Origin of the sequence: Synechococcus sp. R60.1 (assembly GCF_047461835.1) — a bacterium.
In the GTDB taxonomy this organism is placed as follows: domain Bacteria; phylum Cyanobacteriota; class Cyanobacteriia; order Thermostichales; family Thermostichaceae; genus Thermostichus.
Window position 1 is genome coordinate 1 of sequence record NZ_JANSIA010000014.1, and the last position, 40,402, is coordinate 40,402.

General features: G+C 58.8%; 43 protein-coding genes and 2 pseudogenes. 28 read left to right on the top strand and 17 right to left on the bottom strand.

Going from position 1 to position 40,402, the window contains the following annotated elements; translation table 11 throughout:
* Positions 1-89: 89 nt before the first annotated feature.
* Entirely contained in the window at positions 90-809 is a 720-nt protein-coding gene (locus NW834_RS03550; RefSeq protein WP_011433617.1) for a response regulator transcription factor, read from the bottom strand.
* A 476-nt stretch (positions 810-1,285) separates the two neighbouring features.
* Here NW834_RS03550 and NW834_RS03555 point away from each other — a divergent pair, with 476 nt between their 5' ends.
* The 10 genes and pseudogenes from NW834_RS03555 (at position 1,286) to NW834_RS03600 (ending at position 9,793) form a co-directional block, all read left to right on the top strand.
* Entirely contained in the window at positions 1,286-1,666 is a 381-nt protein-coding gene (locus NW834_RS03555; RefSeq protein ID WP_011433618.1) for a hypothetical protein, read from the top strand.
* A 226-nt stretch (positions 1,667-1,892) separates the two neighbouring features.
* Positions 1,893-2,663 carry an SH3 domain-containing protein gene (locus tag NW834_RS03560; protein ID WP_414357377.1) on the top strand — a complete coding sequence of 257 codons (771 nt, stop codon included), beginning with the start codon at positions 1,893-1,895 and terminating at the stop codon, positions 2,661-2,663.
* Positions 2,664-2,967: 304 nt separating this feature from the next.
* A complete protein-coding gene (locus NW834_RS03565) occupies positions 2,968-3,456 on the top strand; it encodes a hypothetical protein (protein ID WP_414426214.1) in 489 nt (162 codons plus the stop codon).
* A gap of 8 nt (positions 3,457-3,464) precedes the next feature.
* Complete coding sequence (cbiM, locus tag NW834_RS03570) at positions 3,465-4,166, top strand: cobalt transporter CbiM (protein WP_414418680.1); 702 nt, start codon at positions 3,465-3,467, stop codon at positions 4,164-4,166.
* Complete coding sequence (cbiQ, locus tag NW834_RS03575; protein WP_414330633.1) at positions 4,153-4,983, top strand: cobalt ECF transporter T component CbiQ; 831 nt, start codon at positions 4,153-4,155, stop codon at positions 4,981-4,983. The genes cbiM and cbiQ overlap by 14 nt, the downstream gene beginning before the upstream one ends.
* A gap of 46 nt (positions 4,984-5,029) precedes the next feature.
* Positions 5,030-6,451, top strand: coding sequence for a 30S ribosomal protein S12 methylthiotransferase RimO (rimO, locus tag NW834_RS03580; RefSeq protein WP_414418679.1), 1,422 nt, complete (start codon positions 5,030-5,032; stop codon positions 6,449-6,451).
* Between the two features lie 50 nt (positions 6,452-6,501).
* Entirely contained in the window at positions 6,502-7,218 is a 717-nt protein-coding gene (gene rpiA, locus NW834_RS03585) for a ribose 5-phosphate isomerase A (protein ID WP_414418678.1), read from the top strand.
* A 285-nt stretch (positions 7,219-7,503) separates the two neighbouring features.
* Positions 7,504-8,841 (top strand): UDP-N-acetylmuramoyl-tripeptide--D-alanyl-D-alanine ligase, encoded by a 1,338-nt coding sequence (locus NW834_RS03590; protein WP_414418677.1) that lies wholly within the window; start codon positions 7,504-7,506, stop codon positions 8,839-8,841.
* 107 nt (positions 8,842-8,948) lie between these two features.
* Positions 8,949-9,173, top strand: coding sequence for a DUF3134 family protein (locus tag NW834_RS03595; RefSeq protein ID WP_011433626.1), 225 nt, complete (start codon positions 8,949-8,951; stop codon positions 9,171-9,173).
* 288 nt (positions 9,174-9,461) lie between these two features.
* Positions 9,462-9,793, top strand: a pseudogene (locus NW834_RS03600) (fasciclin domain-containing protein).
* A 132-nt stretch (positions 9,794-9,925) separates the two neighbouring features.
* Here NW834_RS03600 and NW834_RS03605 read toward each other — a convergent pair.
* A complete protein-coding gene (locus tag NW834_RS03605; protein ID WP_414357385.1) occupies positions 9,926-10,168 on the bottom strand; it encodes a hypothetical protein in 243 nt (80 codons plus the stop codon).
* A 176-nt stretch (positions 10,169-10,344) separates the two neighbouring features.
* Between NW834_RS03605 and NW834_RS03610 the strand changes: the two genes are divergently transcribed.
* Positions 10,345-11,253 carry a cyanophycinase gene (locus tag NW834_RS03610; protein WP_414342426.1) on the top strand — a complete coding sequence of 303 codons (909 nt, stop codon included), beginning with the start codon at positions 10,345-10,347 and terminating at the stop codon, positions 11,251-11,253.
* Positions 11,250-13,055, top strand: a complete 1,806-nt coding sequence (gene menD, locus NW834_RS03615) for a 2-succinyl-5-enolpyruvyl-6-hydroxy-3-cyclohexene-1-carboxylic-acid synthase (protein WP_414418676.1) — start codon at positions 11,250-11,252, stop codon at positions 13,053-13,055. The genes NW834_RS03610 and menD overlap by 4 nt, the downstream gene beginning before the upstream one ends.
* Here menD and miaA read toward each other — a convergent pair.
* Positions 12,979-14,043 carry a tRNA (adenosine(37)-N6)-dimethylallyltransferase MiaA gene (miaA, locus tag NW834_RS03620; RefSeq protein WP_414418675.1) on the bottom strand — a complete coding sequence of 355 codons (1,065 nt, stop codon included), beginning with the start codon at positions 14,041-14,043 and terminating at the stop codon, positions 12,979-12,981. The genes menD and miaA overlap by 77 nt on opposite strands.
* A 277-nt stretch (positions 14,044-14,320) precedes the next feature.
* On the opposite strand from miaA, the gene NW834_RS03625 reads away from it, so the two are divergent.
* Positions 14,321-15,022 carry a hypothetical protein gene (locus NW834_RS03625; protein WP_414418674.1) on the top strand — a complete coding sequence of 234 codons (702 nt, stop codon included), beginning with the start codon at positions 14,321-14,323 and terminating at the stop codon, positions 15,020-15,022.
* An 87-nt stretch (positions 15,023-15,109) separates the two neighbouring features.
* Here NW834_RS03625 and rpe read toward each other — a convergent pair whose 3' ends face one another.
* Together rpe and NW834_RS03635 are read right to left on the bottom strand one after the other, a co-directional pair.
* The gene (rpe, locus tag NW834_RS03630) at positions 15,110-15,820 is read right to left on the bottom strand and encodes a ribulose-phosphate 3-epimerase (RefSeq protein ID WP_414408814.1); all 711 of its coding nucleotides are present in this window, start codon (positions 15,818-15,820) and stop codon (positions 15,110-15,112) included.
* Positions 15,821-15,913: 93 nt separating this feature from the next.
* Positions 15,914-16,225, bottom strand: a complete 312-nt coding sequence (locus NW834_RS03635) for a hypothetical protein (RefSeq protein WP_414349799.1) — start codon at positions 16,223-16,225, stop codon at positions 15,914-15,916.
* 150 nt (positions 16,226-16,375) lie between these two features.
* On the opposite strand from NW834_RS03635, the gene NW834_RS03640 reads away from it, so the two are divergent.
* Positions 16,376-16,786, top strand: a complete 411-nt coding sequence (locus tag NW834_RS03640; protein ID WP_414418673.1) for a VOC family protein — start codon at positions 16,376-16,378, stop codon at positions 16,784-16,786.
* Between the two features lie 56 nt (positions 16,787-16,842).
* Positions 16,843-18,405, top strand: coding sequence for an NAD(P)H-hydrate dehydratase (locus NW834_RS03645; RefSeq protein ID WP_414426216.1), 1,563 nt, complete (start codon positions 16,843-16,845; stop codon positions 18,403-18,405).
* 54 nt (positions 18,406-18,459) lie between these two features.
* Here NW834_RS03645 and NW834_RS03650 read toward each other — a convergent pair whose 3' ends face one another.
* The 9 genes from NW834_RS03650 to NW834_RS03690 form a co-directional block, all read right to left on the bottom strand.
* Positions 18,460-19,179: a hypothetical protein gene (locus NW834_RS03650; RefSeq protein ID WP_414426215.1), complete on the bottom strand. Its 720-nt coding sequence runs from the start codon at positions 19,177-19,179 to the stop codon at positions 18,460-18,462.
* A gap of 59 nt (positions 19,180-19,238) precedes the next feature.
* A complete protein-coding gene (locus tag NW834_RS03655) occupies positions 19,239-19,883 on the bottom strand; it encodes a hypothetical protein (RefSeq protein WP_414418093.1) in 645 nt (214 codons plus the stop codon).
* A gap of 18 nt (positions 19,884-19,901) precedes the next feature.
* Positions 19,902-20,513 (bottom strand): hypothetical protein, encoded by a 612-nt coding sequence (locus NW834_RS03660; protein WP_414418670.1) that lies wholly within the window; start codon positions 20,511-20,513, stop codon positions 19,902-19,904.
* Between the two features lie 316 nt (positions 20,514-20,829).
* On the bottom strand, positions 20,830-20,967 hold the full coding sequence (locus NW834_RS03665; protein WP_414374584.1) for a DUF4351 domain-containing protein: 138 nt from the start codon (positions 20,965-20,967) through the stop codon (positions 20,830-20,832).
* 85 nt (positions 20,968-21,052) lie between these two features.
* Positions 21,053-21,886, bottom strand: a complete 834-nt coding sequence (locus tag NW834_RS03670) for an undecaprenyl-diphosphate phosphatase (RefSeq protein WP_414418669.1) — start codon at positions 21,884-21,886, stop codon at positions 21,053-21,055.
* A 230-nt stretch (positions 21,887-22,116) separates the two neighbouring features.
* On the bottom strand, positions 22,117-22,635 hold the full coding sequence (locus NW834_RS03675; protein WP_414374581.1) for a DUF2808 domain-containing protein: 519 nt from the start codon (positions 22,633-22,635) through the stop codon (positions 22,117-22,119).
* 336 nt (positions 22,636-22,971) lie between these two features.
* Positions 22,972-23,157 carry a photosystem II reaction center protein PsbZ gene (psbZ, locus tag NW834_RS03680; RefSeq protein ID WP_011433643.1) on the bottom strand — a complete coding sequence of 62 codons (186 nt, stop codon included), beginning with the start codon at positions 23,155-23,157 and terminating at the stop codon, positions 22,972-22,974.
* A 142-nt stretch (positions 23,158-23,299) separates the two neighbouring features.
* A complete protein-coding gene (locus NW834_RS03685) occupies positions 23,300-23,992 on the bottom strand; it encodes a queuosine precursor transporter (RefSeq protein WP_414329328.1) in 693 nt (230 codons plus the stop codon).
* Entirely contained in the window at positions 23,992-24,648 is a 657-nt protein-coding gene (locus NW834_RS03690) for a response regulator (RefSeq protein WP_414418668.1), read from the bottom strand. The genes NW834_RS03685 and NW834_RS03690 overlap by 1 nt, the downstream gene beginning before the upstream one ends.
* A 255-nt stretch (positions 24,649-24,903) precedes the next feature.
* Between NW834_RS03690 and NW834_RS03695 the strand changes: the two genes are divergently transcribed.
* The 13 genes and pseudogenes from NW834_RS03695 to ribB form a co-directional block, all read left to right on the top strand.
* Complete coding sequence (locus tag NW834_RS03695; RefSeq protein WP_011433647.1) at positions 24,904-26,022, top strand: class I SAM-dependent methyltransferase; 1,119 nt, start codon at positions 24,904-24,906, stop codon at positions 26,020-26,022.
* Positions 26,023-26,184: 162 nt separating this feature from the next.
* Positions 26,185-26,655, top strand: coding sequence for a hypothetical protein (locus NW834_RS03700; protein ID WP_414398545.1), 471 nt, complete (start codon positions 26,185-26,187; stop codon positions 26,653-26,655).
* 102 nt (positions 26,656-26,757) lie between these two features.
* A complete protein-coding gene (locus NW834_RS03705) occupies positions 26,758-27,102 on the top strand; it encodes an MgPME-cyclase complex family protein (RefSeq protein ID WP_414418667.1) in 345 nt (114 codons plus the stop codon).
* Between the two features lie 150 nt (positions 27,103-27,252).
* Entirely contained in the window at positions 27,253-28,797 is a 1,545-nt protein-coding gene (locus NW834_RS03710) for an MFS transporter (RefSeq protein WP_414418666.1), read from the top strand.
* A gap of 139 nt (positions 28,798-28,936) precedes the next feature.
* Positions 28,937-30,106 (top strand): glycosyltransferase family 4 protein, encoded by a 1,170-nt coding sequence (locus NW834_RS03715; protein WP_414418665.1) that lies wholly within the window; start codon positions 28,937-28,939, stop codon positions 30,104-30,106.
* Positions 30,107-30,186: 80 nt separating this feature from the next.
* On the top strand, positions 30,187-31,884 hold the full coding sequence (locus NW834_RS03720) for a PP2C family protein-serine/threonine phosphatase (protein WP_414418664.1): 1,698 nt from the start codon (positions 30,187-30,189) through the stop codon (positions 31,882-31,884).
* A 471-nt stretch (positions 31,885-32,355) separates the two neighbouring features.
* The gene (locus NW834_RS03725; RefSeq protein WP_414329334.1) at positions 32,356-32,574 is read left to right on the top strand and encodes a hypothetical protein; all 219 of its coding nucleotides are present in this window, start codon (positions 32,356-32,358) and stop codon (positions 32,572-32,574) included.
* 153 nt (positions 32,575-32,727) lie between these two features.
* Complete coding sequence (gene argH / locus NW834_RS03730) at positions 32,728-34,161, top strand: argininosuccinate lyase (RefSeq protein ID WP_414349809.1); 1,434 nt, start codon at positions 32,728-32,730, stop codon at positions 34,159-34,161.
* 119 nt (positions 34,162-34,280) lie between these two features.
* Entirely contained in the window at positions 34,281-34,577 is a 297-nt protein-coding gene (locus NW834_RS03735) for a DUF6464 family protein (protein ID WP_414329336.1), read from the top strand.
* A gap of 161 nt (positions 34,578-34,738) precedes the next feature.
* Positions 34,739-35,227, top strand: coding sequence for a M67 family metallopeptidase (locus NW834_RS03740; RefSeq protein WP_414418663.1), 489 nt, complete (start codon positions 34,739-34,741; stop codon positions 35,225-35,227).
* Between the two features lie 246 nt (positions 35,228-35,473).
* The gene (locus NW834_RS03745; RefSeq protein ID WP_011433658.1) at positions 35,474-35,755 is read left to right on the top strand and encodes a MoaD/ThiS family protein; all 282 of its coding nucleotides are present in this window, start codon (positions 35,474-35,476) and stop codon (positions 35,753-35,755) included.
* 2 nt (positions 35,756-35,757) lie between these two features.
* Positions 35,758-36,927: a molybdopterin-synthase adenylyltransferase MoeB gene (moeB, locus tag NW834_RS03750; RefSeq protein WP_414349810.1), complete on the top strand. Its 1,170-nt coding sequence runs from the start codon at positions 35,758-35,760 to the stop codon at positions 36,925-36,927.
* 143 nt (positions 36,928-37,070) lie between these two features.
* Positions 37,071-38,219, top strand: a pseudogene (gene ribB / locus NW834_RS03755) (3,4-dihydroxy-2-butanone-4-phosphate synthase); the annotation flags it as partial.
* 35 nt (positions 38,220-38,254) lie between these two features.
* On the opposite strand, the gene NW834_RS03760 reads toward ribB, so the two are convergent.
* The 3 genes from NW834_RS03760 to NW834_RS03770 form a co-directional block, all read right to left on the bottom strand.
* On the bottom strand, positions 38,255-38,737 hold the full coding sequence (locus NW834_RS03760; RefSeq protein ID WP_414349811.1) for a hypothetical protein: 483 nt from the start codon (positions 38,735-38,737) through the stop codon (positions 38,255-38,257).
* Between the two features lie 114 nt (positions 38,738-38,851).
* The gene (locus NW834_RS03765; protein WP_414418662.1) at positions 38,852-39,898 is read right to left on the bottom strand and encodes a GntR family transcriptional regulator; all 1,047 of its coding nucleotides are present in this window, start codon (positions 39,896-39,898) and stop codon (positions 38,852-38,854) included.
* Between the two features lie 152 nt (positions 39,899-40,050).
* A complete protein-coding gene (locus tag NW834_RS03770) occupies positions 40,051-40,239 on the bottom strand; it encodes a TOBE domain-containing protein (RefSeq protein ID WP_414374567.1) in 189 nt (62 codons plus the stop codon).
* Positions 40,240-40,402 lie beyond the last annotated feature (163 nt).

Here is a 40,402-nt window from a genome sequence, read left to right on the forward strand (position 1 = left end):
GTTTGGAAACAAACAGAATGCTATCGCTGCATAGTTGAACAGTGATGTTCAGCAGTGTTCAGCGTAAATGTATCAGAGTTATTTGGGGGTTAAGGTTTTTCCTCTCCCCATCCCTCCTTCGGAGCGGGGGGCTCAAACTTGTAGCCAACTCCACGCACGGTGCGGATCAACTCCGGTTGGCTGGTATCAGTCTCTAGTTTCTTGCGAATTTGGCCGATGTGGACATCGACCACCCGTTCATCTCCCTCGTGGTTAAAATCCCACACCTCTTGAATCAGCTCAGCCCGTCGCCAAACCCGCCCCGGATGTCGAGCCATAGCATAGAGCAAATCGAACTCCAGTGCTGTTAAGTTGATCAGGCGCTGCTCGCGGATGACTGCTCGGGTTTCCGGGTCGATTACCAAAGAGGCAAAGGTCAAGACCGGTGCGCTGGCAACTTCGGTCTTCATGCGTTGCCGCCGCAGAATGGCTTGCACTCGCGCCTGTAACTCCGGCAGGCTGAAGGGCTTGGTCAGGTAGTCATCTGCCCCCAACTGGAATCCGTGCAACTTATCAGCAGGGCTGACGCGGCTGGTCAACATCAACACGTACACGCCGGTCTCTTTTTGCATTTGCTGGCAGAGATCGTAGCCGCTCACATCCGGCAAGTTCAGATCCAAAATTACCAAGGCCGGCTGAAAAGCGCGCAACTGCTGTAAGCCCTCGGCCCCCGTCATCGCCACCTCAACCGAATACCCCTGCCGCTGCAAGTACCGCTGCAGTAGAGCACAAATGCTGGGATCATCATCGATGATGAGGATGCGTGACATGGCAGCTTGGCACTCTCGAAGTCAGCAGGAGACAAGGTTGCAGGGCGTTGGGGTGCGGGGATCCCTTCGGCAGCTCATGGGCAACAATCGTGCAGAGGCGATGGGCCCTCGGCTCGCGGGTGAATAAAGAGCCCTCTCAACAGGGCAAGCTTGACCCCAACCTCGGCTGGAAAGGGCCACAGGCGCAGGCAATTCATGAGTGATTGAACACTTAAATCTTATTTCAAGTCTTTACGTATGGGGTCACAGGGGGAGTTCATCCTTGTCAAGGCTGCCCTTCTCTCCAAATTAACGGAGGCTTATCCAAGAATCTTGGGCATTATCTTAACTGAATTGCCCAAGGGGAAAAGTAGCGTAAGGAGGATCCGTCAAGCAAGATCCTTAGCACCTGGAGTTAATCTGGAAGCTGTGACGCTGCTGTTCCTGTCTCAAAGTCTCGCTTTAGTGTGGCAGGTGGCAGTTTATCCCGGAGGCTTATGTACACCAATCCCGATGAAGTCTTCCGCAAAGATGTCTGGTTGGCCCTCTTCACGTGGGGGATCCTGGAGCTGGCTTGTTTCGTGATTATCCCATTCACCGGAGCCTACGCATTCTCGCAAGTGGCGGCTTGGCTGTGGCCCTCTTTGGTTTTGGGGCCGGTGGGGGCGGTGGTGGTGGCTTTTTGTTCTAAAGTGGTGCTGGCTGCCAACAACATCCCGGATCCCAGGAGAAAACAAGCCCAGCGGCAAGTGGCTCAGGTGGTCAGTCTTTTTGGCTTTCTGGGCTTGGCATTGCCCCTCCTTCTGGCAGGATGGGTATTTGGCCGAGAGATTTTGACGACCGACTGGCAGAATAAGTTCACCAACACCAATAAGTAGAAGCTAATCTCCGACGCCCTTGCCCTCTGGGGTCGCGTCGCCCCGTCAGCGTTGCGATTCCTCTGCACAGGCCTAGCAAGAGCGCTGCGGAACACGATACATTGGGATGCAATCACGTCAGCGTTGCGCAGCAGTCGTGCTCTGGCTTTCGTAAATCCCCGGTTTTGACGGGGATCCCATCTTCTCTGCGGATTCTTGCCTGCAGCATTGCGGGAAGGTATTTCGGATGGCTAACTACCCGATGCGAGGCCGTTCTTCTCCTGCTTCTGGCGGTTTTCCCTTGGGCACCTTGGTGGTGGTGAGTGTCTCGGTTGGGGCTCTGGCCGCCTTGGCTTGGCAGTTGTGGCAGCTCGTCGCCCCCATGTTGGCCCCCCCTGCCCCGCCTCAATTTCCGCAGGCGGTGCGCTTGGATCCCTTGCCCCGCCCAGCCAGTTTTCCCTCTCCCCCCTCTGGCCCTGCTGCAGGCACTGTTGACCCTGAGGGATTTCCCCCCGGCAGCCGTGGGCGGGTGATCGAGCCCATTGGCCTGGCCATCCGCAGCCAACCTTCTGCCGATGGAGCCTACCAAGGGGGAATTGTGGTGGGGGAAACGGTGACGGTGTTGGAGTACAGCGCCGATGGTCGTTGGCAACGGGTGCGGCGGGAGTTGAACGGACAAGAGGGCTGGGTGCGCGCCGGCAATTTGGGCCCTGTGGATGGTGCTTCAGCTTCAACTTCTCCAGCTCCCACGGTTGAACCCAACCCTGAATCAACTCCTTTGCCGACTCGACCCCCCACGGCAGCAGTGGTTTCCCCAGGTGAGCGGGGACGGGTGATCGAGCCCATTGGCCTGGCGCTGCGGGCCACTCCAGAGCGGGAGGGAACCTACATTGGCGGTGTGCCCATGAACGAGGTGGTGACGGTGCTGGGCCTCAGCGAAGATGGTCGTTGGCAGCGCATCCGCCGTCAGAATGGGCAGGAAGGTTGGGTGCGGGCGGGGAATCTGGCGCAGGAGTAGCCCTTGCCATAGGCATAGCCCTACAGATGCCCTGGTGGGGGATTGTGACGACCGGGAAGGCTGTGTTTCGGTAGAACAGTACCGATGCCAAGCTATGCTGGGGCTGCAGCTTGTTTACGCGACCGTGCTGGCAGCGCGGAGCAATGGTGAAGTGCGTCGGGGGATCTGCTTTCAGTGCTAGGAGGGCAGAGTTCTTGCCTCTGATCTCTTGGAGATCAAGCAGTTGCTGACCCCATCTTCGCCGCCCATGGACAGACCAAGACCCTGGATCCTTTCTCGTTCTTGCTTGCTACTGCTTCTTGGCTTGCTTGAGCCTGCTCCCGCTTGGGCCCATGGGGTGGAAGCCTCTCTTCGGGCTGTTCCCGCTTTTGAGATCCAGGCCCGCTACGATTCTGGCGAACCGATGCGTTCTGCGCAGGTAACGGTGTTTGCGCCAACGGATCCCACTACCCCTTGGCAGGAGGGACAGACGGATGCGCGGGGACGATTTCTGCTGCAGCCGGATCCCAACCTGACGGGCCTCTGGCAGGTGCGGATTCGCCAGGCGGGGCATGGGGTGTTGGTCAACGTGCCGGTGGGCGAGGAGTTCCCTCAGACAGAAGGGATCCCCAGCGCTTCCCCACCCTTTGGGCCTTTGCAGCGGGGGGTTATGGCCGCCTGTGTCATTTGGGGCTGTCTGGGCACAGCTCTCTTCTTCTCCAGGCCGCGTCAGTCTGTTTATGGAGCGGTGGAGAGCCCATCGGTTTCAGCATCTCCGGGGTCATCCCAGGTTAGCCCCTCCGCTCTGGAGTAGGACTGGCCATGCACATTAGCGATGGCATTTTGCCAGCACCGCTTTGGCTAGGGGGTTATGGCATCACCGCTCTCATCACCGGCTACAGCTTGCGGCTTCTCCGTCGCGCCGGCGTTGCCGAGCAATGTCCTTGGTGGGAACGGGATCCCCGCCATATTGCTACGCAACGCTGTCGCGACCAGTTGCCCAAAGCGGCTTTGCTCACGGCTGTCTTTTTTGTGGCCTCTTCGATTCACCTGCCCTTTCCCCCGGCCAGCCTGCATCTGGTGCTGAACGGGTTGATGGGTCTGATGTTGGGGGCTTTGGCCTATCCGGCGATTGTAGTGGGCTTGTTTTTTCAGGCGGTGGCCTTTGGCCATGGGGGCCTGACCACATTGGGCATCAACGCCGCCATTATGGGGATCCCGGCGCTCCTGGCCGGTGGGATTTTTCGGGCAGGCCGTCGGGTGATGGGGGCCGGAGTGTCTGCCTTCTTGGCGGGAGCGGTTGGGGTGGGTCTAGCAGTGCTGTTGTTTTACGGGGTGGTCATGGCTGCTGTGGTTGACGCTGGCAGCGGGATCCTCTCCACAGAAGCCGGTCGCCTGGCTCTTGGGAGCTTGGTGGTGGCCCACATCCCCCTGATGGTGGTGGAGGGGTTGTTCACCAGTTGGGTGGTGCTGTTTTTGCAGCGGGTACAACCGGCGCTGCTGGGAGAGTATGGCAAGAGATGAAGCCGGCTCAGGGATCCCTTGCTGCTGGCGCGGTCAACAATCCCATCCTCACCCCTCCAAACCCCTTTCCTGGCTGCACCGGTGGCAACCTCTGCCCAAGGTGCTGGGCCTGATGGCGCTGATGGCGGCTTTCGCCTCGGTGAGGTGCCTGGCCCTCTTGCCGCTCATCTGGGCGCTGGTGGCTGGACTGTGGAGCCTGTCGGGATTGCCTTGGAGCCTCGGGCTGAGGCGGCTGGCAGCCCCAGGGCTGTTGGTGGCAGGGTTGATGGGGATCCTACCCTTCTGGGCGGGGGAAACCATCCTGTGGCGCTGGGGATCCCTGGCTCTGCGTTGGGAGGGGCTGCAGATGGCGCTTCGCATTGGGGGGAGAGGGCTGGCCCTATTTGCCCTCACGATGCTGCTGCTGGAGACCACCCCCACATCGGAACTGTTGGCAGCGTTGCGGGCCCTGGGGATCCCAGACCTCCTGCTGGAACTGGCCTGGCTCACCCAGCGCTATTTGCAGGAGGTGGCCGCTCAGTGGCAGCAGATGCAACGGGCAGCCCGGCTGAGGGGTTGGCGACCGCGGGGATCCCTGTGGCGTCCTGGGCCGTCTCTAAGACAAGATCTGCCCTTTCTGGCCGCTTCGGTGGGCACCCTGTTGGTTCGCAGCTACGAGCGCTCGCAGAGGGTTTATCAGGCTTTGCGCCTGCGGGGCTATGGACAAGCGCCTCTGTTTCCGACGGCGGCTGGCAGGGATCCCTACAGCTGGGCGGCCACCGCGTTGGCCGTGGCTACGGCTCTATTGCTCCGCAACGCTGATGCGGCCCTCAACTAGAATAGATAAGCCTCTGGCAAGCTGCCCCCTTTTTGATGCTCAGTCCATGAATGGGTTAGAAGCGACCGTCTCCAGTTTCCCATCCGTTAAGGACTCCGTCCCGCTTACGCGAACAGCGGTGCAGCGTACAAAGGCGTCGGTTGCCGTTTTACACCTGGGCTGCGAGAAAAACCGGGTGGACACCGAGCACATGCTGGGCCTGCTGGCCCAAGCGGGCTACCGGGTGGATGGGGACGAAGAGAGCGCTAACTATGTGATTGTCAACACCTGTAGCTTCATCGAGGCAGCGCGACGGGAGTCGGTCAGTACCCTGATGGAGTTGGCAGTACAGGGCAAGAAAATCGTTATTGCCGGCTGCCTGGCGCAGCACTTCCAGGAGGAGCTGCTGCAGGAGATCCCGGAGGCGGTGGCTATCGTGGGTACGGGCGACTATCACCAGATCGTCCAAATCATCGAGCGGGTGGAGCGGGGAGAGCGGGTCAATGCCGTTACTTCTAGCCTGGATTACATTGCCGACGAGACCGTACCTCGCTATCGCACCACCCATGCGCCTGTGGCCTACCTACGGGTAGCCGAGGGCTGTGATTACCGCTGCTCCTTCTGCATCATTCCCCACTTGCGGGGCAACCAACGCTCCCGCTCCATCGAGTCCATCCTCCGGGAAGCAGAACAGCTGGCCGAAGAGGGGGTGCAGGAGCTGATTTTAATTTCCCAGATCACCACCCACTACGGGATCGATCTCTACGGGGAGCCGCGGCTGGCAGATCTCATTCGCGCCCTGGGCCAGATCCCCATCCCCTGGATCCGCATGCTCTACGCCTACCCCACCGGCATCACGCCTGCAGTGGTGGAGGCCATCCAAGAAACTCCCAATTTCTTGCCTTACCTGGATTTGCCCCTACAGCACAGCCATCCGCAGATCCTCAAGGCCATGAATCGCCCCTGGCAAGGGCAGGTCAACGACCGGGTGATCGAGCGGCTGCGCCAGGCGTTGCCCAATGCCGTGCTGCGCACCAGCTTTATCGTCGGCTTTCCTGGGGAGACGGAGGAGCACTTCCAGCATCTACTAGACTTTGTCCAGCGCCATCAGTTTGACCATGTGGGGGTGTTTACCTTTTCTCCCGAAGAGGGCACCCCTGCCTACCACCTCCCCCATCAGGTTCCAGAGGCTGTCAAACAAGAGCGCCGCGCCCGTCTAATGCAACTGCAGCAAGGCATTGCCTTCCGCCGCAACCGCGAGCAGGTGGGCCGAGTGGTACCTGTACTTTTGGAGCAGGAAAACCCCAGAACCGGCGAGTGGATTGGCCGCTCCCCTCGCTTTGCCCCCGAAGTGGACGGGGTGGTGTACGTGCGTGGGGAGGGCTCTCTGGGATCCCTGGTGCCGGTGCAGATCACCCACGCCGAGCCCTATGATCTCTTCGGTCGGGTGGTGGCAGCGCCGGAGGGTTTTAGCTGGAGCGGGCGGTAGCGGTGCAAAGCACTTTGGTAGGATCTTCATCCACGGGAGAGGAGCTGGGAATGACTACCCTTGGCGGCAGCGGGACCGAGTCTCTAGATGATCTGAAACAAGCGGCAGCCCGGGCTGCAGTTCAAAAGGTGCAGTCGGGAATGGTGGTGGGGCTGGGCACGGGATCCACAGCCGCCTTTGCCGTCAGCGCCCTAGCAGAGCGGATGCAAACCGAAGGTCTCCAGATTATCGGCGTGCCCACCTCCGAGCGCACGGCTGAACAGGCCCGCTCCCTGGGGATCCCGCTGGCTACCCTAGAAGAGCAGCCGCGCCTGGATCTGGCCATCGATGGGGCCGACGAGATTGAAGTGGGATCCCTGAACCTGATCAAAGGGGCAGGAGGGGCCCTGTTGCGGGAAAAATTGGTGGAGGCCAGCGCTGCCGAGCTGATCATCATCGCCGATGCCTCTAAAAAAGTCCCGCAGTTGGGCATTCGCTTCCCGGTGCCGGTAGAGGTGGTGCGCTTTGGCTGGAAAACCACCTTGGCGCGGGTAGAGGCTCTGGGGTGCACAGCCACCTTACGGCGGAATGCCAACGGGGATCCCTACTTGACGGACGAGCAGCACTACATCCTCGACTGCCAATTCGGCCCCATGGCGGATCCTGCCAAGATCGCCGATCAACTCAAAGGGACGGTGGGGGTTGTGGAACATGGCCTGTTCATCGGCATGGCCAAAGAGGCAATCATCGCCCTCCCGACTGGGATCGAAACGCTGCAACCCAGCTGACAACTTCCTATACCCAGTCGTGTATTGGCGTTGCCCAGGAACTGGGTTTACAGCTTTTTCCGACTTCATGGGAGTTCCGTAGCCAAGCGGGAGCCTTCCCACGCAAGAGATTGATTGACACTGGCTGTGGTAAACAACGCTGAAAAAAGCTGTACAGCTATCCCCAACTCCCCTCTCCCCCTGGGAGAGGGGCTGGGGGTGAGGGGGAGCGCTTGGGAAATGTCTCAATCGGGTCTGAAATGACCATAGACGAAGAGGCTGTAGGCGAATTGGAGTTTCTGCCCGATGCTGACCTTACGAACTGTGGCTGACCTGCTGCAAACTCCCCTGCAGGGGGATCCCCATTTGTTGGGTCTTCCCGTCCAAGCCATTTGCACCGACAGCCGCCAATTGCAGCCGGGGTCAGTCTTTGTGGCGCTGCGGGGGGAACGGTTTGATGGACACAACTTTATTCCACAAGCTTTGGCAAGGGGGGCCGTTGCCGTCATCAGCCAGCGTCCGGTGGCTGGGCCCCATTTTCAAGTCTCAGATACCCTAGCTGCCTACCAGCGCATCGCCAGAGGCTGGCGGGAGCAGTTTCCCCCCCCCATACTGGCCATCACGGGCTCAGCAGGCAAAACCACCACCAAGGAAATGCTGGCGGCTGCCCTATCCCGCTACGGCACAGTTCTCAAAAGTGAGGCCAACCACAACAACGACATCGGGGTTGCTCAAACCCTGCTCCAGATGCGACCGGAGCATCAGTTTGTGGTTCTGGAAATGGCCATGCGAGGCCCCGGAGAAATTCGCCGCCTGGCTCAGATGGCTCAGCCCACCCACGCCTTGATCACCCATATTGGCACCGCCCACATCGGCAGACTGGGATCCCGCGCGGCCATTGCTGCTGCCAAGTGCGAGCTGCTGCAGGAGCTAGGGCAGGGGGTGGCTCTGCTGAATGGAGAAGATCCCTTGCTGTTGTCTACCGCCGCCAGCCTGTGGTCGGGACAAACCCTTACCTATGGTCTGGATCGGGGGGACTTACGGGGAGAATGGGATCCCCAAGCCCAAACGGTAACTGTGGAGGGCCTAACGCTGCCGGTGCCCTTGCCGGGAAGACACCATGCCCTCAACTGGATGGGAGTGCTGGCTGCTCTGTGCAGCTTGGGGCTGGATTGGGAGCGGCTCCGAGAACCCATTGCTTTGCCTACCCCTCTGGAGGGGCGCAACCGCCATCTCAAGCTGGCAGGAGATGTGGAAATCTGGGACGAAACCTACAACGCCTCGCCGGAAGCGATGATTGCGGCTCTACACCTATTGGCTCAAACCCCGGGGAAACGGCGCTGGGCCATTCTCGGCCCGATGCGGGAATTGGGAGAGCATGCACCTCAGCTCTATGCGGAGGTGGGTCGGGCGGCTGCCCCTTTGGGGCTGGATCGGGTCTTGCTCTTGGATCCCGAAGGAGAAATGCAACCGCTGCTCGACCAAAAACCGGCAGCCCAGGCAGAACGCTGCGAGGAGGTATCCGAACTGCTGGAAATCTTGCTCCATCACGTGCAAGCCGGGGATCGGCTGCTGTTCAAGGCAGCGCGGGCTGTTGAACTGGAGCGGGTGCTGCGCCGCTTTTTGCAGGAGTGGCAGGCATAGGCTAAACTGAGGGATATATCGATGGAAAGCCCGCGTCCCTCGGTTGAGAGGAGATCAATCCAAGCCGAGTTCATTCCTCGTCGATAACTGCCCTTTTTCCGTACGGCATGTACTACCACAATCCCTCTCTGCGCGAAGAGCCCCGCGATCAGCCGCCAACGGTGGTGCCCTCTCCTAGCAGCCTCTCCATTCTTGACTGGTTGCGCAAAGAGGGCCGGTTGATCGAGCAGCCCATTGAGGTCCCTGAGATGATTTTGGAAGAAGACATCGACGATATCGACGATTTGATCGGGGACGACTACGACGAAGACTTCGAGCCGGAAGAAGAGTAAGCACAACTGCCAGGATTATTACGAGCTCGTTAACTCATTTATCCCTTTGCTCGGCACCGTGAGGGTGTTGTTTTTTGTGCTGCCGCTGGATAGACAGCTCGAGCAAACAAAACAGTACAGTCGTTTCAGGTTAGAGTGAGACGCCTGAGCTACCAAGAAAAGTCTTCCAGCCCCGCGCATTCAACGCTTCAGGTGTGGGTGCAGCGTTTTAGTTTGAATCAGAATGACTATAGATGCAGACAAACGTAACTGATCCCTCAGCCTCAAGGGGTCCTTTTTCAGCCTGTTTTGGATTGCTCACCACCACCCTGCGATGATTGTTGCAAATCTAACCTTAGTGGAAGATACCCCCGCAGCCTTTGTAAGAAAGCATCTTGGGGCAGTAGAAACATCTTTTTCGGGGACTTTTTTCGATTTCTCACTTACCATGCAGTGCCCGGCAAAGTTCTCTCTACCTCTTTGGAAGCTGGGGAAGTGGTTACGGTCGAAGGATCTCCTGTGGAGATCTCTTTGGCTGATGGTGTCAAGGTCAACGATGCTAATGTGTGACAGCCGACATTGAAGCTTCCAACGGCGTGATCCACGTCATCGACAAGGTGATCCTGCCCCCGCAAAGCTAACCTGTCGGTACTGAGGTTCTAAATCCTGCGGGGTCTAGTCCTCTGGCAGCCCCTGCCCCTAGTGGTGGGGGCTTTGCGTTGTCAGCCCGGCGATACTCAAGGGATCCCTGACCTTAGTCTGCTCTATAGGCTCTATAGGTCGATGCCAACGCTGGAAGCGTAGATTGCCTCCACCGATACAGCGGACACCCGTTGAGGACGCACGATCATGTACTCATTGTCCATTTGCTTGGGCAAGGTGATGAACTCTTCGCCGCCCACCATGAGGTTGTTGATCAATTCCGTGTATTCTCTGGCTTCTTTGACCCGTACCTGCATGGTTTGTCCACCTTCAAGCATGATGTGGACAAGATATCCGTCAGGTTTTCTGGCCATGGATGCTCCTGCTGGGTGAACCGAAGGGTATTCCTACGAACATTATTCCCCCTTTCGAGACCCCTAACCAACCCCTGACTCTTCCGTGAAATCTGGAATTGAGCTGCGCCAAACCGAATTCCAAGCCGTAGCATAGTGAAAGTGAAATGTGCCCATTTTAATCTTCCTCGCGCTCCATGCCCCATTTGCCTGATGTTTCTGCCGCCCACCGTGAGCTGGAGTGGAACGGAGTTCCTTCCACGCCGACAAACGACGCCCAACCCCTAAGCCGCCCTACTGTGAAGGATCCCATCACCGCCCGTTCCGACATCATCGCCGTCGGGGGAGCAGAGGATAAGGAAAATGAGCGCCACATCCTTTGGGAGTTCTTCCGCCGAGCGGGGGGAAAGTCTGCCCACATCACCATCGTGCCCGCGGCTTCTGGGATCCCGGCGGTGCTGGGGGAGATCTACGCCAACATTTTTCAGCAGATGGGGGCGGCCAGCCTCCAAGTTCTAGATATCCGCAGCCCGATGGAGGCGAGGGATCCCGATAACGTCGAGAAAATCCGCTTCTCCACCGGCATCTACTTTACGGGTGGGGATCAGGAGCGGCTGGCAGAGGTGCTGGCCCACAGCGAGCTGATGGAGGCCATTCGACAGCAGTGGCAGCGGGGGCAGACGGTAATTGCCGGAACCAGCGCCGGAGCTTCTGCGTTGGGGCAGCAGATGATCTCCCGCGGCTACAGCGGAGAACCGCCCACGCCGGCAATTGTAACGGTGAAGACGGGCTTGGGCCTTTTGCCTCGCGTCATCATCGATCAACATTTCCATCAGCGCAATCGCCTGGTGCGGCTGGTCACGGCGGTGGCCCACTATCCCCAATGTCTGGGTATCGGCATTGACGAGAATACGGCGGTGGTGATCCAGGCCGACGATGTGATGGAGGTGATCGGCTTGGGGACGGTGACGATTGTGGACGGGACGCAACTGTACTCGACCGTTCAGGAGGCGGCGGCGGATGAGTATTTTCGGCTGCACAATGCCCGCATTCACTTTTTGCCGCCGGGATCCCGATTCGATCTCAACACCTTGTCTCCGCTGTGACCGGTGAAAACTTTGTCCTGCCGAGGCGGCTGGACTGGCGCAACCTCAACACCCTCTGGGGATCCCTATTGGCCGAAACCTTGAGTCGGCTGGGTTGCCGTTTAGCGGTGGTGTCTCCGGGATCCCGCTCAGCCCCCCTGACCTACGCCCTGGCCCAGCACCCCGACATCGAGGCAATTCCCGTGCTGGATGAGCGGTCGGCAGCCTTTTTTGCTCTGGGGTTGGCCCAGCAAACCCGGCAGCCCATCCCCCTGGTGTGTACTTCCGGCAGCGCTGGCGCTCACTTTTTCCCAGCTCTCATCGAGGCGGCAGAAAGTGGCTGGCCGCTTTTGGTTTTGACGGCGGATCGGCCCCCGGAGCTGCGCCACTGCCGCGCCGGCCAAGCGATTGACCAGGTGAAGCTCTACGGCCATTACCCCAACTGGCAGGCGGAGTTGGCCCTGCCCAGCGCGGATCCAGAAGCCCTGGCCTACTTGCGCCAGACCCTGGTTCACGCCTGGGAGCGCACCCTTTACCCTTTTCCCGGCCCGGTGCATTTAAATGTGCCTTTCCGGGATCCCTTGGCTCCCATTGCCGATGGCAGCACTGCGCCGCTGCTCCATCTACAGGAAGATCCGGAGTTCGAGAAGACCTTTTTTCGTGGAGTTGTTCCGCCATGCACCGGCTCTTCCTTGCAGGCGGTGCGGAGCCCTTTTCAGACGGAGACAGCTTCTTTTTGGCAGGAGTGGCGCAGCTGTGAGCGGGGGGTGATCTTGGCGGGGCCGGCTCAACCGGCGGATCCCCAGCGTTATGTGGAGGCAGTGGCCCGTTTGGCGACGGCTTTGGGGTGGCCGGTTCTGGCCGAGGGGCTCTCTCCCCTGCGCAACTACGCTTCCCTCAACCCCTATCTCATCACCACCTACGATCTCATCCTGCAGCGGGATCGGCCCCAGCTTTGGCCGGAGCAAGTCATCCAACTGGGATCCCTGCCCACCAGCAAAGCGCTGCGGCAAACCCTGGCCAAGGTTGCTCCCCGCGTTTGGCGGTTGGATCCCCGCCCTGAGAATGGGGATCCCCTGCACAACCCCACCACCCACTTGCCTTTTGCCGTGGAAGAGTGGGTCTCCGGGATCCCGGAAGCGCCGGCCAAGCGAACAACTTTTCTGCAGGGCTGGCTGACAGCCGAAGCGCAAATCCGGACCGCCTTAGACCAGGCTATGGCTGACCTGCCGGAGTGGTTTGAGGGTAGGATAGCCTGGTGGCTGGCCCGCCACCTGCCGCCAGAGACGCCGCTATTCATTGCCAACAGCACGCCGGTGCGGGATGTGGAGTGGTTTTGGCCCCCCAACGACCGCCGCATCCGGCCCTACTTCAACCGCGGCACCAACGGCATCGATGGCCTTCTCTCTACCGCCTTCGGGGTGGCCCACCGGCAGCGCCCGACGGTGTTGCTAACCGGGGATCTGGCCTTTTTGCACGACTGCGGCGGCCTGCGGCTTGGCCCTCACCTGCAGGGATCCCTGACCATTCTCCTCATCAACAACCAGGGGGGTGGGATTTTTGAGCTGCTGCCCATCGCTGAGGTGGGCCCACCCTTCGAGCCCTATTTCGCCACGCCCCAGGCGGTGGATTTTGCCCTGCTCTGTCAGGCCCACCACATTCCCCATCGCCGAGTGGAAAGCTGGCAGGAGCTGGCCGAAGCTCTGGATCCCTTACCTGCCCAAGGGGTGCGGGTGTTGGAGATCCTTACGGATCGAAAAGCCGATGCTCAGCGGCGGCGGGACTGGTTTCAACAGTGGTCGGAGCTGCCATCCAAGCCTTGACCTGCTTCCAGATCTGCTCCGGCAAATCCTCAGCTTCGCAGTCCAGCCACAGGGCCACGCATCGACCCCTTCCCGACAGGGTGCCGTAGGCATGGCCCTTTTGGATCCCCAGCATGGCTCGAAACCAAGTCATCTGCCGTTTGGCAAATTGGCGGGTGCGCCGCACAATCAGGGGTTGCAGTTCGGCTTCCGGGATCCGCCCCTCCAGATAAGCGCCGATTTCCGCGTAGCCCAAAGTATTCAAAAGGGGCAGGTGGGGCCCATAGCGCTCCCGCAGGGTTTTCACCTCCTCGATCCACCCCCGCTCCATCATCTCCGCCGTGCGCCGGGCAATGCGTTGTTCCAAACGGGGCATTGGGCAGCGCAGCCCCAGGATCAAGATGGGGTAATGGGGGGGATGAGCCCGCCTTAGGCTGGAAGCCGGCTTCCCAGTGGCGTAAACGATCTCCAAAGCACGCAGCGTGCGCACTGCGTCATGGGGATGAATGTGCTGGGCGGCAACGGGATCCAACTGCTGCAGCCAGGCGTAGCGGATCTCAGGGGGCCAAGTTTCCAGTTGTCTTCTCAGTTGGGGCTGCGGGGGTACCGCAGGGATCCCTAGGCCAGCAGTCACCGATTGGATGTAGAGACCGGTGCCCCCCACCAAGATGGGAGTCTGTCCCTGCCGATGGGCCTCGGCGATGCGGGCTTGGGCCGCCTGTTGGAACTCGGCCACCGTGTAGGTGTGGCAGGGATCAACAATGTCGATCAACTCGTGGGGCCAAAGGGCCTGCTCGGCGGGGGTAGGCTTGGCTGTGCCGATGTCGAACTCGCGGTAGACCTGGCGAGAGTCCGCATTCAACAACGGGGATCCCAGCCGTTGGGCCAAAAGCAGCGCCTGTCGAGATTTCCCGGTGGCCGTGGGGCCGGCAATGACGATCAATCCCGGCCATTCTGTCCGGTCAGAAGCTGCTGCAGCGGGAATGCCATTCTCGAGGGTAATGCGCATTCGCTACCCAAACCATCGGCAGGGCAGACTGGCAAGCAACTTTCCTCAGAGACCAGATTAAGATTCTCGAAGAACCTTGTCTCTTTGGGTTAGGATCGGTTACTTACTACCCTGCTTTTTTGCTGTGCTGATCTCATCCTACATTCCTGCTTCGACGGTTTTGAGGGGCAATGGGCCACAGCCGCAGCCAGTGGCGCAGTTTTTACCTCTCCGGCTAGAGCTGTTCGCAAGGCGCGGCCTCAGCCAGATTGGACGGGCAATTGGAACAGGGTTGCTGATGGCTATGCTCATAGGTGTCCCTTGCTCGGCGCGGGGGGAGACCTTGGTGCTCAAGCAGGGAGAAGTGCGCACTCTGCCCCTGCTGCAAACCCGGGCTCGGCTGCCCTTGCAAATGGAAATGCTCTATCTGGGCATGGTCGAGGAGCGCTTCTTGAGCTACGCCCGCGCCAACAATTGGGAGACCATTTCCAGCGACCGGGAGGATCCCCGCTGGAGCCGCTGGCAACTGCGTCCTGGGGGTGAAGCCCTTTACCTGCCCGATTCCCCTTCATCTCAGAACTCCTTGGAGCCCCCCATCTATGCCCGTGGGTTTTATGTGCAAGCCTATTTTGTCGGCGGGCGCCTGGCGGGGATGCACCTGATTCGCAACCCCGAAGAGCCGGGCTTCAACTTGACAGCCCTGCAAAGGGTGATCCGCGCCTGGTTTCCCGATAATCGCCTGATGTTGTATTACCAAGTGTTGCCAGAGGATCCCGAGCAGCAGGTGCTGGGCGCCTATCTGGGCACCATTCCTCCCCCCTACCTTGCCGATATTCGGCGCAACCGCGTGCCTTTTTGTCAGACTTTTTTCAGCCCCACTTCGCCGCAGCCGATCATCCCCCCCTCCGTCGATGTGCCTCCCCATTGCTTGGGCACGACTGCTGCCAACAGCGGGACGGGGCCTCACGCTGCCCAGAAAGAGACTGCGGCTATGCGCTAAAGGCACGTGAGGAGTTGGCTCAGCGCAGCGCTGGGGTCAAGCCGGATTTCAGTAAGGGAGCAGTTTCCTTCAAAATGAACTGTCACCTTAAACTGTCACCAGCTCGGGACGGCGGCTGTTGCGAATGCTGCGAATGGCTTCTGCATAGTCTTTGGCCTTGAACACTGCCGAACCGGCCACAATGGCATTGGCTCCTGCCTCGATCACCTGCCAAGCGTTGCTTCCCTTCAAGCCACCATCCACCTCGATCCAGGGATCCAGGCCCCGCTCATCGCACATGGCCCGCAACTGGCGAATTTTGGGCACCACTGCCGGAATGAAGCTTTGCCCGCCAAATCCGGGGTTGACACTCATGATCAACACCAGATCCACCAGATCCAGCACGTATTGGATCAGCTCCAAAGGGCTGGCCGGATTGAGCACCACGCCCGCTTGCTTGCCCAGATCCTTGATTTGGCTGAGGGTGCGGTGCAGGTGAATGGTGGAGCTGGACTCTGCGTGCACGGAAATAATGTCGGCCCCTGCCTTGGCAAAATCCGCCACATAGTTCTCCGGCTCTACAATCATCAGGTGGACGTCCAGGGGCTTGGCCGTCACCGGGCGCAGGGCTTCCACCACCAACGGGCCGATGGTGATGTTGGGCACAAAGCGGCCATCCATCACATCCACATGGATCCAGTCGGCCCCCGCCTCATCCACTGCCCGTACTTCCTCCCCCAAGCGGCTGAAATCGGCTGAAAGGATGGAAGGGGCGATCACAATCGGCTTTTGCCCAGAGGTCGCTGACGGCTGCACCATGGTGGGTATCAGGAATGTCAAAGAAAGCTGCTCCTCTATGGTACGGGGTTTGATCCCCTTTGCAAAGCGTCATATCCCCTCTCAGCTTGGCACTCAAGGCTCCAGGGGGGACGTGGACTCTCGCGACAGGATCCCGTTCGCGTTGGCGGAACGGAGTCCTTTCAAGCTCGCATCGCCGGGCCACAGACCCTGCAGGACTTGGGCAACACGGTGCCAGGGATCCAGCCGTTCCGCTCGCGGAAGCAGGACGGAGTCCTGGCTGCTTTGAGGCTCTGGAGAAGACTGCTCAGAGGGGGCGGGATCCCTTTCCTCCAGCCTCAGGGAAAGCTGCTGCAACTGCATGTAGATGCTGTTCACGGCCAACATGGCCAAGACCGTGCCAAAAAACTTGGTGCGGGATCCCATAGGTCAACCCCTGTGCGAGAACAAGAGTAGGGTCGTCGCCGGTGCGTTAGCTCCACCTTAGCTCACAGGTTTGGCTGGCTGTTGCGAGAAAATAAACCTGTTTGCACCAGATCCTGCAAAGCCCTCGGGTCAAGATCCGCCGCCAAGACGATGACTACTCCACGAAAGCCAACCTACCAGCACCTGCACACCGCCCTTTGGGTAAGCGATCTGGCCAGAGCCGAACATTTTTACGGGACAGTGCTCGGGCTCCCCAAGGCGGAACGCTTTGCGTTTAACTTTCCCGGCGCTTGGTATCAAGTAGGTTCCTCCCAAATTCATCTCATCGTGGCTGAGGAGCCGATGGATCAAGGGCACCACTTGCCTTGGCGGGCCGGAGGATCCTGGAAGTGGGGGCGCAACCCCCATGTGGCGCTGGGGGTGGATGACTTGGAAGCGGTGAAGGCCCGCCTCTTGCAGGCAGGCTACGAGGTGCAGCCCAGCGCTTCCGGGCGGGCGGCTGTGTTTGTCCGGGATCCCGACGGGAATGTGATAGAGCTAAGCTCGATTAGCGCAACTTAGCCATGAGCCATCTCCCCTCAGCAATGCCGCCGGTTGCAACAGCGTTGCGTAGCGATATGGGTTCTCGTTGCCAGTTCGATCCGGCCATCAGCTTGGTTAGTTCCGCGCAGATGCAGCGCCTTGAGGGGCAGATCTTCTCTGCCGGCATGCCCGTTGCCGCTCTGATGGAGAAGGTGGGGCTGGCCGTTGTTGCTCAGTTGCAGAAGGATTTTCCGCAAGCCCATCGCATTGGGATCCTCTGTGGGACAGGGCACAACGGTGGCGATGGGTTGGTGGTTGGGCGGGAGCTATGGCTGGCCCAAAAGTCGGTGAAGGTGTGGCTGGGCAAGCCGGATCTCAAACCCCTGACGGCAGACCACGCCCGCTATCTCAAGGCGCTGGGGGCAGAGTTTGTGGAGAGTCTTGAAGAGCTGGCCGATTGCGATTTGTTAATTGATGCCCTGTTTGGGATCGGTCTGAACCGGCCTTTGGGGGAGCCTTGGGCGGGGGCGGTGGGGTGGGCCAATGGCAGTGGGATCCCCATCCTTAGCCTGGATTTGCCGTCTGGCCTCAACGACCAAACCGGGGAAGTCTGGGGCTGCTGCATTCGCGCCAGCCATACCTATACCCTTGGCCTTTGGAAACGGGGGCTGTGGCAGGAAGCAGCTCTGCCTTGGGTAGGACGGTTACGTCGCGTTGATTTTGGGATCCCCCCTTGGGCCTACCCAGAGGTGGAGGTTCCCCGGTTGTTGCTGCGGCCTTGGCAGCACTTTCCCGCGGATCCCCCTTTGGATACCCACAAATACCGCCAGGGATCCCTGTTGTTGGTGGCAGGCTCGGCAGCCTATGCTGGAGCAGCGGTGTTGGCGGGGCTGGGATCCCGCGCCAGCGGGGTGGGCATGGTGACGATGGCGGCGCCGGCGGAGTTGAAAGGACTGATCCACAGCGCCTTGCCAGAGGTTTTGGTTCATGCCTGGGAAGGGATCCCTTCTCTGCCGCCGGTTGCCGAGAAACCCTTTCAGGCGGTGGCCGTGGGGCCGGGCTTGGGAGAAACCCGTTTGCCCCTGCTGGAGATCCTGCTGCGGGATTGGGCCGGGATCCCCTGGGTTATCGATGCCGATGGCCTCAATGCTCTGGCGGAGATGGGGGTAGAGCGCCTGCCAGAAAACGGGATCCAGGCCATCCTCACCCCCCACCTGGGGGAATTTCGGCGGCTTTTTCCGGGGATCCCGCTTGGGGATCGCATCGAGGCAGCCCAAAGGGCGGCAGCCCAGAGTGGAGCAGTGGTGGTTTTGAAAGGGGCGCGGACGGTGATCGCCTCTCCCACTGGGGAATGCTGGGTGAACCCGGAAAGCACACCGGCTTTGGCCCGCGGTGGCAGCGGCGATGTCTTGACCGGTTTGATCGGGGGCCTAGTGGCGCGAAGAAGAGCTCAAGCCGGTCAACCTTTGGACGCTCCCGCCCTGCTCAGTTGCGCCTGTGCGGGGGTGTGGTGGCATGCTCAGGCGGCTGTCCATCTGGCGCAAGAACGCGGCCTAACGGGAGTGGATCCGGCACGGCTGGCGGAGCATTTGCCCCAGGCGCTGCAAGCTCTTCAACAGGAGGAAGTTGTTCATACCGTGTCGCAGGCGGGTGAATAAATACTCTAAGTCATAGCCCACTCTAAGTCATAGCCCAAGCCTTCCTGCTTGCTCCTACCCTCCACTAGGGGTCACCCGGTAAAGGGCACAGGAATAGAATTCTGGCTGGTTACTCGAAAGCCTTGGACAGGCCACCAAACCAAAGCCCGCATCCTCCACCACTATCTTCTCCGGCTGCAAGCTAAAATCCTGCGGGATCCGGAAAATCGGACTCAGGGATCCCTGAGGGGACACCCGTGCCAACCCACTGCGCCAAGACCCTTCTGCATTTTCCAAAAGACGACTCTGCCCCAACAAAGCCACTAAGTTGGCTCCTTGTAGGTCAATATCCCGGATGGGTACAGAATCTCCACCATTTTGTTCTCGTATCACCCGCCCATCCACCACTACCGCTAGCCCCTGACTGGGATTGGCCTTGAGAATACTCGGATTCCCTTGGTTATTGGCCAGAAAATAATACTCCTGCCCGACGAGCTTGGTTGCGGAGTTATCCGAGATAAGCGAAAACCCAGGCGGGAAAAAAGCACTCAAATCCATCACCTGAGTGGTTTGCCCTGTGGCATCCACCTGCAGCAACTCCTGACCACAACAGGAACGCAGCCAATCCCGACTTTGCCGAGCCATAATCACCGGGAAGCTATACCGGGTGAAAACGACGCTATTGCCCACCTGAACGAGGTTGGATAGGTATTCTGCAGTTCCTCTTCCGAAGGCCCCAAATGGGAGATCATCCACAAACGTCGAGACTTGGCCCTGGGCATTCACTTTGTTCAAAACCTCCACATTCCGGGTTCCAACCCCTGCATCAAAGCTCCGAGTGCCTTTCAGCAGCATCACCCCATCTTCAAATGCACCGATTCTGCGGAACCACTCTGAATAGCCTGGCCATTCATTTTTTTCTGCATTGTTTGACCAAGAAGATTAATTAGAGTTTCTTGGACATTAAACCTTTGCAATAGTGGCCTTAGAATATCATTTGCATTTGGGGCTTTTAGAAGAACACGAGCATATTGCCACGCTTGAGGGTCTGACAGTTCTGGCAGTGCTTCCCGAATCTTGAGTGCAATGGATGCAACGATTTGAAAGGTTGGGTTGTCTGCTGCTTGAGTTACATTTCCAGACGCAGTTATTCCTCCCAAAGCCATGTTGTAAGCAAGCCGATAGTTTGCGATGTCTTGCTCGAACCCAATGTTGTCTTTGAGTCGGATCAATACATTCTCTTCATTTCCTCCAATGGCAGCAATGATCGTATCAAGATTTTTTTCTGCGTCATCTATTGCAGTTGCTAACCCGTTAATATAATAGATTCTAGACTTAAGACTAGACTTAAGAATAGATTCAGTAGTATTGAAACCTAGGTTGGGAGAAACGACTGAGTAGATAGTTGATTTGTTCGGTAATGAGCAAGACTTGAGAATCAGTACAGACAGGCAACAGCACAATAAAACAACAAGACGAACAGTATTTCGACCGAACATCCATTTATCCTCACTAATCTAGCGAATTGGGTCAGTACATGTCCATTCTTCTGCGCCAACGACTTGTCCAGAGAACTTGGCATCAACTGTTAAATCTGCAATGACTCTTTCTTGAGTGTTAAGCATTTGAAATTGCACTTCCCTTACTGCCTCAGCAACCTCATCAATGAGATCAAATTGATCAACTCCGCCGAATGCCAATCTTGCACATCGAATTGCTCGGAAACGATCAAGCACTCTTGCACGCACTTGGTCGCGACTATCTCTATTTACATTCACGATGTTTGCCTGTAAAGCTTTGGCGTATCGCAGCATGGCCTTCCGCTTCAGCTCATCATTGGGATACCGGCGGTAAATCCAGCGCTGCACATCATCACGCACGCCATCTCCATCGGCATCAATCCCCTCCAAAGTTTGCTTGCCCGCCTCCCCTGGATCCGGTGGCAAATTCGGAAACAATCTATCCAGTTCATCGACCGGGATCATATCTGGAGAGGGATCCTCACCCGGATTTTCTGGCACAAATCCAGTAGTGGGATCAGGATTGGGCTCTTCTTCTGCACTGGGGGCAGAACCTCCCCCGCCACTGCACCCACACAGCAACACCAACACAGAAGAGAGCATCAACATAAGCAGTATCCTGAGGCCGTTCATAATCGCCTTGGTTCTAGCAGTTCAAGTGGCACAAGTGACCCCCACAGGGATCCGGCAATCCTTCTATTGGAGCTACAAGCAACACAAAATTAGGGCAGGGATCCCTAGAAGGAACTCTCTCAGGAGGATCTACCGTTCATCACCCGACAAGAGCAAGACTGGATTTGCAGCCTGATGCTCAAGCAGAAACTAACATCTGCTTCAACAAAGTGCAAGTGCGCTGCAACACACGGGCTCAATCTTTAGATTCGTCAGCGTATGATACGGAGCCCTTTTTTGAAGGGGAGAACCTTTAATGGCTGAATCCATCAAGCCAGGTGGTGAGGTCAATCAACGACTGGAACTCCAGCAAGGCTAGACCCAGCTCTTCCAAGCGCTCCACCGATAAAGACCGAATCTGAGCCTCCACCTCCTCAGGCAGGGATCCCATTTTGCCAATCTTCTCAGTGGGAAAAGCAGCCAGAAAGGAGTGACCACCTCAGGGATCCCCGTGGATTGTAGTTGACTGAGCTTGATTAGGGTCTTAGGAACCCCAGCGCTAAACCCAAGATAATAAACAAGCCAAAGCCAATCCGATAAACAATGAACAGCCAGGTGCTGCTGCGCTGCAAAAACTGAATTAGCCAATCGATAGACAAGTAGGAAAAGACGAAGGCCGAAAGCGTCCCCAACCCCTGCGGCAGCAGGGCCTCTGCCTCGAACTCGGAGATAAACTCTTCTACCCCCGCCAAAAAGAGCGCCGGGATCCCCAGCAAGAAGGAGTAACGGGCGGCAGCCGGGCGTTGCAAATGGAGAAACAGCCCTGCCGTCAGCGTCGAGCCGGAGCGCGACACCCCAGGGATCAGGGACAAAGCTTGGGCCAGCCCTACCCAGATCCCATCCCAAATGCCTAAGCTGTGAAGGTCTCGCTGGCGTTTGCCCGTTTGCTCTGCCCAGCCCAACAACACAGCCAAGCCAATGGCTGCGACGGCGATCACCCACAACTGGCGGGGCGGGGATCCCCAAATGGCCTTGATGGCCCAGCCGGCAACCACAATTGGCACTGTTCCCACCAGGATCCCTACCAGCAGCCGCCAAGGCTCCTGCTGGAAATCTCGTTCTCGCCAGGCTTTCCAGGAGCCCAAGAGCAACTGGCGCAGGTCAGAGGCAAAGTAGATCAGCACCGCCCCCAAACTGCCCAACTGGATCACCGCCGTAAACGAAGCTCCCGCATCCGGCCACCCCACCAAAGCCGGAAACACCCGCAGATGGGCCGTGCTGCTAATGGGCAGAAATTCGGTGATCCCTTGCACCATGCCCAAAATTAGAGCCTGCCACCAATCGGGATACCAAGTGTCAGCAAGCAACAAGGTAAACACTCCCCCACCCAAACTTGCCGGATTTGCACAATCCCCATTCTTAGAAAAACTCAGAACTCCGGCTTTTTCCAGCAGCCCATACCACGGCGAACAAACACTTGCAGAGGGATCCCACCCCAACTGGCCGGGAACTTGGGTGTCGCTGTCCCAGACCCGCAAAAGGGCTGTGCCTATAGGATCGCCGCAAAGATCAACAGTAGGTCAGATCATCGGGTCAATAGTCAGAAGCCAATCCGCTCTGGGTCTTCAATGGTAATCAGCCAGTTGCCCACATTGCGGAAGAGCGGGTTAGGCTCCGTCCCCCGTACCCGCGCCTCCACCCGATAGATGCCGGCAGATGAAGGGTTGCGCACGTTGGAGAGCACCAGACGGATCTCCTGACCGGCAGCAATGGGTTGACGGGCCACCACCTCTAGAGAGCGAAACTCCTCGTTCCAGTACACTTGATCCAGCTCTACAGGCCGGCCTTCTACCTCCAGGCGGACACTTTCCGGATCGATGCGGCCATCGAAATTCCTGTCCCCGTTGATCTGCACTTCTGCCACCGCCACATTCTGGGGGGGAATGGTCAGGCGATAGCGATCCAAACGACTGCGAACCCCGCCAAAATCGAGCCGATAGCTGAGGACAGGTACCCCTTCACTGCCGGTGATCACCAAACCCGACTGCGCCTCTGCAGAATGGGGCATCACCAGGGATCCCAGGCTCCCCATCAACAGGCCCGCCAAGGCCAGCCTCATTCCTCGCCGAGCAAGGCCAAGTTCCTGCGAACATTTCCCTGCTCTCATCACTGCTCTCAACACCCAAACCTCCGCTGGTTGAAACACCTCAGCACCTTCAAAGCTCACTAGCGCGGCCTGTAGACAGCCTGACCGATGGCAAGCAAGGCCGACGCCTCGCCGTCCATTGTAGAGGATGGGATCCTCTCTACCGAGAGAGCCTAGGGCTCACCGGGGTGCGCAAGTACGCAGTTCTGGCAGAGATCTCAACAAGAACTTTGGGCCACCATACCCACAGTGCAGCCCCCCACAGCGCCGATTGTAACGGCAAGATGCCCCTGCCCTTCTACTGCTTCTTCACTTGAGGAAACTCAGCACCCCCACCCCAATCACCATCAGCACCCAGAGCAGGGATCCCACCAAAATCACATTCTTGGCCCGGCTCCAGTCGCTGGCTGAGCTGTAGAGCACTGGCACCGCCACCACCAAGAGCAAGCTGTAAAGCACCAACACCAACAAAGCAATTTGGAAAACGAGCATCATCTTTCGGATCCCTCACAAAAGTCTTGTCTTGGATAAAAGCTCCCGGTAACACCGGATGGCAGCAGGATAAATAGGATGACGCTCTGACTATACCAAAATAGGATCCCTCCCAAGGCCAGATCCGTTGAGGCGGCTGATGGATTCATCTAGACACAGGCTGGAGGCGGAAGGGGTTAAAGTCGGTTGCCACATCGAAGTAGTCTTCTTGTTCTTGCTGCTTTAGCCAGCCGGTAATGGCATAGGTCAGGGGCGTGAACGCCGCCTCAACGGCACACTTGAACACATAGTTGGAGAGTATTAAGCTGCCCAGGCCAGGGAACACCCCCCAGAAGGCCAAAGTGACAAACAGACCCGTATCCACCGCTTGGCCCACCAGGGTAGAGCCGATGGTGCGTGTCCACAGCCACCGTCCCCGCGTCCACACCTTCATGCGGGCCAGTACATAGGCGTTGGCAAAGCTGCCTCCCCAATAGGCGATTAAGCTGGCCAGCACAAGGCGGGGCGTCAGGCCCAGAATCTGGTCGTAGGCTTCTTGATAGGGCCAGTCGGGGGCGGCCGGCAGGGATCCCACGATCATGAATGTCACCGACATGAGGGCCGCCGAGAGAAATCCCAGCCAGATCACCCGTCGCGAGCGGGCATAGCCATAGACTTCGGTGAGGATGTCGCCAAAGATATAGCTGAGGGGGAAGAGAATGGTGCCCCCGTCAAAGGTAAAGGGCCCCAGAAGAACGATCTTGGTCGAGGCGATGTTGGAAATCAGCAGCACGGCCACAAATAGAGCCGTCACCGCATCTAGGTGTCGATAAGCTCGCTCAAAAACCCTCTCAGACATCAGGATCCTCCTAGAAGTTTACGGATCTGTCGCAGCTCCTTGACGATCAAGGCCAAACCCTGGGCATGTCGCTCCACTTCGCCGGCGAGCTTGCTGATCTGGGCCTCCAGATTGCTGCTGCGGGATTCCTGACGCGCCAGGCGTTGGTTGATCCCAGAAAGCCGCGCCACCACCTCCCGCTGGATCAAGTTTTCCGTACCTTGAATCAGCAGCGTCTCGATGGCGGTGAGCCGGTTCAGAATCAGTTGGGTGTTGGTTTCGGATCCCGGCTCCGGTGCAGCGGCAGGGGCAACCTGGAGGACCTTTTGGATAAGAGCCAAAAGGGCATCTGCCTCAAACGGTTTCTCGATGAAATCAAAATCGACAAAGGGCTCAGGGATGCGGGCAGTCACCTGTTCCTTCAGCCCCGACATCATGATCACAGGGGTATTTTTCAAGTCACCTTCCCGACGCAGGGCTTGCAGGGTGTCGTAGCCATCCATCTTGGGCATGACAAAATCCAGCAGGATCAGGTCGGGGTGATGTTTTTTGGCCGCTTCCAGCCCTGTCAACCCGTCTTTGGCCTCCACCACTTGGAACTGATCGGCCAAGATGCTGGCCACCATCTTGCGAATCATGATGCTATCGTCAATGACCAACACCGTCTTGGTTGTCATGCTGAGGCGCTCCCTCTTCCCATTATCAAATCGACCTGATCAGCCCCTTCCTCCAGCTCATAGGGCAATCGGGGACATCCTTTTGAGGACACCACTAGAGTACTCCCCTGCTTGGCCAGATGGGGTGTGCTCAGGGATCCAATTCCGCCAGGTTTTCCCCGCGCCCAGCGGCTGCCGGCCCGGCGTGGCCGCCTTGCTATAATTAAGTGTAAACAAACGTTAAGCCTTCATTCTTCATTCGCACCTTGCAGGGTTATGAGCCTACAACTAAGTCCTGAGCTGTCGCTGCCGATCCCATCTCCAGTCGGAGAAGCTGCCTACCGCGCTTTTCAGTGGGGCAAAAACATCTTCGGCTTTGCCCACAAAGCGCTCTCCACCCAAGCTTCAGATCTGATGCTCTCCGTGCTCAGGGATCTGCAAAGCTTCTCCTCCGGGAGGACCCCGCCGCCGCGGGCCAAGGTGCGGGTGAGCGCTGACACGCTACAGGTGTTGCGGGCCCGTTATGAACAACTCCTGCAAGCGGACTGGCAAGATGCTGAGGCAGGGTACTACCCGCACGCGCTCTTGTTCGACAACCCCTGGCTGGACTTTGCCCGCTATTACCCACAGGTGTGGTTGGATTTGCCGCAAATTACTCGGCGGGTTCACAGCAAGCGTTACCAAGAGTTTTCTCAAGACATCTCCACCGAGGGCTATCCGAAATACTACCTGCAAAATTTTCATTACCAAACCAACGGCTACCTGAGCGACAGCTCGGCTGAGCTTTATGACCTGCAGGTGGAGCTGCTGTTTGGGGGCACAGCGGACGCGATGCGCCGTCGGGTGATTCGCCTGCTCAAAGATGCCTTGGATCCCACCTTGGTCAGCCCCCACATCCTCGATGTAGCTTGTGGCACGGGGCGGATGCTGCGCTTGCTGCGGGGATCCCTGCCCAAAGCGGCTTTGTACGGTCTGGATCTTTCCCCCGCCTATCTGCGCAAGGCCAACCGACTGTTGCAGGAGCTGCCGGGGGAGCTGCCCCAGCTTATCCGCGCCAACGCCGAGGCCATGCCCTATGCCGATGCCACCTTTGACGCCGTCATCAGCGTTTTTCTCTTTCATGAGCTGCCTGGCCCGGCCAGACAAAATGTCATCAACGAGATGAGTCGGGTGGTGAAGCCAGGGGGCGTGGTGGTCATCTGCGACTCGGTGCAACTGCTGGATTCGCCAGAGCTGAAGGAGACGATGGAAGCCTTTATGCAAACCTTCCACGAACCCTACTACCGCGACTACATCCACGACGATCTGGGGGTGCGCCTGCAACAGGCAGGCTGTGCGGTGCTGCGCCGGGAGACTCACTATGTCAGCGCCTACACCCTAGCCCGTAAGGGTTGAGCGCCCTTTCCACAAGCTTAAGAGGAAGAGTAAATCGGCGGTCACTTGTCCAGAGGGTGTATAGTAGTTTTAGACACGAAACCTTGGATAAGAAGACGGGTCACTAACTGGATAACCCTTGGGTGCAAGTCCGTCTAAGATCTTTTTCTTGTGCTTAGGCTCATGTCTCACCCTCATGGATCCCTCCGCGCCGGCATTACTGCTCTCAAGCAGGAGCGCTACCTGGAGGCGATCAACCTTCTCGAGTCCTTCTGCTACTGCTGTTCCATCCAAGAAAGACAAGAGAGTTTGCCCCGCCGCCTGAGCGAGCGCAATGGCTCGAGGGCAGATCCGGAAGAATGCGTTTTGGCTCGTGTGGCTCTGATTATGGCTTATCAGGGCAGCGGCGACTTGGAGCGGTCAACCGCCCTCTGCCAAGAGCTGTTGGAGGAGAAGGAAACTCCTGAGTCCGCTCCCTGGGCTCGGGAATGGGCAGCTCAGGCTCTACCTACCCTCAAGCAGGCTTCAGAACACTCCATGCCCCCTGAGGAAGTCATGGCGCGGCTACCCGTTCTCCGGCAGTTGGAAGACTGTCAGCCGCTGTGTAGCTCCCGCGATCCGGCCCCGCACCTGCTCAAATCTGCCTCTCTCTGAGGGAGAGGATCTGCAAGGAGCGGTGGACGCCCGACTCTGGCCTTTACTCTTGCATAGTTTCACAGCTTGATAGTTTCACAGCGACCTAGCGATCTTAGTCTTATGTCTGCAGCCGAACTGGCCACCTATCATTTTGTCGTTGCCAGCCTGTCCTTCTTGCGTTCTGAGCCCCTGGAAGAGGTGCTGGAGGAGCGTCGTCGATACTGCGAGGAGCGCCATTGCCCTGTCGATTTCTTCTGGGTGCCCCAGCCGGCCTTCATGGAAGCTCCAGAGTTAAAGCCCCTGCGGGACAAGTTGAAGGAGCCCCTGGGGGCAGTGGTATCCACCAACGCGGATTTTATTCGTTGGCTGAGCCTGCGCTTAACCTTTGTAGAGAAGGGCAGCTTTGTGGCTCCCAGCGAGTCGATCCCGGATCCCTTGCGCTCTCTATCTGCCGCAGAAGGATAAGCCTGCCGATTCCCAAGATTTGGGTTGGTGGATTGGAAGGCGGGCCAAGATAAGATCGGGGCACCCCATTTCCACTTTTGTTTGCTGACGGGATCCCATTCTGTTGTGGGGCCGACGTCGGGGAAATGGGCAGGTCACCTGGGGAGCATCATGACTTGGGAGCAACGATGGGGCTGGCCGGAGGGAGGGGCAGGGATCTGCCACCCCAGTTCCCCTCTCCAGAATCCCCCACCTGCGTCAACGCCAACTTGGGGGCTGAAGTCAGAAGCTCTCTTGCCTGAGCCGACAGCAAGCCCCGCCCTCAGCTCGCCGGAGTGTTCTCCTGGGGATCCCTTGCCAGAGCCATCTCCTGAAGATCCCGAAAAAGGGCAAAAAGAAGAGAAAGAAGATCAAGGTCTATCTGAGCCGGGCCTGAGAAACTTTGTGGCCGTGCTGCGCCGGCGCAATTTCCTGCTGCTGTGGATGGGGCAGGTGTGTTCCCAGTTGGCGGACAAGGTGTTGTTGGTGCTGCTGATTGGGTTGGTTGCCCGCGAATTTCAACCCGAAGGGGCTTCCATCAGCGGTCAGGTTTCGGCCATCATGCTGGCTTTTACGCTGCCGGCGATGCTATTGGGCAGCCTGGCAGGGGTATTTGTGGATCGCTGGCTGAAAAAAGGGGTGTTGGTGCTCTCCAACCTGGGGCGTGGGATCCTAGTGCTGCTGTTGCCGCCGCTGCTCTGGCTCACTGCCGGGCGCGACCTTTGGCCGGGGATCCCCTTGGGGTTTGCGGGGCTGTTGCTGGTGAGCTTTGCCGTCTCGGTTCTGACCCAGTTTTTTGCTCCTGCCGAGCAGGCGACTTTGCCCCTGATCCTGCCGAAGCGAGAGCTGCTGGCGGCCAACTCCCTGTACACCACCACGATGATGGCTTCGCTGATCGTCGGGTTTGCCGTGGGGGAGCCGCTGTTAACCCTGGCAGATCGTTGGGTACGCCATTGGTTGCCGGGCTGGGAAGTGGGGCCGGAGCTGTTGGTGGGGGGAGCCTACCTCTTGGCGGGATCCCTGCTATTGCTGCTGCAACCCCACGAGAAGCTAGAGCCCCGGCGTTGGGAAGTCCCTCACCTCTGGGAAGATCTCCGGCTGGGCCTGCACTATGTCGGCCAGGTGCCCCTGATCCGAGCTGCTTTGGTGCAGGTGGTGGTGCTTTACTCGCTGTTTGCGGCGCTGGCAGTTTTGGCGGTGCGCATGGCCGAAGTGATGGCAGAGCTGAAGCCGGATCAGTTCGGGGTGTTGTTGGCCGCTGCTGGCCTAGGCATGGGGATCGGCGCCTTTTGGGTGGGCCATACGGGCCGACGGGTGAGCCGCCGCGCCTGGGTTGGCCTGGGATCCCTGCTGCTCTGTGGGGCTCTGGCAGCCCTCTCCTGGACGACCCACTGGCTGCTGCCCAGCTTGGGCTGGATTGCCCTGTTGGGCTGTGGCGGGGCTCTGGTGGCGGTGCCGATGCAAACCTTGATCCAAGAGGAAACGCCTGACCATCTGCGAGGCAAGATCTTTGGGCTCCAGAACAACGCCGCCAACATTGCCCTCAGTTTGCCGCTGGTGTTTACGGGATTGGCGGAAGCTTGCTTTGGCCTTCCCTGGATGTTTGTGGCCCTGGCTGTTCTGACGGGGCTGGCGGGGCTGTACACCTGGAGCTTATTGGGCAGAGAGGCCCCCTAAATCCTGCCGCAGCGCCAGGCTGGATACCCTCTTCTGGGGGAACGGGTCAAGGCAGGAGCCAACTCTGCTACTCTTGTAGAGGTTTAAGAATCGAGACTCCCTTTGCAGCTCAGCGTTTCAGCTCCGCGGGGATCCGCCCATGCACATCGCCTGGATAGGCAAAAAGACACCTTTCTGTGGCAACGTCACCTATAGCCGCGAGATGACCAACGGCCTTTTGGATCGAGGGCATCAAGTGAGCTTTTTTCACTTCACCAACGAGGGCCAACCGCCCGCCCTGGATCCTGGAGGTGAAGGCTGGAGGGCGGAGCTGGATCGTCGAGACGTTTCCCTCCCCTGTCTGTACAAGTCGCAGATTTACACGATCCCGGCCCCCAACGCCAAGCGGTTGCTCACCCAGGCCCTCAAGGAATTGCAGCCGGATCTGGTGCATGCCTCCTTGACCATTTCTCCCATCGACTTTGTGTTGCCGGAGATCTGCGCTGAGCTCAACCAGCCGCTGGTGGCTACTTTCCACCCGGCCTTCGACCGACGGCGGCGCAACATCGCCTCTCGCACCCAATACTTGGCCTACCAGCTCTACGCCCCGTGTTTGGCCAACTATCACCGCACCATTGTCTTCTCGGAAACGCAACGGGAGATCTTGGTCAAACTGGGGGTGAGCCCCCAGCAGGTGGTGGTCATTCCCAATGGTGTGGATGTGGACAAGTACGCGCCTGGGCCCTCCACCCTCAAACAGCGGTTGGGACTGGAGCGGATCTTCGTCTATCAAGGGCGGGTCTCGCCGGAAAAAAACCTGGAAGCCCTACTCAAGGCTTGGAAACACGCCCAAATGGGGGAGAAGTGTGGTCTGCTGATCGTGGGGGATGGGCCACTGCTCAACACCCTCAAGCCCTTCTACACCCTTCAACATGGGATCCACTGGCTGGGCTATATTGCCGACGAGCAGCAACGCATCGAGATCTTGCGAGGAGCCGATGTGTTTATTTTGCCCTCTTTAATCGAGGGGCTCTCTTTGTCGCTGCTGGAGGCGATGGCCTGTGGGCTGGCAGCAGTGGCCACCGATGTGGGTGCCGATGGCGAGGTTTTGGCCGATGGAGCCGGGATCCCGCTGGATCCGACACGGGTGACAGCAGAGCTGCAAACGCTGCTGCCTTTGCTGCGGGATCAACGGGAGTTTACCCAACTGCTGGGGATGAAGGCCCGCCAGCGGGTGCTGGAGCGCTATACCCTCAGCCACAACCTCAGCCAGGTGGAACAGCTCTACCGAGAGCTGTGCCAGGGATCCCGTCAGCATCGCTGGGTGTGAGGGATGAGTGTGATGAAGCTTGTGATATTTTTGCTAAGCTGTTTCGTTACGTTTCCAAGGGATTAACGCCAGTCTTCCCGATGGATGATCACAGCCCCCAAAAGGCCGTTTTAGGGCAGCCCCCTGCCGGGCTGTCAGATTCTTTGTGGTCAGAGTCCTTGCTGGCCCAGGATTCGGGCAAAAATCCCCTCCCCCCCAATGCTCCGTCGCTGTCGCCCACGGACAATTCGGGGGACTTGCGCTCAGCTCAGACCGGCCAGGATGAGGATCCCACCTCTTCAGGTGCCGTTGCGTCCGATGATAGAGAGCTGCCGGAGGTCAAGCCGGCCATTGTGCCTGCCCCTGCAATGCCGGATCGGGTGGCAGAACTGGAGAGAGAACACCATCGGATGCAGTATCTGCTGGCGTGGCTGGCTTTTGCTCTGCGCTCTTTTAACAACTTGAACCAGATCCTGGAGCTGACGGCTTTTGTGGCCAGCCAACTGACCGATGCCGAAGGCGGAGCCCTGGTTTTGTTCAATCCCAACGGCACCATCCAGTTGGATCAACTGCATTGCTCTGATCTCAATCACCGCGAGCAGATTCGGGCTGAGATGGAGCAGATCGCCCAAACTCTCTCGGCTCAAGAGCCCATCCTCAAAACGGAGGGATCCCTCTCTGTTAAGATCCCTGCCCTTGAACACCTCTTGGACGAACGGTTCCGCCAGAGCTTGGGGCCGGATGTACGCCTTTTCGGCACGCCGCTGCTGATTCGCAACTCTGTCCAGGGTCGCTTGTACGTCTTCAGTCGTCAGCCTGGCTACCACTGGGATGAACGTCGCCAACAACTGTTGCGCTTGGTCGCCGATCAGGCAGGGGTGGCCATCGAAAATGACCGCTTGACGGCAGCCTTGCGCCGCAAGATGGCCCTGGAAAAAGAAATGGAGATTGGCTCTTACATCCAGACCCAACTGCTACCTCGGGAGTGCCCTCAAGTCAAGGGGATTCGCTTGGCAGCCCGTTGCCGGGTGGCCAGCAAAGTGGGGGGCGACTACTATGACTTCATCAAGATTCCCGGCGAACGCCTGGAAACATCCGACTCATCTGAAGAAACGGCAGGCTTTCGCTTGGCCATCGTCATTGGGGATGTGATGGGCAAAGGGGTGCCCGCCGGCCTGTTGATGACCATGACCCGCGCCATGGTGCGGGCGGAGGCCCTCAACCGCCATTCGCCGGCCCGTGTTCTGCAACATCTGAACCGGGCCATGTACAGTGACCTGGAAAACTCCAATCGCTTCATCAGCCTGTTTTATTCGGAGTACGATCCCCGCTCCCATCGCCTCTGCTTCAGCAACGCGGCCCACAACCCCACCCTGTGGTGGCAGGCCCGCACCCGAGAAATTCAACCCCTGGACACAGAGGGGGCGCTGATCGGCTTGGAAGAAAACAGCCACTACTCGGAAAGCTGCGTGCAACTGCAACCCGGGGATGTGGTGGTGTACTACACCGATGGCTACACGGAGACAGCCAACACCCGCGGCGAGCGCTTGGAAACCTCTGGGCTGATGGACGCCATCCAGTACGCTGCCCGTCGCTACGACTCCCCCGAAGACATCTTGGAGAGCTTGTTTGAGCAGATGGATGCCTTCCGAGGCCGCCGGGGATCCCACCCTCTTCCCCTATGGCTGCCCGAGGATCCAGAGCTCCTGTTGCAGGATGAAATTTCCCTGCGGCCTGAGCCCGTGGACGACACAACGCTGGTGGTGTTGAAGGTGTTGCCCGACTCCGAGCCAGCCTAGCTAAAAAAGTTCAAACTCAGGGTTAATGACAGCAGGCCGCAACGCTCACAATAGCTCAAGCAAGCTACTCAACGCTACTGGGCTGGGCAGCAACGGTGGGTTGGTTGACGTGGTTTTGCCGGACTACTAGGCTAGTTGGTTAGTTCTGGCATGCGTTCTGCATGGGCTAAAGCCTGCTCCAGCTTTAGTCTGTGTGGCTCTCTCAGAGAGCAAGGAGCGGCTACCTGCAGCTTGCGGGGAAGTCACGCCTGTGGAGATCCCTCTGGCGGGGCAGTGGGGGTGATCTCTGCTGCCAGCCATAGTTCGTTAAGGCAGGAAGAAAGCAGAAGCGCGGCAGACGCTGAGCACTCCGCGCCGCCGGTGCGAGTGGAAGTGTTTGTTGGCGTTTCGTAGGTCTTTCAGAGCGGTACGCTCTAGCTGGTGGAGCTACCAGGTTGGCTGCACTGTGTTATCTACACCTGAGGTACAACCATGAACTTCTCTCCTTCTGGGTCTGAAACCGCCTCGGTTTACTTGCCGGCCCCCGCGGCTTTCCAGACGGAAATGATTGTCGGGCAGGTGTTCCGACAGGATGTGCTGGGCGATATCCGCAAGGGTTGGAATGGCTTTGTGGAATCGGGCCAAATTTGGGCGCTTTTGATAGGGATCGTGGCGGGCTACATGCTCAAGAGCATCACCAGCTCCCACTAGAGCCTTGTCGCCATTGCTCTAGCTGGATCCATTGGGCCTGGGCCGGCGGGGTTTTGGCCGTCGGCGGTCGGTTTCTGTGTTTTTTCTCCACAACTGCAGTGGGGTCTTCCTACGGTGGTCAATCCTTCTCCCCATTCTTCCGGTTCCCAGCCAATGTCTGAGCCGACGGTAACTTCCACCCCTCGCCCCTGGAGCCAACGCTTCGAGGGATCCCTGCATCCTGCCATCGCCCGCTTCAACGCCAGCATCGGCTTCGACATCCGCCTGCTGCCCTACGATGTGGCCGGATCCCTGGCTCATGTGCAGATGTTGGCCGCTTGTGGCATCCTGACCCAGCAAGAGGCCGACCAGATCCGGTGGGGATTGGAGCAGATCCAACAGGAAGCGGCTGCCGGCACCTTCCGGCCCGATCCAGAGGCAGAGGATGTCCACTACGCCGTCGAGCGTCGTTTGGTGGCTTTGGTGGGGGAAGTGGGAAAAAAACTGCATACCGGGCGCTCCCGCAATGACCAAGTGGCCACCGATCTGCGTCTCTATCTGCGAGATCAGATCGATCACCTTCGTCAAGCCCTCTGGGAGCTGCGCGGAGTTTTGTTGGACTTGGCTGAGCGGCATCTGGAGACAATCCTGCCCGGCTACACCCATCTGCAACGGGCTCAGCCGATTAGCTTGGCCCACCACCTCTTGGCCTATGAAGAAATGTTCTGGCGAGACTGGCAACGGCTGGGGCGGGTGCGGGAAGAGGTGAATGTCTGCCCCCTCGGATCCGGGGCTTTGGCCGGCACTTCTCTGCCCATCGATCGGCAGCTCACCGCCCATCTGCTGGGATTTGAGCGGATCAGCGCCAACAGCTTGGATGCCGTCAGCGACCGGGACTACCTGGTGGAGTTCCACGCTGCCGCCAGCTTGATTTTGGTGCATCTCAGCCGCCTCTCGGAAGAGATGATCCTCTGGGCTTCCCAGGAGTTCGGCTTTGTCACCCTCACCGATGCCTGTGCCACCGGCTCCAGCCTCATGCCCCAGAAGAAAAATCCCGATGTGCCGGAGTTGGTGCGCGGCAAGGCGGGGCGGGTGTTTGGCCATCTCCAGGCTTTGTTGGTCACCTTGAAGGGGCTGCCGCTGGCCTACAACAAAGATCTCCAAGAAGACAAAGAGGGACTATTCGACACGGTCGATACCCTGAAAGCCTGCCTAGAGGCGATGACCCTTCTGCTGCGGGAAGGGATCCAATTTCAACCTGAGCGCATGGCCGCTGCTGTGCAGGAAGATTTCTCCAACGCCACCGATGTGGCCGACTACTTGGTGCGCAAAGGGATCCCCTTTCGCACAGCCCATGATTTGGTGGGGCAGATTGTGCGCATTTGTTTGGCAGAGGGGATCCTGCTGCGGGATCTGCCCTTGGAGCGCTGGAAAACCTTCCACCCGGCCTTTGAGGCGGACATTTTGACGGCCATTGAGCCCCGCCAGGTGGTGGCCACGCGGCTCAGCGCCGGGGGAACGGGCTTTGCTGTGGTGCGAGAAGCCCTGCAACGGGCCCAGGCCCGCCACCAGCAGCCAGAGCCATCGGAAGAAACTCCACAAACTTAAACTGAACTCAAGGAGAGTTTGCAATTCTTGGGTTCTTCTCGCCAGTGTGTGCCATCCTGAGGTTCTCAGCCATCCAACGCAACTCCCAGCCTGTTGGCCTCTTCCCTGGGTATCGTTCCATGTTGGATAACCTCACCGCCCACGTCCTCGAAAATGCGGCCAAGCGTCGCTGGCGGGAACGCGCCTACAGCCGATTTTTGCAAGATTGGCGACGGCAGGTGGTGCTGCTGCGCCGTCAACGGGCCGGCGAATTTGGCCCACCCCTGGGGGATCCCTCTTGTGTTTTCAGTGCCCACTCGGCTTGGTTGCGCTGTGCCGTCCATCCCCAAGGGCCGTGCCAGGGTTGCCCCCACTATGCCCCCGTCACCCCTCCAAAGCCAGAGCCACCTCTGGGTTCACTCGATGGACGGGTCTGACCGCGCCACACTGGTGGCCGAACATTTTCAGCAGCGGCGGCCTCTGCGGAACGGCCTGCCCGTTGCGCCCCAATGGCATCCGCTGTAGCTAAGTTGAGGGATCCCCGGCCAACTTGTGCCAGAATAAAAGAACGGTAACTCCATCGGCAAAGGCGAGATTCATGGCCCTCTACCTCTCGGCAGACCACCTTCACAGCATCCGCCAGCACGGCGAACAAGCCTTTCCCCACGAGGGCTGCGGCATTTTAATTGGGGAAATCCGGGGATCCGACAAGATCATCCACGAGCTTTGGTCGGTGACCAACACCTGGGATCAAGCGGAAAACCCTCTGGCAGACGGGGAATCCAGCCGCCGCCGCTTTTTGATCGATCCGGCGGATTTCAAGCAGGCCAACGACCACGCGGTGCGCAAAGGGCTGGGGATCCTGGGCACCTATCATTCCCATCCCAACCATGCGGCCATTCCCTCCGAGTTTGATCGGCAGCATGCTTTTCCCTGGGGCTTTTCCTGTGTGATCGTCAGTGTGCGCGAGGGCAAGGCAGAAGAGGTGGTGAGCTGGGTTTTGGATGAGCAGGAGCAGCCCCAACGGGAGCCGATGCAGATGCTGGAAGACATTCGCATCCCCCCGCTCCCGGCTTTGGCAAGCTAGAGTCGTTTGGGCTTTGCCGCTGTTTGAGGCTGAAGTTCACGGCTAAGTTCAGTTGGGATCCTTGAAAGCTGGGATGGGTACCACCGGAAAAAGCGGTAGTCTAGTGCTGAACCTTGTCTGTAAGATAGCTGAATCCTCAAAGTCAGTAGACAGCCCCAACAAGATCGACAAACGGATAGGTCAGCCCAGATCCTCTGGATCCTCAAAAGTCTCCAGTAGATACCCAAGATCTCTCCCCGAACTCCCATGGCAACCAAAGTTCTGATCCCCTCTCCCCTGCGCCCCTACACCGACAACCTGGAAGCTGTCGAGATCGAGGGCAGCAATGTTGGCGAAGTGATGGGCAACCTCATCGCCCGCTATGGCGAGCTGAAGCGCCACCTCTACACCGAGGATGGGAAGCTGCGCAATTTTGTCAATGTCTACCTCAACGACGAGGATGTGCGCACGTTGCCCCAAGGCAACAACACCCCCGTGGGAGAACAAGCCGTCATCAGCATCGTTCCCGCTATTGCTGGAGGGTTGTGAGCATGTTGAACCTGGACACCAGCCAAGTCAGCCTCTCCCGCGAGGAGATGGAGCGGTTTTCTCGGCATTTGATCCTGCCCGAGGTGGGCCTAGAAGGACAGAAGCGGCTGAAAGCGGGCAAAGTGCTGTGCATCGGCACAGGCGGCCTTGGCTCGCCCCTGTTGCTGTACTTGGCGGCAGCCGGCGTGGGGCGGATCGGCATTGTCGATTTTGATGTGGTGGATGTGTCCAACCTGCAGCGGCAGGTGATCCACGGCACCTCCTGGGTGGGCAAGCCGAAGGTGGAATCGGCCAAGAACCGCATCCTGGAGATCAACCCCCACTGTCAAGTGGATGTTTACAACACCGCCCTGAAGGCCCACAACGCACTGGAGCTGTTTGCCAACTATGACGTGATTGTGGATGGCACCGATAACTTCCCCACCCGTTACCTGGTGAACGATGCCTGTGTGTTGACGGGCAAGCCCAATGTCTACGGCTCGATCTTCCGCTTCGAGGGACAAGCGACGGTCTTCAACTACGAAGATGGGCCCAACTACCGGGATCTCTACCCCGAGCCGCCCCCACCAGGACTGGTGCCCTCCTGCGCCGAAGGGGGAGTGTTGGGGATCCTCCCCGGCATCATCGGTGTTATTCAAGCTACCGAAACCGTGAAGATCCTGCTGGGCGTGGGCACAACCCTAAGTGGGCGGCTGCTGCTTTACGATGCCCTGAACATGAGCTTCCGGGAGCTGAAGCTGCGCAAAAACCCCGCCACTCCTCCCATCACCCAGCTTATCGACTATGAGCAGTTCTGCGGGATCCCACAAGCCCAAGCTGCCGAACAGGCTGGCCAAGCGGAGATCCCGGAGATCACCGTGGCTGAGCTAAAAGCCCGCCTCGATGCCCAGCAAGACTTTGTGCTGGTCGATGTGCGCAACCCAAATGAGTGGGAGATAGGCCGGATCCCTGGTGCTCACCTGATCCCCTTGCCCCAAATTGAAAATGGCGATGGGGTGGAGCAGGTGCGTCGCCTCCTTAACGGCTCAGAGCTGATCGTCCACTGCAAGAGTGGGGCACGCTCGGCCAAAGCCCTGAAGATCCTACAAGCTGCTGGGATCCAAGGAAAAAACCTGCGCGGGGGGATCCTCGCCTGGGCAGAGGCTTACGATCCCTCGATTCCCAAGTACTGACTCTGCCTTGGGATCCCTACCTGTCGCCCGGTTTGCTCTAGCATAGATCCGGCAGATCCGGTGCCCAGAGCCGGCTGTGCCAGGTTTTCCCTTTTTGCGTCCCCTTTTCCATGAGTGCCATCCCGCAGGCCGAGACAGAGACGATCTTCCACTCCATCCCCGAAGCCCTCGAAGACCTCAAGTGTGGTCGCATGGTCATCGTGGTCGATGACGAAAACCGAGAAAACGAAGGGGATCTGGTCTGTGCTGCCCAGTTTGCCACGCCCCAAGCTATCAACTTCATGGCCACCTACGGGCGGGGCCTTATCTGCCTGGCCATGCAGGGATCCCGCCTCGATGAGCTGAAGATCCCGCTGATGGTGGGGCAGAACACCGACAGCAACCAAACTGCCTTCACCGTCAGCATTGATGCTGGGCCAGAGGCTGGAGTTTCCACCGGCATTTCCGCTGCCGATCGCTCTCGCACCATTCAGGCGGCCATTCACCCGCACACGCGACCGGAAGATCTGCGCCGGCCTGGGCATGTCTTTCCGCTGCGGGCACGGGAGGGCGGAGTACTCAAACGGGCTGGCCATACGGAAGCGGCGGTGGATCTGGCGATGTTGGCCGGGCTGTATCCGGCAGGGGTGATTTGCGAGATCCAAAACCCGGATGGCTCCATGGCCCGCCTGCCCCAGTTGATCGAATATGCCCGTCAGCACGATTTGAAGATCATCACCATCGCCCACCTCATCGAGTACCGCTTGCGCACCGAACAACTGGTTCACCGAGAGGCTGCCGCCACCCTGCCCACGGAGTTTGGCCAGTTTCGGGTTTACGGCTACCGCGATAGCCTCAACCAAGTCGAGCACCTGGCCCTGGTGAAAGGGGATCCGACCCAATTTGCCGCTGAGCCCGTCCTGGTGCGCGTCCATGTGGAGTGTCCCCTAGGGGATGCGCTGGGATCCCTGCGCTGCGATTGTCGCCGCCAATTGACAGCGGCCCTGAAGATGATCGACCACCAAGGCAAGGGGGTACTGGTGTACCTGCGCCGGCAAGAGCAGGAGCTGAGTCTCATCGAGCAAATCAAGTCCTACGCCCGGCAAGATCTGGGACTTTCTGAAACCGCGCCACCGGTGGCGATGGACTTGCGCGATTACGGCATCGGCGCCCAGATCCTACGGGATGTAGGGGTGCGCAAAATGCGCCTGATCAGCAACACCTCTCGCCACATCAGCGGCTTGAAAGGATTTGGCCTGGAAGTGGCCGAGCGCGTGCCCTTGCTGGTGGAAGAGCCGGATCTCAATTTGCACGTGGAGCCGTCCTGTTCCCTGAAACCGATTCCGGCCTAGGCCTGTAGAGCGTTGTAGGGCCGAGGGCTGCGGTAAAACAAAGGCTGGGGTGCAGCCGGCTCGCCGTCCACTACATAAGCCTTGGATCCCCAGCCCCAGAAAGACCAGAAAGGACGTTCGGGCCCCGATGGAGCCGTCATTGCTATGCGACGCTTCCGCGCTGGTGACAGGGGTGCGGAGCACTGGCGCGCCGGTAGGAGGGAGTCCCTGGCTGTCGGGCTCAAGAGTTGCTTCGGCAGGACAGGAATGTCGGATCCCACCTGTGACCACACCTCATAGCTCCGAGGGCGCACCACCACGAGGCTGATCAGGGATCCGCGATCCATGTCGTAGCGGCAACTGTCAATGGCCTCTTGCAGCCGCGAAAAGCTCCGGTTGAAAACATAAAAATGGTCTTGGAAGCGGATGGCCTCCCAGAAACCTTCCCGTGTAACCGCCACATAGTCGTGATTGGCGGAGGCGTAGTCGAGGATCACCATGCGTGTAAAGACTGATCAGCGATGAATCAAAATGAGAGAGACTTTACCGTATTTTCACCTAAGCACGATCTTGGACAGCCTGTCATCCGCAAAATGGCTCACCTGCAACAAGGCTTAATGCGTTTCTTTACTCTGCAAACTGCTGCCGCCCGCCTCTCTATCCCCTCCGGCTCCAGGGATCCCACCCAGTTCCCGTCGCAGCTCGGCCATGGCTGCTTCTCCGATGTGGGGGGTGGCGCAGACTAGGTTGGGTGTGCGGATTAGATCGGCTCGGGCTTGGCGCACCAAGACCCGCAGGGTGGGGTAGCTGGCCTCATCGCAAATCAGCGTATGGGCGCGGCGGATTAGGGATCCCACCCGTTCCGTATCCGAGATCACTGCCGTCAGCACCAGCAGGTCTCCCCGCAAACTGTGGACGATCACCTCGGCAACCTCCAGCAGGGCAGTGCTGATGCTCACCAGCCCCAGACAGGCGTAGGAAGGCAATTGGCGGATCAGGGCAATTTCGCGGGCGTAGTCGGACACCTCCACCGTCAGAACACGGGCCCCCCGGGGTTGGGCAATGGCCTCGACGGCGCTGAGAAAATAGTGCAGCGTCACCACAGTGCCGGAATGGATCTGATCCAGAACGGTGGCCAGCTCCTCCAGGGGCACCAACTGGACCCGGATGCCCAAAGTCTGCTGGATTTGCTGGGCCATCAGTTGTCCTGTACCCAAATCCCGGTTGGGCACACACACCAGCACTTGGGCACTGCAGCGCAATCGCCAATCGATCTCCGCTAGCAGCAGATCCCGCACCTGCTCCAAAGAAAACCCCTGCTGCAGCAGCTGGTCGATGCCCTGGCGCACCTGCTCCAGGACCTGTCGGGATCGATCCAGGTTTTCCCCCAGGCCGCGAGAGTAGTTAACCACCTGGCGGGCGGAGCGGCTCACGTAAATGCCAGATCCAGCGCGGGTTTCCACCAGGCCCATAGCCTCCAATTGGCGGTAAACCTTGTGGATGGTATTGCGGTGCAGGCCTGTTTGCATAGCCAATTGACGGGTGCTGGGCAGGCGGTAGCCGGGAGGAAATTGCCCGCAGGCGATGGCAAAGCAGAGCAAATTAAAAAGCTGTACGGAGCCAGGGATCCCGCTCCCCGGCTGGATGGAAATGCGCATCATGGCCCGTTTTTCTCCCTTTGACAACGCCGTTGCGAGCCCGTTTCTGGGCTACGTAAGAATCCCTCGACTTCAGTCGGCGGGAGTGTCAACTGCCTGCAAGATAGCGCCGACGCCGGATAGACAAGCTCCAGAGGAGATCGGGATTGAGAGCCCTATTCGGGGATGCGGTGCATCCGGCTGGGATCCCAACTTAAAGTCACCTCCGTCCCTTCCGGCAACTGCTGCAAATTCAGGCCGGGGTTGGGTTGCACAGCCAAAAGTTTCACCTCACAGCCCGACACCCATACCTGATAGCGAATGAAAGCCCCTAGATAAGCAGTGTCGCAAATCCGTCCCCGCAAGCGGCAGTGGCCATCGGGGATCCCTTCTTCAGCTTACTAGCGCAGGAGCCCCGCACTGTACCCGTAGGGTCAGTGTCGGGAGGAAAGCGCTTTGATGAAGTACAATGAACTTATGAGCCAAGTCCTGACCGTCTCCTGTAAGCTCAAGGCGTCCCAGTCGCAA

Excerpts from the sequence above, each read along its gene's own strand:
- NW834_RS03550 (WP_011433617.1), bottom strand. The coding sequence starts at position 809 with ATGTCACGCATCCTCATCATCGATGATGATCCCAGCATTTGTGCTCTA.
- NW834_RS03555 (WP_011433618.1), top strand. The coding sequence starts at position 1,286 with ATGTACACCAATCCCGATGAAGTCTTCCGCAAAGATGTCTGGTTGGCC.
- NW834_RS03560 (WP_414357377.1), top strand. The coding sequence starts at position 1,893 with ATGGCTAACTACCCGATGCGAGGCCGTTCTTCTCCTGCTTCTGGCGGT.
- cbiM (WP_414418680.1), top strand. The coding sequence starts at position 3,465 with ATGCACATTAGCGATGGCATTTTGCCAGCACCGCTTTGGCTAGGGGGT.
- cbiQ (WP_414330633.1), top strand. The coding sequence starts at position 4,153 with ATGGCAAGAGATGAAGCCGGCTCAGGGATCCCTTGCTGCTGGCGCGGT.
- rimO (WP_414418679.1), top strand. The coding sequence starts at position 5,030 with ATGAATGGGTTAGAAGCGACCGTCTCCAGTTTCCCATCCGTTAAGGAC.
- rpiA (WP_414418678.1), top strand. The coding sequence starts at position 6,502 with ATGACTACCCTTGGCGGCAGCGGGACCGAGTCTCTAGATGATCTGAAA.
- NW834_RS03590 (WP_414418677.1), top strand. The coding sequence starts at position 7,504 with ATGCTGACCTTACGAACTGTGGCTGACCTGCTGCAAACTCCCCTGCAG.
- NW834_RS03595 (WP_011433626.1), top strand. The coding sequence starts at position 8,949 with ATGTACTACCACAATCCCTCTCTGCGCGAAGAGCCCCGCGATCAGCCG.
- NW834_RS03605 (WP_414357385.1), bottom strand. The coding sequence starts at position 10,168 with ATGGCCAGAAAACCTGACGGATATCTTGTCCACATCATGCTTGAAGGT.
- NW834_RS03610 (WP_414342426.1), top strand. The coding sequence starts at position 10,345 with ATGCCCCATTTGCCTGATGTTTCTGCCGCCCACCGTGAGCTGGAGTGG.
- miaA (WP_414418675.1), bottom strand. The coding sequence starts at position 14,043 with ATGCGCATTACCCTCGAGAATGGCATTCCCGCTGCAGCAGCTTCTGAC.
- NW834_RS03625 (WP_414418674.1), top strand. The coding sequence starts at position 14,321 with ATGGCTATGCTCATAGGTGTCCCTTGCTCGGCGCGGGGGGAGACCTTG.
- rpe (WP_414408814.1), bottom strand. The coding sequence starts at position 15,820 with ATGGTGCAGCCGTCAGCGACCTCTGGGCAAAAGCCGATTGTGATCGCC.
- NW834_RS03635 (WP_414349799.1), bottom strand. The coding sequence starts at position 16,225 with ATGGGATCCCGCACCAAGTTTTTTGGCACGGTCTTGGCCATGTTGGCC.
- NW834_RS03640 (WP_414418673.1), top strand. The coding sequence starts at position 16,376 with ATGACTACTCCACGAAAGCCAACCTACCAGCACCTGCACACCGCCCTT.
- NW834_RS03645 (WP_414426216.1), top strand. The coding sequence starts at position 16,843 with ATGGGTTCTCGTTGCCAGTTCGATCCGGCCATCAGCTTGGTTAGTTCC.
- NW834_RS03655 (WP_414418093.1), bottom strand. The coding sequence starts at position 19,883 with ATGTTCGGTCGAAATACTGTTCGTCTTGTTGTTTTATTGTGCTGTTGC.
- NW834_RS03660 (WP_414418670.1), bottom strand. The coding sequence starts at position 20,513 with ATGTTGATGCTCTCTTCTGTGTTGGTGTTGCTGTGTGGGTGCAGTGGC.
- NW834_RS03665 (WP_414374584.1), bottom strand. The coding sequence starts at position 20,967 with ATGGGATCCCTGCCTGAGGAGGTGGAGGCTCAGATTCGGTCTTTATCG.
- NW834_RS03675 (WP_414374581.1), bottom strand. The coding sequence starts at position 22,635 with ATGAGGCTGGCCTTGGCGGGCCTGTTGATGGGGAGCCTGGGATCCCTG.
- psbZ (WP_011433643.1), bottom strand. The coding sequence starts at position 23,157 with ATGATGCTCGTTTTCCAAATTGCTTTGTTGGTGTTGGTGCTTTACAGC.
- NW834_RS03685 (WP_414329328.1), bottom strand. The coding sequence starts at position 23,992 with ATGTCTGAGAGGGTTTTTGAGCGAGCTTATCGACACCTAGATGCGGTG.
- NW834_RS03690 (WP_414418668.1), bottom strand. The coding sequence starts at position 24,648 with ATGACAACCAAGACGGTGTTGGTCATTGACGATAGCATCATGATTCGC.
- NW834_RS03695 (WP_011433647.1), top strand. The coding sequence starts at position 24,904 with ATGAGCCTACAACTAAGTCCTGAGCTGTCGCTGCCGATCCCATCTCCA.
- NW834_RS03700 (WP_414398545.1), top strand. The coding sequence starts at position 26,185 with ATGTCTCACCCTCATGGATCCCTCCGCGCCGGCATTACTGCTCTCAAG.
- NW834_RS03705 (WP_414418667.1), top strand. The coding sequence starts at position 26,758 with ATGTCTGCAGCCGAACTGGCCACCTATCATTTTGTCGTTGCCAGCCTG.
- NW834_RS03710 (WP_414418666.1), top strand. The coding sequence starts at position 27,253 with ATGACTTGGGAGCAACGATGGGGCTGGCCGGAGGGAGGGGCAGGGATC.
- NW834_RS03715 (WP_414418665.1), top strand. The coding sequence starts at position 28,937 with ATGCACATCGCCTGGATAGGCAAAAAGACACCTTTCTGTGGCAACGTC.
- NW834_RS03720 (WP_414418664.1), top strand. The coding sequence starts at position 30,187 with ATGGATGATCACAGCCCCCAAAAGGCCGTTTTAGGGCAGCCCCCTGCC.
- NW834_RS03725 (WP_414329334.1), top strand. The coding sequence starts at position 32,356 with ATGAACTTCTCTCCTTCTGGGTCTGAAACCGCCTCGGTTTACTTGCCG.
- argH (WP_414349809.1), top strand. The coding sequence starts at position 32,728 with ATGTCTGAGCCGACGGTAACTTCCACCCCTCGCCCCTGGAGCCAACGC.
- NW834_RS03735 (WP_414329336.1), top strand. The coding sequence starts at position 34,281 with ATGTTGGATAACCTCACCGCCCACGTCCTCGAAAATGCGGCCAAGCGT.
- NW834_RS03740 (WP_414418663.1), top strand. The coding sequence starts at position 34,739 with ATGGCCCTCTACCTCTCGGCAGACCACCTTCACAGCATCCGCCAGCAC.
- NW834_RS03745 (WP_011433658.1), top strand. The coding sequence starts at position 35,474 with ATGGCAACCAAAGTTCTGATCCCCTCTCCCCTGCGCCCCTACACCGAC.
- moeB (WP_414349810.1), top strand. The coding sequence starts at position 35,758 with ATGTTGAACCTGGACACCAGCCAAGTCAGCCTCTCCCGCGAGGAGATG.
- NW834_RS03760 (WP_414349811.1), bottom strand. The coding sequence starts at position 38,737 with ATGGTGATCCTCGACTACGCCTCCGCCAATCACGACTATGTGGCGGTT.
- NW834_RS03765 (WP_414418662.1), bottom strand. The coding sequence starts at position 39,898 with ATGATGCGCATTTCCATCCAGCCGGGGAGCGGGATCCCTGGCTCCGTA.